General features: G+C 49.2%; 54 protein-coding genes and 1 tRNA gene (1 of these 55 running past the window's edge). 32 read left to right on the top strand and 23 right to left on the bottom strand.

Features of this window, described 5'->3' with window-relative positions:
- The 5 genes from A5320_RS07635 to A5320_RS07615 form a co-directional block, all read left to right on the top strand.
- Positions 1–1786: the end of an NAD-glutamate dehydrogenase gene (locus A5320_RS07635; RefSeq protein ID WP_068063215.1), read on the top strand. 3050 nt of this gene lie to the left of the window's left edge; the window shows 1786 of its 4836 coding nt (coding positions 3051–4836); its start codon lies off the left edge, out of view; the stop codon is at positions 1784–1786.
- Between the two features lie 137 nt (positions 1787–1923).
- Entirely contained in the window at positions 1924–2934 is a 1011-nt protein-coding gene (pyrD, locus tag A5320_RS07630; RefSeq protein WP_068063214.1) for a quinone-dependent dihydroorotate dehydrogenase, read from the top strand.
- Between the two features lie 104 nt (positions 2935–3038).
- The gene (locus tag A5320_RS07625) at positions 3039–3578 is read left to right on the top strand and encodes a cell division protein ZapC domain-containing protein (RefSeq protein ID WP_068063212.1); all 540 of its coding nucleotides are present in this window, start codon (positions 3039–3041) and stop codon (positions 3576–3578) included.
- A 125-nt stretch (positions 3579–3703) separates the two neighbouring features.
- Entirely contained in the window at positions 3704–4837 is a 1134-nt protein-coding gene (locus A5320_RS07620) for a 1-acyl-sn-glycerol-3-phosphate acyltransferase (RefSeq protein WP_068063210.1), read from the top strand.
- Entirely contained in the window at positions 4837–5088 is a 252-nt protein-coding gene (locus A5320_RS07615) for a DUF2960 domain-containing protein (RefSeq protein ID WP_068063206.1), read from the top strand. The genes A5320_RS07620 and A5320_RS07615 overlap by 1 nt, the downstream gene beginning before the upstream one ends.
- 63 nt (positions 5089–5151) lie before the next feature.
- Here A5320_RS07615 and A5320_RS07610 read toward each other — a convergent pair whose 3' ends face one another.
- The gene (locus tag A5320_RS07610) at positions 5152–5667 is read right to left on the bottom strand and encodes a DUF192 domain-containing protein (RefSeq protein WP_197490031.1); all 516 of its coding nucleotides are present in this window, start codon (positions 5665–5667) and stop codon (positions 5152–5154) included.
- 132 nt (positions 5668–5799) lie between these two features.
- A complete protein-coding gene (ald, locus tag A5320_RS07605; RefSeq protein WP_068063198.1) occupies positions 5800–6921 on the bottom strand; it encodes an alanine dehydrogenase in 1122 nt (373 codons plus the stop codon).
- Positions 6922–7066: 145 nt separating this feature from the next.
- Between ald and lrp the strand changes: the two genes are divergently transcribed.
- The 7 genes from lrp to A5320_RS07570 all read left to right on the top strand — a co-directional run bounded on the left by lrp (position 7067) and on the right by A5320_RS07570 (position 14359).
- Positions 7067–7555, top strand: a complete 489-nt coding sequence (lrp, locus tag A5320_RS07600) for a leucine-responsive transcriptional regulator Lrp (RefSeq protein ID WP_068063196.1) — start codon at positions 7067–7069, stop codon at positions 7553–7555.
- Positions 7556–7692: 137 nt separating this feature from the next.
- Positions 7693–10494, top strand: coding sequence for a DNA translocase FtsK (locus A5320_RS22135; RefSeq protein ID WP_068064712.1), 2802 nt, complete (start codon positions 7693–7695; stop codon positions 10492–10494).
- Positions 10495–11109, top strand: coding sequence for an outer membrane lipoprotein chaperone LolA (gene lolA, locus A5320_RS07590; protein ID WP_068063193.1), 615 nt, complete (start codon positions 10495–10497; stop codon positions 11107–11109).
- The gene (locus A5320_RS07585; RefSeq protein WP_068063191.1) at positions 11106–12455 is read left to right on the top strand and encodes a replication-associated recombination protein A; all 1350 of its coding nucleotides are present in this window, start codon (positions 11106–11108) and stop codon (positions 12453–12455) included. Before lolA ends, A5320_RS07585 begins: the two co-directional genes overlap by 4 nt.
- Positions 12442–12825: a fluoride efflux transporter CrcB gene (crcB, locus tag A5320_RS07580; protein ID WP_068063189.1), complete on the top strand. Its 384-nt coding sequence runs from the start codon at positions 12442–12444 to the stop codon at positions 12823–12825. Before A5320_RS07585 ends, crcB begins: the two co-directional genes overlap by 14 nt.
- 5 nt (positions 12826–12830) lie before the next feature.
- Positions 12831–14123: a serine--tRNA ligase gene (gene serS, locus A5320_RS07575; protein ID WP_068063187.1), complete on the top strand. Its 1293-nt coding sequence runs from the start codon at positions 12831–12833 to the stop codon at positions 14121–14123.
- A 56-nt stretch (positions 14124–14179) separates the two neighbouring features.
- Positions 14180–14359, top strand: a complete 180-nt coding sequence (locus tag A5320_RS07570) for a hypothetical protein (RefSeq protein WP_068063186.1) — start codon at positions 14180–14182, stop codon at positions 14357–14359.
- Positions 14360–14400: 41 nt separating this feature from the next.
- Here A5320_RS07570 and A5320_RS07565 read toward each other — a convergent pair whose 3' ends face one another.
- From A5320_RS07565 to A5320_RS07545, 5 genes are all read right to left on the bottom strand, one after another.
- Positions 14401–14736 carry a TusE/DsrC/DsvC family sulfur relay protein gene (locus tag A5320_RS07565; RefSeq protein WP_068063185.1) on the bottom strand — a complete coding sequence of 112 codons (336 nt, stop codon included), beginning with the start codon at positions 14734–14736 and terminating at the stop codon, positions 14401–14403.
- Positions 14730–14993, bottom strand: coding sequence for a DsrH/TusB family sulfur metabolism protein (locus A5320_RS07560; RefSeq protein ID WP_068063182.1), 264 nt, complete (start codon positions 14991–14993; stop codon positions 14730–14732). The genes A5320_RS07565 and A5320_RS07560 overlap by 7 nt, the downstream gene beginning before the upstream one ends.
- Positions 14994–15350: a DsrE family protein gene (locus A5320_RS07555; RefSeq protein ID WP_068063179.1), complete on the bottom strand. Its 357-nt coding sequence runs from the start codon at positions 15348–15350 to the stop codon at positions 14994–14996.
- Entirely contained in the window at positions 15350–15712 is a 363-nt protein-coding gene (locus tag A5320_RS07550) for a DsrE/DsrF/TusD sulfur relay family protein (RefSeq protein WP_068063176.1), read from the bottom strand. Before A5320_RS07550 ends, A5320_RS07555 begins: the two co-directional genes overlap by 1 nt.
- 123 nt (positions 15713–15835) lie before the next feature.
- A complete protein-coding gene (locus A5320_RS07545; protein WP_068063174.1) occupies positions 15836–16501 on the bottom strand; it encodes a Bax inhibitor-1/YccA family protein in 666 nt (221 codons plus the stop codon).
- 221 nt (positions 16502–16722) lie between these two features.
- Here A5320_RS07545 and A5320_RS07535 point away from each other — a divergent pair.
- Positions 16723–16813: transfer RNA gene (locus A5320_RS07535), tRNA-Ser, on the top strand.
- A 58-nt stretch (positions 16814–16871) separates the two neighbouring features.
- Here the strand turns inward: A5320_RS07535 and A5320_RS07530 are convergent.
- Together A5320_RS07530 and sppA are read right to left on the bottom strand one after the other, a co-directional pair.
- Entirely contained in the window at positions 16872–18449 is a 1578-nt protein-coding gene (locus A5320_RS07530) for a serine hydrolase (protein ID WP_068063170.1), read from the bottom strand.
- Between the two features lie 85 nt (positions 18450–18534).
- Positions 18535–20415: a signal peptide peptidase SppA gene (gene sppA, locus A5320_RS07525; RefSeq protein WP_068063167.1), complete on the bottom strand. Its 1881-nt coding sequence runs from the start codon at positions 20413–20415 to the stop codon at positions 18535–18537.
- Positions 20416–20555: 140 nt separating this feature from the next.
- Here sppA and A5320_RS07520 point away from each other — a divergent pair, with 140 nt between their 5' ends.
- The 5 genes from A5320_RS07520 (at position 20556) to A5320_RS07500 (ending at position 27215) form a co-directional block, all read left to right on the top strand.
- Positions 20556–22592 carry an oxidoreductase gene (locus A5320_RS07520; RefSeq protein ID WP_068063165.1) on the top strand — a complete coding sequence of 679 codons (2037 nt, stop codon included), beginning with the start codon at positions 20556–20558 and terminating at the stop codon, positions 22590–22592.
- A 425-nt stretch (positions 22593–23017) separates the two neighbouring features.
- A complete protein-coding gene (glgC, locus tag A5320_RS07515) occupies positions 23018–24250 on the top strand; it encodes a glucose-1-phosphate adenylyltransferase (RefSeq protein ID WP_068063163.1) in 1233 nt (410 codons plus the stop codon).
- 95 nt (positions 24251–24345) lie between these two features.
- On the top strand, positions 24346–25767 hold the full coding sequence (locus tag A5320_RS07510; protein ID WP_068063161.1) for a glycogen synthase: 1422 nt from the start codon (positions 24346–24348) through the stop codon (positions 25765–25767).
- Positions 25768–25903: 136 nt separating this feature from the next.
- Entirely contained in the window at positions 25904–26584 is a 681-nt protein-coding gene (locus A5320_RS07505) for an HvfX family Cu-binding RiPP maturation protein (protein WP_068063160.1), read from the top strand.
- Between the two features lie 70 nt (positions 26585–26654).
- Positions 26655–27215: an NAD(P)H nitroreductase gene (locus tag A5320_RS07500; protein WP_068063159.1), complete on the top strand. Its 561-nt coding sequence runs from the start codon at positions 26655–26657 to the stop codon at positions 27213–27215.
- Positions 27216–27361: 146 nt separating this feature from the next.
- On the opposite strand, the gene asnS is transcribed toward A5320_RS07500, so the two are convergent.
- Positions 27362–28762: an asparagine--tRNA ligase gene (gene asnS / locus A5320_RS07495; protein WP_068063157.1), complete on the bottom strand. Its 1401-nt coding sequence runs from the start codon at positions 28760–28762 to the stop codon at positions 27362–27364.
- Between the two features lie 118 nt (positions 28763–28880).
- Between asnS and A5320_RS07490 the strand changes: the two genes are divergently transcribed.
- Positions 28881–29255, top strand: a complete 375-nt coding sequence (locus A5320_RS07490; protein WP_068063155.1) for a hypothetical protein — start codon at positions 28881–28883, stop codon at positions 29253–29255.
- Between the two features lie 98 nt (positions 29256–29353).
- Positions 29354–29674 carry a hypothetical protein gene (locus A5320_RS07485; RefSeq protein WP_157605724.1) on the top strand — a complete coding sequence of 107 codons (321 nt, stop codon included), beginning with the start codon at positions 29354–29356 and terminating at the stop codon, positions 29672–29674.
- Between the two features lie 3 nt (positions 29675–29677).
- Here the strand turns inward: A5320_RS07485 and bioA are convergent, their stop codons facing one another.
- Positions 29678–30973, bottom strand: a complete 1296-nt coding sequence (gene bioA / locus A5320_RS07480; protein WP_068063152.1) for an adenosylmethionine--8-amino-7-oxononanoate transaminase — start codon at positions 30971–30973, stop codon at positions 29678–29680.
- A gap of 129 nt (positions 30974–31102) precedes the next feature.
- Between bioA and bioB the strand changes: the two genes are divergently transcribed.
- Genes bioB through bioD form a run of 4 tightly spaced genes read left to right on the top strand, consistent with a single transcriptional unit; the run spans position 31103 to position 34937 of the window.
- On the top strand, positions 31103–32158 hold the full coding sequence (bioB, locus tag A5320_RS07475; protein ID WP_157605722.1) for a biotin synthase BioB: 1056 nt from the start codon (positions 31103–31105) through the stop codon (positions 32156–32158).
- A 33-nt stretch (positions 32159–32191) separates the two neighbouring features.
- Positions 32192–33364: an aminotransferase class I/II-fold pyridoxal phosphate-dependent enzyme gene (locus A5320_RS07470; RefSeq protein WP_068063150.1), complete on the top strand. Its 1173-nt coding sequence runs from the start codon at positions 32192–32194 to the stop codon at positions 33362–33364.
- A 24-nt stretch (positions 33365–33388) separates the two neighbouring features.
- Positions 33389–34252, top strand: a complete 864-nt coding sequence (gene bioC, locus A5320_RS07465) for a malonyl-ACP O-methyltransferase BioC (protein WP_068063148.1) — start codon at positions 33389–33391, stop codon at positions 34250–34252.
- A gap of 1 nt (position 34253) precedes the next feature.
- Positions 34254–34937: a dethiobiotin synthase gene (bioD, locus tag A5320_RS07460; RefSeq protein WP_068063146.1), complete on the top strand. Its 684-nt coding sequence runs from the start codon at positions 34254–34256 to the stop codon at positions 34935–34937.
- Positions 34938–34957: 20 nt separating this feature from the next.
- Here bioD and pepE read toward each other — a convergent pair whose 3' ends face one another.
- Positions 34958–35662, bottom strand: coding sequence for a dipeptidase PepE (gene pepE, locus A5320_RS07455; protein ID WP_068063144.1), 705 nt, complete (start codon positions 35660–35662; stop codon positions 34958–34960).
- A 228-nt stretch (positions 35663–35890) separates the two neighbouring features.
- Here pepE and htpX point away from each other — a divergent pair, with 228 nt between their 5' ends.
- The 4 genes from htpX to A5320_RS07435 all read left to right on the top strand — a co-directional run bounded on the left by htpX (position 35891) and on the right by A5320_RS07435 (position 41324).
- On the top strand, positions 35891–36766 hold the full coding sequence (htpX, locus tag A5320_RS07450; RefSeq protein WP_068063142.1) for a protease HtpX: 876 nt from the start codon (positions 35891–35893) through the stop codon (positions 36764–36766).
- 305 nt (positions 36767–37071) lie between these two features.
- Positions 37072–40455, top strand: coding sequence for a S41 family peptidase (locus A5320_RS07445; RefSeq protein ID WP_068064706.1), 3384 nt, complete (start codon positions 37072–37074; stop codon positions 40453–40455).
- 9 nt (positions 40456–40464) lie between these two features.
- Positions 40465–41022, top strand: coding sequence for a YSC84-related protein (locus A5320_RS07440; protein WP_068063140.1), 558 nt, complete (start codon positions 40465–40467; stop codon positions 41020–41022).
- Between the two features lie 62 nt (positions 41023–41084).
- On the top strand, positions 41085–41324 hold the full coding sequence (locus tag A5320_RS07435) for a TIGR02647 family protein (RefSeq protein ID WP_068063138.1): 240 nt from the start codon (positions 41085–41087) through the stop codon (positions 41322–41324).
- Positions 41325–41339: 15 nt separating this feature from the next.
- On the opposite strand, the gene A5320_RS07430 is transcribed toward A5320_RS07435, so the two are convergent.
- From A5320_RS07430 to A5320_RS07420, 3 genes are read right to left on the bottom strand one after another with little or no spacing between them, the layout of a single operon-like run.
- Positions 41340–43352 (bottom strand): transglutaminase family protein, encoded by a 2013-nt coding sequence (locus A5320_RS07430; RefSeq protein WP_068063136.1) that lies wholly within the window; start codon positions 43350–43352, stop codon positions 41340–41342.
- Positions 43346–44272, bottom strand: coding sequence for a DUF58 domain-containing protein (locus tag A5320_RS07425; RefSeq protein WP_068063134.1), 927 nt, complete (start codon positions 44270–44272; stop codon positions 43346–43348). The genes A5320_RS07430 and A5320_RS07425 overlap by 7 nt, the downstream gene beginning before the upstream one ends.
- Positions 44260–45168, bottom strand: coding sequence for an AAA family ATPase (locus A5320_RS07420; RefSeq protein ID WP_068063132.1), 909 nt, complete (start codon positions 45166–45168; stop codon positions 44260–44262). The genes A5320_RS07425 and A5320_RS07420 overlap by 13 nt, the downstream gene beginning before the upstream one ends.
- Before the next feature lie 160 nt (positions 45169–45328).
- Here A5320_RS07420 and A5320_RS07415 point away from each other — a divergent pair, with 160 nt between their 5' ends.
- The 3 genes from A5320_RS07415 (at position 45329) to A5320_RS07405 (ending at position 48422) form a co-directional block, all read left to right on the top strand.
- Positions 45329–45802: a low molecular weight protein-tyrosine-phosphatase gene (locus A5320_RS07415; RefSeq protein WP_082971621.1), complete on the top strand. Its 474-nt coding sequence runs from the start codon at positions 45329–45331 to the stop codon at positions 45800–45802.
- A gap of 199 nt (positions 45803–46001) precedes the next feature.
- Positions 46002–47351, top strand: a complete 1350-nt coding sequence (locus tag A5320_RS07410; protein WP_068063129.1) for a class II 3-deoxy-7-phosphoheptulonate synthase — start codon at positions 46002–46004, stop codon at positions 47349–47351.
- A gap of 12 nt (positions 47352–47363) precedes the next feature.
- Entirely contained in the window at positions 47364–48422 is a 1059-nt protein-coding gene (locus A5320_RS07405; protein WP_082971620.1) for a 2-dehydropantoate 2-reductase, read from the top strand.
- Positions 48423–48458: 36 nt separating this feature from the next.
- On the opposite strand, the gene A5320_RS07400 is transcribed toward A5320_RS07405, so the two are convergent.
- The 4 genes from A5320_RS07400 to A5320_RS07390 all read right to left on the bottom strand — a co-directional run bounded on the left by A5320_RS07400 (position 48459) and on the right by A5320_RS07390 (position 52664).
- Positions 48459–49388, bottom strand: coding sequence for a TlpA family protein disulfide reductase (locus A5320_RS07400; RefSeq protein ID WP_068063127.1), 930 nt, complete (start codon positions 49386–49388; stop codon positions 48459–48461).
- A 104-nt stretch (positions 49389–49492) separates the two neighbouring features.
- Positions 49493–50947 (bottom strand): alkaline phosphatase D family protein, encoded by a 1455-nt coding sequence (locus tag A5320_RS07395; protein WP_068063125.1) that lies wholly within the window; start codon positions 50945–50947, stop codon positions 49493–49495.
- Positions 50948–51318: 371 nt separating this feature from the next.
- Positions 51319–51408, bottom strand: a complete 90-nt coding sequence (locus A5320_RS22435) for an MYXO-CTERM sorting domain-containing protein (RefSeq protein ID WP_442966055.1) — start codon at positions 51406–51408, stop codon at positions 51319–51321.
- 284 nt (positions 51409–51692) lie between these two features.
- The gene (locus A5320_RS07390; protein ID WP_068063123.1) at positions 51693–52664 is read right to left on the bottom strand and encodes a hypothetical protein; all 972 of its coding nucleotides are present in this window, start codon (positions 52662–52664) and stop codon (positions 51693–51695) included.
- 647 nt (positions 52665–53311) lie between these two features.
- On the opposite strand from A5320_RS07390, the gene A5320_RS07380 reads away from it, so the two are divergent.
- Positions 53312–54655, top strand: coding sequence for a DUF2252 family protein (locus A5320_RS07380; protein WP_068063119.1), 1344 nt, complete (start codon positions 53312–53314; stop codon positions 54653–54655).
- Positions 54656–54744: 89 nt separating this feature from the next.
- Here A5320_RS07380 and A5320_RS07375 read toward each other — a convergent pair whose 3' ends face one another.
- From A5320_RS07375 to A5320_RS07360, 4 genes are all read right to left on the bottom strand, one after another.
- Entirely contained in the window at positions 54745–55014 is a 270-nt protein-coding gene (locus A5320_RS07375) for a hypothetical protein (protein WP_157605720.1), read from the bottom strand.
- Positions 54974–55309, bottom strand: coding sequence for an extracellular solute-binding protein (locus A5320_RS07370; protein WP_068063116.1), 336 nt, complete (start codon positions 55307–55309; stop codon positions 54974–54976). The genes A5320_RS07375 and A5320_RS07370 overlap by 41 nt, the downstream gene beginning before the upstream one ends.
- A 124-nt stretch (positions 55310–55433) precedes the next feature.
- Positions 55434–56633: a TonB-dependent receptor gene (locus A5320_RS07365; protein WP_068063114.1), complete on the bottom strand. Its 1200-nt coding sequence runs from the start codon at positions 56631–56633 to the stop codon at positions 55434–55436.
- The coding region (locus A5320_RS07360) for a TonB-dependent receptor plug domain-containing protein (protein ID WP_231916676.1) at positions 56634–57671 on the bottom strand (1038 nt) is incomplete at its 5' end. It abuts the gene before it with no gap.

Raw genomic sequence — 57671 nt, 5'->3', positions numbered from 1 at the left:
AGCAACATCGTTTGTGGAACGTGACCGGTTATTTAAACTGCCAAACTCCACCTGGGATGATTACAACCGCGAGCTTATTTCTGAAGGCGGTGGTATTTTCCTGCGTAGCGCTAAAGCTATTAAGTTAAGCCCGCAAATGCAACAAATGCTGGGCACTGACAAAACCACCTTAACGCCGAACGAACTTATTCGTGCGGCGCTGATGATGGAAGTCGACCTGATTTGGAACGGTGGTATCGGTACTTACGTCAAAGCAACCGATGAATCGCATGCCGAAGTTGGCGATCGCGCTTCTGAACCACTGCGGGTCAATGGAAAAGAAGTCAAAGCGAAGATCATCGGCGAGGGTGGTAACTTAGGGACTACTCAACGTGGCCGGATTGAATATGCCAGCAACGGTGGCCGGATCAATACCGACTTTATCGACAACGTTGGTGGTGTGGATTGTTCGGATAACGAAGTGAACATCAAAATTCTGCTGAACGCTTTGGTTGCCAGTGGTGATTTAACGCTGAAACAACGCAACGAATTGCTGTACAGCATGACCAACGATGTCGCTGATATCGTGATCAACGACTGTTACCGTCAGACGCAAAGTATTTCAGTATCTTCGTTGCTCGGCGCCGAGCAGATGAAGGAATACACGCGCTTTATTCACGCGCTGGAAAAAGACGGCAAGCTGAACCGCGAGCTGGAATTCCTGCCATCTGATGATGCATTAGCTGAGCGGATGGTCAAAGGCGCGGGTCTGACCCGTCCTGAACTGGCCATTCTGACCGCCTATGGCAAGATGGTGTTGAAAGAACAGCTGGTGCTGCCGGAAATCTATGAGAACAATTACTTTAAACAAGAGTTGTTCCAGGCTTTCCCACAAGTGCTGCAAGACAAGTACGCCAAAGAGATGGAAAACCATCCGCTGAAAGCCGAAATTATTGCCACCAAACTGGCCAATATGCTGGTGAATGATATGGGCGCTAACTTCGCCCAGCGGATGATGGAAGAAACCGGTTCGACGGTCTCTGAAGTTGCGATTTGTTATGCCATTGCGCGTGACTTGTTTGATGTTGAGATCATCTGGCACAAGCTGGAAGAATTAGACACCACCATACCGGCAGAGCTGCAAACGCGGTTATTGTTCCAGCTGCGTCGCACCATGCGCCGCGCCACTCGCTGGTTCTTGCGTCATCGCAATAAAGCGCTGGGTATTGAGCAATCGGTCGCGTTCTTTAAACCGGCTTACCAGCAAATTGCCGCTGAATTACCGCGTTTATTAGCTGCGAATGAAGCCGAGTCATTGCAGGCGCACCAGGACAAACTGACCGCCCAGCAAATTCCAGCCGATGTCGCCCGTTACCTGGCGCAGTTAAGCACGGTGTTCTCAGTGATGGATATCGCGCAGGTTGCTGACAGTGAAAAAACTGATTTACTGCTGGTGGCAGAAATCTACTTCAAGCTTGGCGACAAGCTGGATCTGCACTGGTTCCTGGAGCAAATTACCCATCAGCCGGTCACCAACCACTGGCAGGCACTGGCCCGCGCGTCATACCGCGAAGAGCTGGATTGGCAACAACGGGCGCTGAGCCAGGTTGTGGTCAGAACCTGTGGTGGTCAATGCCAGGCGGAAGAGGTGATCAGTCGTTGGTTAACCTCAAACGAACTGGTGTTGGCACGCTGGAGTCTTATGCTGGCTGAGTTCAAAACAACCAAGAGTCACGAGTTTGCCAAGTTCTCCGTGGCACTGCGTGAGCTGATGTTGTTAAGCCACCACTGCGACAGCGTTAAATAATACTGTTCTGCTGAACTAAGTGAACACCGCTGAATGCCCCGTTTATCCGGGGCATTCTTTTAGCGTTTAATGGTGTGCTTTGGCGCGATAGATCAAGTCGATGCCGCTGATTATTTTCAACAACAAATAGGTTTGTTATGTTTTATCAACTTGCAAGACAACTGATGTTTTGTGCGGATGCCGAAAAGTCGCATCATTTTGCGCTGGGAAGTTTAAAAACGTTGCAACATACACCGTTATCGGCGTTGTGGCGCCAGCAACTGCCGGCTAAACCGGTAACTGTCGCCGGGATCCGCTTTGATAACCCGGTTGGGCTTGCAGCAGGTCTTGATAAAAATGCTGACTGTATTGATGCATTTTCGCAGATGGGTTTTGGTTTTATTGAAGTGGGGACCGTGACCCCAAGGCCACAAGTTGGCAATGACAAACCACGGATTTTCCGTCTGCCAGAAGCCAGCGCCATTATTAACCGGATGGGTTTTAACAATAAAGGTGTTGATTATCTGGTCGAGAATGTCAAAAAGGCTCGCTATAAAGGCGTGCTTGGCATCAACATTGGCAAGAACAAAGACACACCAAACGAGCAGGGCAAAGACGACTATGTGCACTGTATGCGCAAGGTTTATCCCTATGCCAGTTATATCACAGTAAATATTTCTTCGCCAAATACCCCGGGACTTCGGGATCTACAGTTTGGTGATGCGCTGATGGACTTATTGGTCAGTGTTAAAAACGAACAGCTGGATTTAGCCGCGAAATATCAAAAGTATGTGCCAGTGTTTGTGAAAATTGCGCCGGATATGGATGAAGTAGCGGTGCAGCAAGTCGCCGATACTTTATTGCAAAGTAAGATGGATGGCGCTATTGCGACCAATACCACTTTGGATAGAAGTTTAGTGCAAGGTCTTCAATTTGCTGAAGAAATGGGCGGATTGAGCGGCGCGCCAGTGCGGGCGAAAAGTACCAGTGTGGTCTCGCAATTGCGTGCTGCAGTAGGGCCAGAATTCCCGATTATTGGTGTCGGTGGTATTGATAGTGCTGATGCTGCAAAAGAAAAATTTGCCGCTGGTGCGCAGTTGGTCCAGGTCTATACCGGCTTTATTTATCAAGGGCCTGACTTGATCCGTTCGATCGTAAATAGCTTATAACGATCCAGCGCGGATCATTGTTAGTTAGAGCAAATTAATCTTTAACTTATTGATCGGCAAAGTGTAAAACGCTGATATGTAATGAATCTTTCAGGTGAAATGACATGTCAGCTTCCACTCCATCAGCTAAGTGGCAATGGCTTGTGCCTTCGCAAGAGCATTCGCAACTGCAACTCGATACCGGTGTTGCAGTTCAGACAACGCCATTTTCACCGCAACAGCTTGTTACTATCGAAGAAACCCATTTTACGCTGGAGCAGGCTCAGTACTACTGGACCTTCTGGCATGCACTGGAGCAGTTGCATTTCAGTGAAGCTGCTTGTTTTGCTGCCACCGTCGATGCGCTCTGTTGTCAGCAGTTTGTCCGGCAAACCGGCCATAAAAGCTGGGGTTTTAACCAGGTATCCCAACACTTTCAACCAACAATAGCCGAGCTGGTGTTTCTGGCAGGGCGTGCCTCGATGCTGGCGATTGTGACCAACAATTATGGCGCCAGCAGTCAGCTGTTGTTATTAGATAGTGGCGAAAACCTGCAAGGGAAACAATTACTTGCCGGGCAAGCTGTTGTGGTGCTAAATGACCGCTTACAACCGGCTCTGCAACAAAAACCTGCACCACACCGCCATTTCGCTAAGTCAGCCTGATCTGGTCTGATCTGGCACCAGTGCAAATGTTGTTTTGGGCTTTTTCCGCCAAATCGGTCGAATCTGCTAGGCAGTTGGCCGTTAATCAGTAAAATAGCCGGGTTGATTTAATAAAGGCCTGTAGCGTGACTGAAGTAACCGACAATTTTGATGACATCCGCCCTTATAACGACTCTGAAGTGCCGGCCGCAGTGCAGCGGATTATTGCCGATCCGGAATTTATCCGGGCGGTGATCCGATTTCGTTTTGGCAGTTCATCTTCCTGGCTGAGCGCGATTGCCGCGCCTTTGCTCACCTGGTATCTACGTCGCCATTGGTCAGGTTTTCAAACCGTTGAATCGGTGCAACGTTATGTTTCGCGTTATCTTGATAACACCTTAAAACGCACCACCCAAGGGGTCACCTGTAGTGGGTTGGCGGCGCTCAATCCAAATCAAGCTTACTTATTTGTGTCGAATCACCGTGATATCGCGATGGATCCGGCGCTGGTCAACTGGTGTTTACATCAACATGGTTTCACCACCGCCCGCATTGCCATTGGCGACAATTTACTGAAAAAAACCTGTGTCACCGAGCTGATGAAACTGAATAAAAGCTTTATCGTCAAACGCTCGGCCAAGGGGCCACGGGAGATGTTAAAGGCTTTGGGGCAGTTGTCTGGTTATATTCGCCATTCACTGCAGACCAATAACCATATCTGGATTGCCCAAAAAGAAGGCCGGGCTAAAGATGGCAATGATCTGACCGATCCGGCCATTCTGAAAATGTTCTATATCGCAGGTAAGCAGCAACAACTGGCTTTTCCGGACTATATGGCATCGTTGCAGATCGTACCGGTCTGTTTGTCGTATGAATTTGACCCTTGTGACTTAGCAAAAGCACAGGAATTGTATCAGCGTCAGACCGAAGGTAATTATCAAAAAGCTGAGTTTGAAGATATTCAGAGTATTGTACAGGGCATTGTTGGTGAAAAAGGCCGGGTGCATGTCCATTTTGGGGCTGTGATTAAAAATGCCGAAGATTTAGCCAGTCCGGAAACAATGGCCGCCGCTATTGACCGGGAAATTTATCAGGGTTATCAGCTGTATCCGGCCAATTATCTGGCTGCGGATCAGGCTGATGCGGTGGATGCAAACGACAGTACTGTTGAGCAGTTTAAACGTCGGTTAGCGGCTGTGCCGGAACAAATTCGGCCAGTTCTTTGTCAGATGTATGCTAATCCGCTATTAAACGCTGCCCGCAGCAAGGAGCAACACTGATGGCGCGTGCTATTACCTATAAATTTAAAGGCCAGCCACGGCAGATCCCGTTTAGCTACGACAAGTATCATGATATTTATGAAGCAGTTGCCGCAGCTGAAGGTATTGATCTAACGCAGTTTCTAAAAATGGAGCAGCAAGTGGCTATGACCGCAAAACGTACTGCTGCAATTAAAGATTTCCGCCAAAAAGAGTTTATCCGGTTTGGGTTTACCGAGATTTTCCTGCATAAAGACGACAAAGATATCTAACCCTTCATCCTTGAAGTTGCAGGGTTGTTGCCTTCGCTCGCTCGCCCCAGTCACATAGGACAACTATGCTCCTGGGGTCTCGCTCACTTGTCGCCTACCTGCATCTTCAATGATTTTGGGTTTAGCTACGGGTACGCAATCGTCTTTACATATACTGAGTTGTTGGCCAACTGCGATATTCGCTTTAGCAAACCAGCCTAGAGGCATTTCCAGCGCACCTAACACCGGTCCCGGTGATTCATGTAAATCTTCACTAAATGGCTGCATCTGGGTCATGCCGACGATGTTCCACTTGGCGTCAATAAAGGCCACGTCCAGCGCGCTGGGGGTGTTTTTCATCCACAACACCATCCGTTTGGGTGTCTGATGTAACAACAGCATGCCGTGTTGCAGCGGAATTTGTCCCATCAAGCCTTGGCGTCTTTTCGCTTCAGTATCGGCAAGCTGCACTTGTTGGACTGAAGAGCCAATGCGAAGCTGCACCAGTTCAAACTTTTCAGGAAATTGTGTTTGTGGTGGCTGCGCATGACAACCGCTGATCATTAATCCGGCCACAACAAGACCTGTATATATTTTCACCAGCATTTCCTTTGTGTAGCAGTAGCAGAAGGTTATCAAAACATCCGGCGCACAAAAAAGCCAGCTTTCGCTGGCTATTATTGCAGGCTCGTCGCACGCTAAACGGCCGTAGAGCAGAAACTAAGACATTGATTAGTTAGCGCTTAACGCCAGACGTGGATCAACAAATGGCAGGTTCAGTGCTTCTGCCACGTGTTGGTTCACCACTTTGCCTCCAATCACGTTCAGACCATTCATTAAATGCTGGTCTTCAAGTAAAGCTGCTTTGTAGCCTTTATTGGCCAGTTTAATGATAAATGGCAGGGTGGCGTTGTTCAGGGCAAAGGTCGAAGTCAGTGGTACTGCACCAGGCATGTTTGCTACACAATAATGCACCACGTCATCAACGATAAAGGTTGGTTCAGCGTGTGTCGTTGCATAAGACGTTTCAACACAACCGCCCTGGTCAATCGCCACGTCAACAATCGCTGAACCGGCTTTCATTTTACGGACATGTTCGCGTGTCACTAATTTCGGCGCCGCAGCACCAGGAATTAATACACCACCTATCACTAAATCAGCTTCCAGAATGTGTTTTTCCAGTGCATCAGCAGTTGAATAAATTGCTTTTACCGCACCGTTAAACTGGGCATTAATGCGACGTAATACGTCAACGCTACGATCCAGAACTACAACATCAGCACCTAAACCAACAGCCATCTGCGCTGCGTTGGTACCAACCATACCACCACCAATCACTACAACTTTAGCCGGTTCAACACCTGGCACGCCACCTAACAACATGCCACGACCGGCACATGATTTTTCCAGAGCGCGGGCACCGGCCTGGATTGACATGCGGCCAGCCACTTCTGACATTGGCGCTAACAGTGGTAAACCACCACGGTTGTCGGTGACAGTTTCGTAAGCAATACAAATAGCTTTAGATTTAATCAGGTCTTCAGTTTGCGGTAAATCAGGAGCTAAGTGCAGGTAAGTAAACAGGATTTGGCCTTCGCGTAACATGGCACGTTCAACGGCCTGTGGCTCTTTTACTTTCACGATCATGTCGGCTTTGGCGAAAACTTCGTTGGCAGTTGCCAGCACTGTCGCGCCAGCTGTGATGTAGTCGGCATCACCAAAACCAATGCCATAACCAGCATTATGTTCTACAAAAACGGTGTGACCATGTGCAACAAGTTCGCGCACGCTGGCCGGAGTCATACCGACGCGGTATTCGTGGTTTTTAATTTCTTTTGGCACGCCAATAATCATAAAAATCGCCTTTGAGTAAGAGCTGTAGGGGGGGTAAAAATATTCGGCTAGTATAGTGGGTAATTTGCAGAATGAATGTTTGAAGTTAAGCAATTATGTAGCATAATAATCTGACATAGAATATTTGGCAGAATAATACACTAGCATGCAGGCGGAAAATAACAGTGCAAAAAAGCTCGACCGGATCGATCGTAAAATTCTGGTCGAATTACAAAAAGATGGGCGGTTGTCGAATGTCGAACTGGCAAAAAGGGTAGGGCTCAGCCCAACGCCTTGTCTGGAGCGGGTGCGCAAGCTGGAACTGGACAAATTTATTTTAGGTTACAACGCCAGAGTGGACCCGAATAAAGTCGGCGCAGCGCTGTTGGTGTTTGTCGAAATTACTTTAAGTAAAACGTCGCCGGAAGATTTTGATGAATTCAGCAAAGCCGTACAAAAGCTCGATGAAATCCTGGAATGTCATCTGGTGTCCGGCAGTTTCGACTTTTTATTAAAAACCAGGGTTGCCAATATGGCCGCCTATCGTGAATTATTAGGGGAAACCTTGTTGCGATTGCCCAGTGTCCGTGAAAGCCGGACCTATGTGGTGATGGAAGAAGTGAAACAAACCACTTTTGTTGCTGTCAGTGGTTGAAGTTGTATTCATTGATTAAATAACAAACAGATAGCATGGATAACGCCGGTATCGCAGCATTGAAACAGATGCATGGCTGCCAGCACTCTGGTATCTTGGCAGGGTATTTTTTTCGACTTTTTGATAGGGCCTGGCGCTTGCAAGCTAAAACCGTATTCTCACTCAATGGTATCCAACGGCTGGTTGAAGTTGGATTAATTATCTTCATCGGTTTGTCAGCATTTATGTTGCTGGCACTGTTAAGTTTTGACCCGGCAGACCCGAGCTGGTCGCAAACCGGATACCACACCGATATTCACAATTTCGCCGGGCCGGTTGGCGCTCGCACTGCGGATGTGTTGTTTGCGGTGTTTGGCTGGTTGTCTTATTTGTTTCCGCCGTTTTTTGGTTTTTGCGGCTATTTGCTGTTCAAACGCTTTAAAGACCTGATTTCGATTGATTATCTGATCCTTGGCTTACGCCTGCTAGGTTTGTTGGTCACGGTCATCACAGCATGTGCCATCAGCAGCATTAATTTTGATGACTTTTTTATCTATTCCTCCGGTGGCGTCGTCGGCGATGTCATTGTCGGCATTTTATTACCCAATCTGAATTTTGTTGGCAGCAGCCTGTTGTTACTCTGCGGTTTCTGCATGGGGCTGACCATGCTCACCGGTATTTCCTGGTTGACAGTTGCCGATGAGCTTGGCCGGTTTGTGATGGACAGTTATCACTTTTTACGACAGTTACCAGCACGATTCCAGAAGGATCAGCAACCAGCGTTCCCTGGAACCGCTGAAATTCCAGCGGTGAAAGCTGTTGCGCGCAGTAAAGATAAAATTCCGGCGTACGATGGTGTTGCTGAATCCAGTGAACCAGAAGCCGCCAGTGCTAAAGTGCAGGTGATCCCACCGGTGCAGGAGCGTAAAGAACCAGCCTTTAGTTTTGATATGCGCGAGATGGTGGAACCGACCTTTGATATGGCGGCGCTAAATGCCGACCCTTCGTCGACGACAGCTCAAAAAGCTGAGGCCGAACCGACGTATGCCGAGCTTCACTACTCTGAACATGCGCATGCCGAACATACAGAATACAGTTACGCTGAGTCTGCGGTTGTACCAGCAACACCGGTGGTTTCGGATGCACAGTCAATTAAAATCGACCCACAGCTGCAAAGCCGGGCGTTTTTCCCAGCAGCTAATGCACATGTCGAACCATTGCCGTTTCAGCCACTGGACGCCCATACCGAAGCCCGTGCTTTTGTCAGTGTGGATGAACTGGCTGATGACGAATTAAGTTACAGTGCGATTGATGATCGTTACGATGCCGCTGATTTACAACAAAGTTTTGCCCATACCCAAAGCCCTTATGCGCCACCGGCATTAAATGACGAACCACCCTTTGATCTGGACGATGACGACGAGCCTGCAAGCTCTGCAGCTGTCCAACCACAAACACTGGCTGAATTACTGCCAGCGCTCAGTTTGTTAGACCGCCCCAATAGAACCGTTAATCCAATTTCGCAGGAAGATTTGGATAAAGTATCGCGCCTGGTGGAGCTAAAACTGCTCGATTTTAATGTCGATGCCAAAGTGGTTGGGGTTTGTCCAGGCCCGGTGGTGACACGGTTTGAGCTTGATTTAGCGCCTGGCGTCAAGGTGAGTAAAATCACTGGTTTGTCCAAAGATTTAGCCCGTTCGCTTTCTGCTATCAGTGTGCGGGTGGTGGAAGTTATTCCGGGTAAATCGTTTATTGGCTTGGAACTGCCGAATCAGCATCGTGAAATCGTCCGCTTGTCTGAAGTGATTGGCGATGAAGTGTTTGAACAATCCAAATCACCACTCACCATGGTTTTGGGTAAAGACATCGCCGGTAAATCGGTGGTGGCAGATTTAGCCAAGATGCCGCATTTGCTGGTAGCTGGTACCACCGGTTCTGGTAAGTCAGTTGGCGTTAATGTGATGATTTGTAGTCTGCTGTATAAATCAACACCGGAAGACGTGCGGTTCTTAATGATTGACCCGAAAATGTTGGAGCTTTCCGTCTACGAAGGCATCCCACATCTGTTGACTGAAGTGGTCACCGATATGAAAGAAGCAGCCAATGGCCTGCGCTGGTGTGTCGGTGAGATGGAGCGGCGTTACAAGTTAATGTCGGCGCTTGGTGTACGTAACCTCAAAGGCTACAACGTGAAAGTGGCAGATGCGATTGCTGAAGGCAAACCACTGCGCGACCCAATCTGGCGACCGGCTGACGATATGCGTACTGAGCCGCCACTGCTGGAGAAATTGCCTTCGATTGTGGTGGTCATCGACGAATTTGCTGACATGATGATGATCGTGGGCAAAAAAGTTGAAGAGTTGATCGCACGGATTGCCCAAAAAGCGCGGGCAGCTGGTATTCACTTGATTCTGGCGACACAACGTCCTTCAGTTGATGTAATTACCGGCTTGATTAAAGCCAATATTCCAACCCGGATTGCCTTCCAGGTGTCGTCAAAAATCGACTCCAGAACTATTTTAGATCAGCAAGGCGCCGAAAGTTTATTAGGTCAGGGCGACATGCTCTATCTACCGCCGGGCTCTGGGGTACCAAATCGGGTGCACGGCGCCTTTGTTGACGACCACGAAGTTCATGCAGTGGTTGCCGACTGGAAAAAACGGGGTCGGCCAAATTACATTCCGGAAATTCTCAATGGTGAAACCACTGAAGAAAATCTGTTACCGGGTGAGACGCTGGAAGACGAAGACGCTGAAGCCGATCCGCTGTTTGATCAAGCGGTGGCTTTTGTTACTGAAAGCCGTAAAGCTTCGGTATCAGGCGTGCAACGCCGCTTCCGGATTGGTTATAACCGCGCTGCTCGACTGGTTGAAACCATGGAGCAGATCGGCATTGTCAGCGGTCCAGGCCACAACGGAAATCGCGAAGTTTTAGCTCCTCCACCGCCAAAAGGGTTTTAAATGAAAAAGTTAGTTGTTGTATTGGGTTTATTGTTCGCTGGTGGTGTGCAAGCTGCCGCTGAACAAGCGGATGCGCTGAAAAATAAACTGGCGCGGTTGCATAGTTATCAGGCCAGCTTTGTGCAAACCGTGGTTGATGCGAAAAATCAGCCGGTGCAAGAAGCTGGTGAAGGCGTGCTGACACTGAAGCAACCGTCTTTATTTCGGTTTGAGACCTTAAGCCCCGAGCCAAACCTGTTTATTGGCGATGGCAAAACCTTATGGCATTACAACGAGTTACTGGAACAAGTCAGCTTGTATGACGCCGCAAAAGAGGTCAACCGTACGCCGTTTGTGCTGTTAACGTCTAACGATGCCAGCTTGTGGCAACAATATGAAGTCAGCGGCGAAGGTCAGCAGTTTATTATCACCCCGAAAAGTGATGATAATCCGGTACGCCAACTCACTTTGACCTTCTCTGGCGTGGGCTTATCACATATGGCAGTGCTGGATAACAACGGTCAGCGCAGCGATTTCGAATTTTTGGCGATCCAGAATAACGTCAATATCGAAAGTAGTTTGTTCAAATTTGAGGCACCTAAAGGTGTCGAAGTGGATGATTTACGCAACAAGTGACCAGCTTAAGTTTTGACTTTTTGCCTGATGTCCGGCCGCTTGCTGCCAGACTCCGGCCTTTAAAACTGGCCGACTATGTCGGCCAGCAGCATTTAGTTGGGCCGGGAACACCACTGCGCCAGGCAATTGAAGCTGGACGTGTCACCTCACTAATTTTCTGGGGGCCGCCTGGTACCGGTAAAACCACCCTTGCCGAATTGGTAGCCAGCCATGCCGATGCTTATCTGGCGAAAATCTCGGCCGTTACTGCCGGTGTCAAAGAAATCCGCGAAGAAATTACCGCAGCCAAATTTCGGCTGCTGGAACGCCAGCAACGGACCTTGTTGTTTGTCGATGAAGTGCATCGTTTTAATAAAAGTCAGCAAGATGCCTTTTTGCCACATATTGAAGACGGCACCATTATTTTTATTGGTGCGACTACTGAAAACCCATCGTTTTCATTAAATAACGCTTTGTTGTCGCGGGCGCGGGTGTGCATTCTAAAAAAAATCGCGGCAGATGAGCTGCAAAGCGTTCTGACCCGTGCACTGACTGATGTTGAATCTGGCTTAGGCGCGCAGCAGTTGACGCTGGAGCCGGCGGCAACCGAGTTATTACTGAGCCTGGCCGATGGTGATGCCAGACGATTACTGAATTTGTTGGAACTAGCCGCACAATCGGTGCAGGCGCAAGGCGAAAATTATATAAGCGCAGCGTTATTAAAACAGCTGGTGCCACGGCAACTGCCAGGTTTTGATAATCAGGGCGATCAGTTTTACGATCTGATCTCGGCGTTGCATAAATCGGTGCGTGGCTCCAGTCCGGATGGTGCTTTGTATTGGTATTGCCGGATTTTAGAAGGCGGTGGCGATCCGCTTTATGTTGCGCGCCGGCTTCTGGCCATTGCTTCGGAAGATATTGGTAATGCCGATCCTCGAGCGCTCACTATAGCCTTAGATGCCTGGGATACCTTTAGCCGGGTAGGTCCGGCTGAGGGCGAAAGAGCCATTGCTCAGGCATTGATTTATCTGGCATTAGCGCCAAAAAGTAACGCCGTCTACAGTGCCTTTAAGCAGATGCGGGCATTAGTGCAGCAGTTGCCTTCATTTGAAGTGCCGCTGCATTTACGCAATGCGCCAACCAAGCTGATGAAGGAAATGGGGCATGGCGATGGTTATCGTTATGCGCACCATGAACCAGGAGCATATGCCGCCGGTGAGCGATATTTACCGCTAGAACTTGCGGGGCAGCAGTTTTATCAGCCAAGTGATCGGGGTTTGGAAAAACAGTTGCAGGAAAAAATGAATTACCTGTGGCAACTGGATCAAGCTGCCAAAGCCAACGGAGACGGCCGTGACCAGTCTTAGCCAATATCTGGCGATCGCGGTAGGCGGCGCTATTGGCGCATGCCTGCGTTTTGCGGTGGGCGAATGGATGCTGCATCTTTTTGGCAGAGCATTCCCTTTTGGCACATTGCTGGTTAATATTCTCGGGTCTTTTGTCATCGGGCTGTTGTACGGGTTATTGATCACCGAACAGCTGGCTCCCAACCCATGGCGGATTTTTATCGGCATTGGAGTGCTGGGTGCATTTACCACTTTTTCAACATTTTCAATGGACACTGTGTTGTTGTTACAGCAGGGCGCCTGGCTGAAAGCCGGTGCCAACGTCGTGCTTAACCTGGTGTTGTGTTTAACCCTCGCCTGGCTTGGTCTCAAGCTCGGCTCGATGAAGTAATAATTATGTTAGATAGCAAATATTTACGTGGTGAAATTGCCGAAACGGCACAGCGCTTGGCAACCCGTGGTTTCACGCTGAACGTGACCCAGATTAACGCGTTGGAAGAACAGCGCCGTGAATTGCAGGTTGCAACCCAAGAGCTGCAAAACCAGCGTAACAGTAAATCCAAAGCGATTGGCCAGGCCAAAGCCCGGGGTGAAGACATTGCGCCGTTACTGGCAGAAGTGGATGGCCTCGGTGACGCGCTGAACAACGCCAAAGTGCAGCTGGATGCAGTGCTGGCTGAGCTTGACCAAATCGCCTTAACTTTACCAAACCTGCCGGATTTATCGGTGCCTGTTGGTACCGACGAAACCGGTAATGTTGAAGTGCGCTGTTTTGGTGACATTCCAGCATTTAGCTTTGAACCACAAGACCACGTAGCCGTTGGCGAAGCATTGGCCGGTGGTCTGGATTTCGAAAGTGCAGTGAAAATTGCAGGTTCCCGGTTTGTGGTGATGAAAGGGCAGATCGCCCGGATGCATCGTGCACTGGCGCAATTTATGCTGGATCTGCACACTGAACAGCATGGTTATACTGAGCTGTATGTGCCATATCTGGTCAATAAAGATTCGTTGTACGGTACCGGTCAGTTGCCTAAGTTTGGTGCGGATTTATTCCACACCCAACCGGCCACTGAAGAGGGTGTTGGCATGAGCTTGATCCCAACGGCCGAAGTGCCGGTGACCAATCTGGCGCGGGATCGGATTTTTGATTTAGCCGATCTGCCGCAAAAATTCACTGCCCACACGCCGTGTTTTCGCAGTGAAGCCGGATCGTACGGCCGTGATACCCGTGGTTTAATTCGCCAGCATCAGTTCGAAAAAGTTGAATTAGTGCAGTTAGCGCACCCGGAGCAGTCAATGAAGGCGCTGGAAGAATTAACAGGTCATGCCGAAAAGGTGTTACAACTGTTAGGCTTACCGTACCGCGTGATGTTGCTGTGTACCGGTGATATGGGTTTTGGCTCGACCAAAACTTACGATTTGGAAGTGTGGTTACCAGCGCAAAATACCTATCGTGAAATCTCGTCATGCAGCAACATGGGTGATTTCCAGGCGCGGCGGATGCAAGCGCGTTTCCGGCCGGAAGAAGGCAAAAAGCCTGAGTTATTGCACACTTTAAACGGTTCTGGTTTAGCGGTTGGCCGCACCTTAGTGGCGATTCTGGAAAACTATCAACAAGCCGATGGCTCTGTGCGTATTCCGGATGTACTGCAACCTTATATGGGTGGCAAAACCGTTATCTCTGCGTAGCTTGTTCTATGTTGAAACAGCCGGTGTTTACGCCGGCTGCGTTTTTGGAGTAATAGATGCCTAATACAACAAAACCTGCTGCCGTCATTAAAAAAGTGGTTCGCAAAGAGCGGGTTAGCATGACGAAGTTGATGCTGCGCTGGGCGTATTGGTTGATTATTCTGGCCGTGGTTGGTGTCGTTGGATTCGTTATTTTTGAAGCTGCCTGGCTCTGGTATTCCAACACCCGCGCCTAACCCCCGCTTGTAATCATGTTACGATGACAACGATCGGCAATTTACAAACAACGCGCCGGTTTTGGCAAACCCGCAATTCTGGTTGCCTGCTTTGCCGGGCCTTCCGGAAACAGCATAAACAAATACTTACTATTCCCTTTATCCGGCCCTAATTTGGCGGCAATTGCTTTCACTAATACCCGGATCGCCGGTGATGTTCGAAATTCCTGATAAAAATCACGCACAAATAGCACCACTTCCCAGTGTTCAGCGCTCATGTTGACTTGTTCCAACCGGGCAAATTCTAGCGCCAGCTTTTCTGACCACAGATTAAGGTCCGCCAGATAACCATGCTGATCCAGTGGTATAACAAGCCCTTCAACAGTTAGACTTAACATAACAACACCTGTTGCGCTTTTTGGCATAACTCTACCCACTCTGCATCACTCAGCAGTTGCACTTTGGGCGGGCATGGCAGCTGCCGGTCATTGATATCCTGCTGTAAAGCGAAGAGCTTTGATGTCGGCCACTGCTGATCAGTCAGCAGCTGATAAACACCATCCTGGCGGAATAACAACGCATCATGCGGTGTGATCAGGCTGAGCAAGCGGGGTGATGCAGCGGTACTTTGACCAGTACATTGATACAAAATCATCTAAAACCTCAGGATATGCTGTTGCTGTGCCAGTAGCGCCTGGATGGCCTGATCGGACATTACGGTGACGGTAATTAAACATTGCTCAGGCAATATCTGATACAGCTGTAACGCGCAAGCATCGGCGACGACAGCGGCAACTTCATAGAGCTCAAATAGTTTCTGCGCAGGGGTATAATCTTTACAGCCAAGTGCGGCAGACCTACGTATCGGGAGCAGTTGCAACACCGCCGCGTCCTGATAAATCACCGTCACCTGATGTTCAACCGCTGCCAGCGCCATAATCATGTCATGTGCTTCGCGACTGATCGCACCATCAAACGGGCTATGGCTGAGTATTACCGCTATTTTTTTCATTAAAATTGCACCACCTGATCCACTGCATCCAGTCGCATCGCAAATTCAGCCAGACCTGCCGCGATAAAACCAGTTCTGGCCGGGACAGCTAATGTCGCAAGGCCACGCTTTTCGGCTGCGGTGACGCAATATAACAACGGAATATCGTGCTGCTGGCAAAAGGCAATCAAATCTGTAGCGACATCGGGCTCATCAGCAGGTAAATCAATGCTTGCAACAATGGCTTGTACTGCGTCTTGGTAAAAGAAAATATGGTCAAGCTGATGTTGCTGTAACAGGGCGGCCTTGGCGAAGCGTAACACTGAGGCCAAAGTAGGGCAGGCATAAGTGCTTGATTGAACGTATAAAGCAAAAACTGCCATTGGCGAACACCTGCGTAGTTCATCAAAAAGTGCTGATGCATTTTTTGACGTTCATTTATCCACGGACATAAAAAAGCCCCGACCAGCGGGGCATTTTAACCAACTTCAGTTTTGCTGCAACTATTAGTCGTCGCTGTTCATAAAACCAAGTAACGATAACAATGACGTGAACAGGTTAAAGATGTTCAGGTACAAAGAAACCGTCGCACGGATATAGTTAGTTTCGCCGCCTTGAACGATACGGCTGGTGTCATACAGGATAAAACCAGACATCAGCAGCACCACAACAGCGTTAATTGCTAAATGTAACGCCGGAACCTGGAAGAAGATATTGGCGATACCAGCAATCACCGCCATAACCAGACCAACAAACAGGAAATTGCCCATAAATGAGAAATCTTTTTTGCTGGTTAAGGTGTAAGCAGACAACGAGAAGAAAATTAAGGCCGTAGCGCCAAAGGCTTGCATGATAATTTCCGGACCGTTTGGCATTGCAGCATAACGATTGAGCATCGGGCCAATTGAAGCACCCATCACGCCGGTGAAAGCGAAGACCCAGAATAAACCTGCTGCGGTATCGGCTTTTTTAATCACAACAAACACCAGCACCAATGCCAGTAGCGTTAAGCCAAGGCCAACCATCGGACCAAAATCAAGCATCATCGCGATGCCTGCGGTCACCGCACTTAGTGTCAGCGTCATGGCCAGTAAAGTGTAGGTATTGCGCAGTACTTTGTTGATACTTAAGCTGTCTGAGCCAGTAAGGATCTGTTGGTTTTGGTAAGACATAAGCACTCCTGTGATTGTTAATACCGGCAAACTATACAAGTATCCGGGATTGAAGTCAGCATTTTTGACCAGCCATGGGCAGAATAATTCCTTGGCTGCGACGAATGGTGCAAAGAAAAGGCTAAAAAACAAACGCTTGATCTTTATAAATCAATTCAAGATGTTAAAACTGAAAAAAACACTTCCTTTTCAGGAATGATCTGATTAAGATACGCCGCATTGGAGAGATGGCAGAGTGGTTTAATGCACCGGTCTTGAAAACCGGCGAGGGTTAGTAGCCCTTCAAGAGTTCGAATCTCTTTCTCTCCGCCATATTTAAAAGCCCAGCTTAACCGCTGGGCTTTTTCGTTGTGTGTGATCCATTTACACCTTATGGTTTGGTCACGGTTAAAACTAAATCATGAAAATCAAAGCTAAAGTCGGTGATCTCTGGGTTGACTAGTTGCATGCTAGCTGATTGTACCTGCTGACCGGCATCAAGTTGAAAATCGATATAGGCGTCGGCTTCCATCAGTCGGTCATCCCATTGCACTACAAACCTGTTACCACTGTGGTGTACCAGCCAGCCTTGCAATTTTGGCGTGTGCAAAAATTTAATCCGCAGCTTGCCATCGATCTCTTTGATACTGACATGCCCGTACCAGTCGCTGGCAAAGTTGGCACTGTAGTGTGAATTGGTTAAAGCCGGTTGTATTTCGGTCAGTTGCATTGGACCGGCGTTTTTATACAGTTTTTCGCGGCCACTGTGGTATTTGCTGCTGAGCTCCTTCAGCCAATCTTTATCCGGTAACGCTAAAGTTTGTTCCAGCACTTCACGACTGATAGCCGTAATGGCGGGAAATGCCTGCTGATTGGTCAAGATCACGATGCCCAGCCTTTTCTCAGGAATAAGCGTCACCTGCGACACCATGCCCAGAATGCCGCCACCATGGCTTAAACGTTTATAGCCAAAATAATCATCAATCGACCAGCCGAGGCCATAACCGGCAAACTGCTGACGGGTGCTATGAAAGCTGTTCTGCGATACCTGTGAGTTGATATGCAGTTGCCACATTTGCTGTTGTTGTGCAGCGCTAAATAGCCTTTTGCCATCGGGCATCACCCCATTGGCCAGTTGCGTGCGCAGCCACAGGCTCATCTCGCTGACATTCGATGCGATAGCACCAGCGCCGCGGAAATCTTCCAGGTAATCCAGCGGGTAACGTTGTAGCTTGTTGTCCAGCGGAATATGGCCGACGGCGCGGTTTTGGTTGCTGGCGGCAATTCGGGAATAACCGGCGGCTGTTGTTGTCATGCCTAGCGGGCTGAACAGTTGTTGTTCGACAAATTGCTGCCAGCTTTGACCTGACACTCTGGCTACCACTTCACCGGCCACCACAAACATCAGATTGTTATAGGCATATTCGGAACGAAAACTGCTGGCTGGTTTGATAAAACGCAGTGCTTTGATGATGTCAGCCGTGCTTTTGTTGGTATCAGGCCAAATCAACAAATCGCCGGCGCCCAGGCCTAAGCCCGAGCGATGGCTTAATAAATCGCGGATGGTCATTTCGCGGCTAACGTAAGCATCAAATAACTGAAATTCAGGAATATGCTGAATGACCTTGTCATCCCAGGATAATTTGCCCTGATCGACCAACATCGCCAGCGCGGCTGCAGTAAAAGCTTTGGTATTTGAAGCAATGCCAAACAAAGTTTGTGCTGTTACCGGTTGATTATTGCCAATATCCCGCACGCCGTAACCTTTGGCCAGCAACAACTTGTCCTGTGATACTACCGCTATCGCCAGGCCAGGCACCTGAAACTCAGCCATGGCCGATGCAACAATCTGATCTATTTTTTTAAGGTCGAGCGTGGCCGCTACAGAAGCCTGATGGACTGAAGTTGCAACAGCATCCGAGCCGCTCAGTAAACAGCTGAGGATAAGAAAAGTCGGTACAAGTTTCATAAAAGTCCTTAGCATTCATCTTCCGCCAAAAAATAACCCGGCAAGGCGCCGGGTTATTTACTGTTAACTTACAACAACTTTAAAGTTATTGCACCGCACAGGTAAAGCAGTAAGAGTAAACGCCATTTGGATCATTAAATTGGGTGAATTGCCCAAGCTCTTTGTCCAGCTGACGTAATACACCAAGGCTGCTCAATTTCGACTGGCTGTGCATTTCTGGTAACCAGCCGCTGGCTTTTGCTGAACCAAACAGCTGTTTTAACATTTGTTGTTGTGGCGTAAGTTCCTGCTCCACGACCATTACATCAAAATGTGTCAGACTGGCTTTAGAAGCGGCTGAAGCGATAGCATCATCCAACGTTCCCAGTTTGTCGACCAGGCCGAATTCCAGCGCTTTGGTGCCGGTCCAGACGCGACCTTGACCGACTTTATCAACAGCGAGTTTTTCCAGATTACGGCTGGTGCCGACAAAGCTGATAAAGTCGTCATAACCACGTTCAACCGTCAGCTGCATCAGTTTTGCGGCTTCTGGTGTCAGACCCCGGAAAAACGGTAAACCAGAGTTAAAACCAGCCATTTCAGTGGTACCAACGCCGTCAACATTAATACCCAGGGTGCTGAACGCTTTCTCGGCAGTTGGGAACATGGCGAAAATACCGATAGATCCAGTAATAGTTGTTGGCGCAGCCCAGATTTCGTTAGCTGAAGCGGCAATCCAATAACCACCCGATGCAGCAACAGCACCCATTGAGGCAATAACCGGCTTACCAGCATCTTTTAACAGTTTGATTTCTTCAGCGATAATTTCTGAAGCAAACTTGCTACCGCCGCCACTGTCGATGCGCAGCACCACAGCTTTAACTTTTTCGTCGTGGCGAGCCTGGCGCAGTAAGCGGGCAGTGCTGTCACCGCCGATGGTGCCGGCTTTAGCCGAACCATCCACAATGTTGCCACGAGCGATGATCAGCGCGACTTTGTCGGTCAGTGGATTCACCACATTCACCGGTGGGATCACCAGTTTGCGATAGTCTTCGTAATGCACCTGATTAAACGTATGCTCTTTCTCATCCGCACCGACCAGCGCAATCATATCTTGCTGAAAGCCTTCGCGTGTTTTCAGAGTGTCGACCAGCTTGGCATTTAAAGCGTATTGGGTAATATCACCCTGAACCGCCGCCAGTTTTTCATTCAGGCTGGCAAAGGTTTCATCAAAATTAGTCACTTCAAAACCACGGCGCGCCGCAACTTGTGTTTTGTATGTGCTCCACAGTTCACCTAACCACAAACTATTGGCTTCTTTGGCTTCAGGCGACATATCGTCGCGCAGGAAAGGTTCCACCGCCGATTTGTAGGTGCCTACTTTAAACACATGGGTGGTTACATTGAGTTTTTCCAGTGCACTGCGGTAGTACATTGGGTAACTGCCATAACCTTCCAGTAAGATAGTGCCACCAGGTTGCAGGTTGATAGAGTCGGCAAAGCTGGCCAGGAAATATTGGTTTTGAGAGTAGAAACTGCCGGTGGCAAAGACTTTTTTGCCAGCCGCTTTGAATTTCTCAAGTTCCACACCCACCGCTTGTAGCTTGTCGAGTGAGCCTGAGCGTAAATCAGCCAGTGCCAGTACGATGACTTTAACTTTGTCATCCTTGGTAGCGTTCTGGATCACTTTAACTAAATCGCGCACCAGAATTTCCGGGGTTTCTTCGCTGCCACCGGCACTTTCATTAATCATGGCTTCAACCGGGTCAACCCAGCTTTGCTCTTCAACTAAATCACCATTGAGCTCCAACACTAATGCAGCTGTGTCCGGTACCTGTACTTTATCGTCGCCAGAAAACATCACGCTGATCAAACCAATAAAAAACACCAGGAAAATCAGGTTTAAAACCAGATTACGAACCAGTTTAAATCCGCCCCAAATGGCACCAAATAACCGACGGAACAGGCCAGGCCTTTCTACTGACATACGTATTCACCTTATAAAACAACTTCATCAATCGCTTAAGATACCGAAAATGCCCAATGAACTTAAACGGAATTTGTAAGTAAATGTATATTCCTTGTCAGTGCAGTTAAAAGCGGCTAAAGTCTTGCCACTAAACAGGTATGACCAGAGAGGCCGAAGTGTCTTATCCACATTTATTACAACCATTGGATTTGGGGTTCACCCAGCTGAAAAACCGGGTGTTGATGGGCTCCATGCACACCGGACTGGAAGAAGAAAAACAAGGGTTCGCCAAACTGGCGGCCTTTTATGAAGAACGCGCCAGAGGCGGTGTTGGTCTGATTATCACCGGCGGTATCAGCCCGAACTTTCGCGGCAATCTGGTACCATTTGGTAGTCAGCTCAGTTGGTTCTGGCAAGCAGCTAAACATAAACAAGTCACAGCGGCTGTCCATAAACATAACGCGCTGATTTGTATGCAACTATTGCATGCCGGTCGTTACGGTTATCATCCGTTTAGCGTTGCGCCCAGCAAAATCCAATCGCCCATTACCCCATTTAAACCAGCTGAAATGTCAGCACGAACGGTGCGTAGCACCATCAAAGATTTCGCCAGCTCTGCCAGACTCGCCCAGAAAGCCGGTTACGATGGCGTGGAGATTATGGGTTCGGAAGGTTATTTAATTAATCAGTTTATTTGTCAGCGAACTAATCAGCGCACGGATGAGTGGGGCGGTAGTTTTGACAATCGTTGCCGCTTTGCACTGGAAACCATTCGCGCGGTACGTGAAGTCTGCGGCAAAAATTTCATCATCATTTATCGTTTATCGATGCTCGATTTGGTGGAAGATGGTAATAGTTACGATGAAGTGGTGGCCTTAGCCAAAATGGTTGCGGACGCCGGCGCCACCATGATCAACACCGGCATTGGCTGGCATGAAGCCCGGGTGCCAACCATTGGCACCATGGTACCGCGAGCAGCTTTTAGCTGGATCACCGGCCGCATCAAACAACAAGTGACGATCCCAGTGGTCGCCACCAACCGCATCAACGACCCACAAGTGGCTGAAGATATTCTGGCGCGTGGTGAAGCCGATTTAGTTTGTATGGCGCGGCCATTTTTGGCCGATGCGGAGTTTGTGAATAAAGCCGCTGCTGGCAAAGCAGATGAAATTAACACCTGTATCGCTTGTAATCAGGCTTGCCTTGACCATGTGTTTCAGAACAAACGCGCCAGTTGCCTGGTCAATCCGCGCGCCTGTTATGAAACCGAACTAAACTTTGACGCTGCCAGTACCCCGAAAAAAATTGCAGTGGTGGGCGCAGGTCCAGCCGGTATGGCGTTTAGTGTATATGCGGCGCAGCGTGGCCATCAGGTCACTTTGTTTGATAAAGAAACGCAGATCGGCGGTCAGTTTAATTACGCCAAGCAAATTCCGGGCAAAGAAGAGTTTCATCAGACCATCCGTTATTTTGACCGGATGTTGACGCTGCACTCGGTAAAACGCGAGTTGGGCCAGCTGCAAAGTGTGGATAGTCTGGCAAGCGGTGGATTTGATGAAATCGTGCTGGCAACTGGCATTGTGCCACGTGATTTGGATTTAACCGGCTTTCATCACCCGAAAGTGTTGAGTTACCTCGATGTACTGCGCGACCATAAAGCTGTTGGTGAAAAAGTAGCGATTATCGGCGCTGGAGGTATTGGCTTTGATGTAGCTGAATATCTGACCGAGCCACATTCATTGACGCTGCAACCGGATGCCTGGTTAAAAGACTGGGGCATTGATAAAAACTATCAAAGCCGTGGCGCCTTGCTGCCGGATCAAACACCGGAAGTGCCTCCACGTAAAGTATTTTTGTTACAACGCAAAAATACCAAAGTTGGCGCTGGCCTAGGTAAAACGACCGGCTGGATCCACCGTGCGGCGCTGAAGAAAAAAGGTGTTGATATGTTGTCAGGCGCACAATATCTGCGGATAGACGACGAAGGCTTATGGGTTGAACTGCAGGGTCAGCAACGTTGTCTGGACGTCGATAACGTGGTGATTTGCGCCGGACAGGAGCCACAACGGGCTTTGCAACAAGGTTTAATTGACCGTGGCTGCAGTGTGCATCTGATTGGTGGTGCTGATGTTGCCGCTGAACTGGATGCTAAACGAGCGATCCGGCAGGGCGCTGAACTGGCCGCTCGGATCTGATCAACTATCGGTAATATTTCACATCGGCGCTCAATTCACTGAGCGCCCGTTTTTCTACAGATTTTTCTTAAAAACGCTGATTTTGCTTGCCATTTGTGCATCGTTGGCGGTATTACAATCAACACAGTTTGCTGTTGTGCCGTGCTGGTGCAAATATTTCAGTTTGCACCAATCTGGCGCAGATTGTCATACGGATGCCATACCCGGGACATACATTAAGCTGCACACCGCGCAGTTATTTCCGCCTATACAAGGATTTATCGGTGTTATGACAATCATGGTATCAGCTTTGCTATACCTTGTTGGTAGTACCTATTTACTCTTCGCAGTTCAGGCATAAGATTGAAAATCGAAGGGGATAATGCTGGCGGGTCAACATCGCAACTGCTTGAGCCGTCACAGTGATCAGTAACAGGGAGTCTCAGATGTCAGGTGTATTAACAATGATTTTGGCCGGGGGTGAAGGCACCAGACTGGCTCCGTTAACCGGGATCCGCGCCAAACCCGCAGTGCCATTTGGTGGCAACTACCGGATTATCGACTTTGTGCTGAACAATTTCGTCAATTCAGATTTATTGCAGATTTTTGTCATCACCCAGTTTAAGTCGCATTCATTAATGAAGCATTTAAGCCGTTCCTGGCGGGTGACAGGTTTAACCAACAGGTTTATCGACCCTATTCCGGCGCAAATGCAAACCGGTAAGCACTGGTATCTGGGCACTGCCGATGCGGTGTACCAGAACCTGCATTTAATCCATGGTCTTGATCCGGAACATGTTTGTGTATTTGGTGGCGACCATATTTACAAAATGGACGTCCGGCAAATGCTGGATTTTCACCGCCAGCATAATGCTAAATTAACAGTTGCAGCTATTCCGGTGCCTATTGCGCAGGCACATGAATTTGGCGTGATTGAAGTGGATGCCAACGGCAAAATGATTGGGTTTGAAGAGAAACCAAAATCAAATCCGAAAACCATACCGGGTAAACCTGGTTTTGTACTGGCTTCCATGGGCAACTATATTTTTGAAGCGAAGTGTCTGGTAGATGTGCTGGAAGAAGATGCCAAAGTGCATGATTCCAAACATGATTTTGGTCACAACATTATTCCAAAGCTGTTTCCGCAAGGTGACGTCTACGTTTACGATTTTTCTACCAATATTATTCGTGGTGAAAAAGAAGAAGCCTGGGGTTACTGGCGCGATGTTGGCACCATCGATTCGTATTATGAAGCCAATATGGATTTGATCTCAGTCGTGCCACCGATTGATTTATATAACAAATACTGGCCGCTACGCAGTTACACGCCACCAGTGCCGCCGGCGAAATTTGTGCACGATGAAGCAAACCGCACCGGTCAGGCCATTAGTTCGATGGTGGCTGCCGGCTGTATTGTTAGTGGCTCTATCGTTTATCATTCGATCCTTGGCTACAACGTGCATGTGCACAGCCATGGTTACATCGAGAAAAGCGTGTTGATGGGTAATAACGACATTGGCCGCGGTTGCCGTATTCGTCGCGCTATTATCGACAAAGACGTGAAGATAGCGCCGGGTACGGTGATTGGCGAAGATCCGGTGCTGGATAAAGAGCGGTTCCACGTCTCGCCGGATGGCGTGGTGGTGATCCCGAAAGGCGCCCTGATTGGGTTTGATTAAGTAGGGTTTGATTGAGTTGGTTTGGATTGAGTTGGTTTTAACAAAATTGGTTTTGACCGGCAGGCCAACAGCGCTTCAGCTGAATAAGGTTTGACATGCAAGTAGTGTTTTTATGTAGTGAATACGAAGGTTTGCTGAAAACCGGTGGCCTGGCTGATGCAACCCGTGGCCTGGCGCAAGCCCTGCGCCAGCAAGGGCATCAGTTGACCATCCTGCTGCCGCGCTATGGCGCGTTGTACTCTTTGCCACTGTTCGATCAGTGGCAGTCAGTTTATGTTGAGATGAACGGGCAGCATATCGGCGCTGCCATTCGTCATCTGCAGCACGACGATATCGACATCGCGCTGATTGAACACCATGATTTTTTTCACCGGCCACGGCCTTATGACGATGGTGAGCACGCTTATCCGGACAACGCATTACGTTTTGCATTTTTCTGTAAAGCGGTATTGGCGTATTTGGCAACACTACCTGAAGCACAAAGCCCGGCGATCATTCATGGCCATGACTGGCAGTCGGCATTAGGTTCGGTGTATCTGAAGCAGTTGCAACAACAAGGCAAATTGCTCAATAGCCGTTTTGTGCTCAGTATTCATAATGCAGCTTATCAACAAGGGCTTGGCTGGCACGATTTACCTGTGCTTGGCCTGAGTCCGCATGAAGTGCCAGAGCAGGTGCAGTTGTCGATGTTAAGCATTGGCGTGATGAACGCCAGTCAACTCAATACCGTAAGCCAGGGCTATCGGGAAGAGTTGTTATCTGAACCGGCTGCCAATGGGCTCAGTCAACTTTATCAGGCGCGACAAGCCGATTTTAGCGGCATCTTGAATGGCTGCGACTACAGTCGCTGGGACCCGAAGACCGATCATTCGTTAATTGCCCATTACAGTGCGGATGACTTGCACGGCAAAGCCCTTTGTAAAGCGCAGCTGCGGCAGCAGGTCAATCTGGCTGAAACGAAAGCACCGCTGTTTGTGGCGGTCAGCCGGGTGACTGGCCAGAAGGGATTCAGTTATCTCATTCCGGCGCTGGCGCAGTGGCTCGGTGAGGCACAGGCTCAAGTGGTGATGATGGGGACGGGAGAGCAGCAGTTTATCGGGCCGCTCAAACAACTACAGCAGCAATTTCCGGAGAAATTTCGGTTTATTGAAGGTTTTGATGAAGATTTTTCGCATCAGTTAGAAGCGGCAGGCGATTTTTTCCTGATGCCAAGTTTGTTTGAACCCTGTGGCCTGAATCAGATTTACAGTTTGCGTTATGGCACCTTGCCGATTGTTCGCGCCACCGGTGGCCTGAAGGATACCGTGGTGGGGCTTGGCAAACGTGGCGCGACCGGTATTTCGTTTGAACAACCATCGGTTGAAGATGTCATGGTCGCTTTGCAGCAAGCTATTGCCTTGTATGCCGATCAGCGTAAATACAAAACCATGCAACAGCGTGGTATGCAACAGTATTTTGGCTGGGATCAGGCGGCATTGTTGTATCAGCAGTTATATCAAAGAGCATTGAGTTTCTGATCGTCAACACGGCGGCCAGCCTATCTGGCTGCTTATTGTTAACGGCTAACGGTCGTTCGGTTGCGGTGCCTGCAGAAAGTAAAAACACGTCCATCCGGTCTGGTATTCCGAATGAATCAATTTCGGAAACTGTTTAATGGCTGTCCTCAAATTTTATCATCTGCAATTTCTGCGCTGCTGCCGGCAATCGGAATTTATATTGTTATTGGCGGTGCGGTTATTGCTGGCGCCGGTCATGGCGGTAGCGGGTTTTAGTAAACTTGGCTGGAATAACCCGGAGCTGGATGGCTTGGCCAGAGTGCTGGCCGATCCCGCAGTCGTGCAATGGTTTGGCAATCAGGAGTGGGGTTTAGGTTTACCCGCACCCATGTTGCTAGCCACGCTTGTTGGATATATTGAATTAGTCGGCGGTTTTGCGTTATTGCTGGGGTTGGCAACGCGGTTGTTTGCATTGCCGCTGCTGTTGACGATGTTGGTCGCCATATTGACCGTGCATCTGCCTCACGGCTGGTTTGCCATCGCACCGGCGGATGGCGCCAGCAGTGCGGCGCAATTTTTCAGTTGGTTTGGGTTGTCAGAGGCGGAACAAAGTCTGCAACAAAGTGCCGAAATAGCGAACCGACTCAGTAAAATCCGGCAATTGCTTACTGAGTATGGCGATATAGACTGGCTGTTGGCCAAGGGGCCCGTCGCTATTCTCAACAATGGTGCCGAGTTTGCCGTTATTTATCTTCTGATGCTGTGGCAGTTACTGACCAGAGGCGGCGGGCGATACCTGAGTGTTGATTATTGGATCAGCAAACGAGGGCGCGATTGATGAAAACTGTTGTCGTGCTTTAACTTTATTTGCTAGCCTTACAGAGAATTTTCTCCAAGGGCAGCTTTTTATGGATGCGATCACCTTATTAACCACCCGCTATTCTTCGCCGCGACTGACTGAGCCGGCACCGAGTGGTGAAGCATTAACTCTGATTAAACAAGCCGCATTGCGGGTACCGGATCATGGCGGTTTAAAACCATGGCGTTTTGTTGTATTTAGTGGCCGTATTGCACTGGCAAAACTCGGTGATATTTTCGCCGAAGCGGCAGTGGAAGACGACCCGTCGATTGCCAATGAATTATTAGAGCGGGCACGCCAGTTACCGCTGCGCGCGCCGATGGTGATTGCCTGTATCGCCAAATGTACCGAGCATCATAAAGTTCCGGTGCAAGAGCAAGTGCAATCAGCGGCTTGCGCGGTGATGGCGATGCAACAAGCGGCCTTTGCACTTGGGTTTGGCGGAATTTGGCGCACCGGCGCTTACACCCAGTATGAGTTTGTTAAACAAACCTTAGGTTTAGGCGAAGATGACGAAATTGTCGGATATTTATATTTAGGCACCTGTGCTACGGAAGCTCCGGAGCGTAAATTGGTCGATTGCAGCGAGTATTTCTCAGATTTTATCTGATTTTTTATTGAGGTATCAGCGGCATTACCGGCAAGCTGATGATGCGGACGAAACCTAAAATCTAAAATTATTCCTAAAAACAAAACCCCACTGAAAAGTGGGGTTTATTTTTAGCAACTGACGAATGTCAGTGTGTTGAACAACGCTTAGAAATCGGCATTACCCGGGGTCCGTGGGAATGCAATCACATCACGCACGTTACCCACACCCGTCACATAAGACACCAGACGTTCGAAGCCCAGACCAAAACCGGCATGTGGCACTGTGCCATAACGGCGCAGGTCGCGGTACCAGCTGTAATCTTCTTTACACAGACCCATTGCATCCATTCGCGCATCGAGTTGCTCTAAACGCTCTTCACGCTGTGAACCACCAATGATTTCACCGATACCTGGTGCCAGAATGTCCATGGCGGCGACAGTTTTACCATCTTCGTTCATCCGCATGTAAAACGCTTTGATGTCTTTTGGATAGTTTTGCAGAATAACCGGCGCGCCAACATGCACTTCGGCTAAATAACGCTCGTGTTCAGATTGTAAATCCACACCCCATTCCACCGGGTAGTCGAATTTTTTGCCACAGGTCTTCAGAATATCCACCGCTTCGGTGTAATCCATCCGCACGAAGCTAGAATTGATAATGTCTTGCAGGCGGCTGATGGCTTTATCGTCCACACGCTCGGCGAAAAACGCCATGTCATCGCTGCGTTCAGTCAATACAGCGTTGAATACATACTTCAGCATGTCTTCGGCCAACTGCGCCACATCTTTTAATTCAGCAAAGGCCACTTCTGGTTCAATCATCCAGAATTCGGCTAAGTGGCGGGTGGTGTTCGAGTTTTCTGCACGGAAAGTCGGGCCGAAGGTGTACACATTGGACAGCGCACAAGCGTAGGTTTCAACGTTGAGCTGACCAGACACCGTTAAAAAGGTTTCTTTGCCGAAGAAGTCTTGCTTGTAATCAACTTTGCCTTTGTCATCACGCGGCAGGTTTTCCATGTCTAAAGTACTGACGCGGAACATTTCACCTGCACCTTCAGCATCGGCACCGGTAATAATTGGTGTGCTGATCCAGTAAAAACCACGCTCATGGAAGAAGCGGTGAATGGCCTGGGCCAGACAGTGGCGAACCCGGGTAATAGCACCTACCATGTTGGTACGTGAGCGTAAGTGTGCCTGTTCGCGCAGATATTCCATCGAATGGCGTTTTGGCGCCATTGGGTAGGTATCCGGATTTTCGACCCAACCCAATACTTCAACAAGATTGGCTTGAATTTCAAAGGATTGGCCCTGGCCTTCAGATTTGGCGATGGTACCGCTGACAATCACTGAACAAGCCGTCGTCAGGCGTTTAATTTCAGTTTCGTAATTATTCAGTTCAGCCGGAGCGACGGCTTGCAGTGCATCAAAACAGCTGCCGTCGTGTACGGCGAGGAAAGAAATACCAGCTTTGGAATCGCGACGGGTGCGGATCCAGCCTTTAATGGTAACCAGGTCGCCGACTGCATATTTGCCGGCCAAAATATCTTTAATCACTGCATGTGTCATGCAATAGGCTCCAACTTGCTGCTTGAATGGTTTGAATTTCGATTTGAATTTCGCTAAAGAGGTGTAATCATACGCAGGCCGCGTTTCAACACAAGCAAAAATTGACAGGAAGCCCGATTTGACTGAGCAAAACCAAGCAGCACCACCGAAAAATCGCCGTAAAGGCCCAGACTGGTTATTACATTGTCTGAGCTTATTATCGATCGCTGGCTGGGTAGGTTTTGTTGCCGCACTAGGTTTTGCCCATATGGCAAAACCGGAGTTTAATTCGGGGTTAGTGCGTTACTGGGGCATTTCAATTCGTGAATATTGGCATCCGGATCTCACGCCGCAACTGATGTATCTATTGTGGTGGTGCTGTGGCATCAGTTTACTCAGCTTATTGCTTAATCGTGCCCGATTACGCCGGGCTCATGATCGGATGCGCTATAACGTGCTGGTGCTGTTAGCGATGTCTGCAGCCTTGTTAGCTTATTTGTATCAGGTGGTTTGACGTATCTGATAGTTGTTACAGTTTCTGCTGCAATTTTGCTGCATAAAATACAATTCAGCTACGCGTCAGTTTCATTGTTTTAGATTTCCGGTTTTATTATGAAACGGTCTTCTAACAGCGAGCTCACGATGAAACTGAATTTGATACGAATTTTAACCCTTGGATTGATGATGCAAGCGACGGTTGGTTGTGTGCTGATAGACACCGATAATGACGTGTTTAATGCAACAGCTGCAGTGATCACTGGGGTTTATATGCAAAAAGAAATTGATGAACAAAAAGCAATATCCGCTAAATCAGATATTTTTAAATCCAACGATCCAAAGGTCAAACAACTTGATCAAGCGATCGAAAAGGTACGACACCGCTCGCAGCTAGAATCGGCCATCAACAGCGAACAGCCATCTCCTTTTAATTAACCCTCAGGCTCCCGGCAGTGGCGGTTGCGCGGTAAAAATCTGCTGTGCCGCCACCTGTAATATTGCGCTGGTGAGTTGACTGAGTTCCGCCGGTTTGATGATAAAAGGCGGCATCAAATACAACAATCGACCAAAAGGTCGGATCCAAACGCCCAAATCCACAAATAGCCGCTGACATAACGCCACATCCACCGTAGCCGTCATTTCCAGCACGGCCACAGCACCCAGCACCCGCACATCGGCTACTTGTGGCAAATTTTTTGCCGATTGCAGTTCTGATGTAAGTTGTTGTTCAATCGCGGCAACCTGGGTTTGCCATTGTCCGCTGGCAATTAACTGCAAACTGGCGTTCGCTACGCTGCAGGCCAGCGGATTGGCCATATAGGTTGGCCCATGCATCAAGGCGCCGGTAATACCATTGGCGACTTTGTCGTTGCATAAAGTGGCAGCCAAGGTGATGTAACCGCCACTCAGCGCCTTACCAACACACATAATATCTGGTGCTATGGCGGCATGTTCACAGGCAAATAACTTGCCGGTACGGCCAAAACCGGTGGCAATCTCATCACAAATCAGCAGCACATTAAATTCGTTGCATAATTCGCGGCAAAGTTGCAGATATCGTGGGTGATACATTCGCATGCCACCAGCGCCTTGCAAAATGGGCTCGGCAATCATTGCCGCTAGTTCCGCATGATGCTGTCGAAACAACGACCGTAACGCGGTTTCATCTTCAGGTAACCATGCGCCATCAAACCTGCTTTGTGGTGCAGGCGCAAATAACTGTGGCGTCAGCTGACTGCGAAACAGGCTATGCATGCCATCATCGGGATCACACACCGCCATCGCAGCAAAAGTATCGCCATGATAGGCCTTGGCAAGGCTTAAGATTTTGGTTTTATTTTGGTTACCCTGCGACAGCCAGAACTGCAGCGCCATTTTCAGCGCCACTTCTACCGCAATCGAACCGCTGTCGGCGAAAAACACTTTTTGTAGTGAAGCTGGTACCAGCGACAACAACGTTTTGGCTAAATCGACCGCCGGTTGATGGGTAATGCCACCAAACATCACATGGCTCATTTTGCTGAGCTGCTCAGTCACCGCGGCATTCAACACCGGATGATTGTAACCATGCACCGCCGACCACCAACTGGAGGTACCGTCTATCAGCGAACGGCCATCTTCAAGATAAAGGTGTACACCAGATGCGTGAGTGACGGCGTAGACCGGCAACGGGTTTTGCAAGGAAGTATAAGGATGCCAGATATGTTGACGGTCAAATTGCAGATCAATAGCCATAAAATGCTCAATAAATAACCAGTGGTAAACTTTGCAAACTGGTTGGCGTTGACTTCAAAGGGCAGGCCGTTAGACTAACGACAAATCACTCGAACTACAATGCAAAAACGCCACAGGAAACCAGGATCTATGTCTTTTAACATGCCGAATGCAGAAGTGCGTCATAACTGGACTTTATCGCAGGTCAACGCCTTGTTTGCGTTACCTTTTCATGAACTGATGTTTCAGGCCCAGCTGACTCACCGCGCCAATTTTAATCCACGCGAAGTGCAAATCAGTACTTTGTTATCAATCAAAACCGGTGCTTGCGCCGAAGACTGCAAATATTGCCCACAAAGTGGCCACTATAATACTGGTCTGGAGCGCGAGCGCTTGCTGGAAGTAGAAAAAGTGCTGACCCAGGCCAAAGCAGCCAAAGACAAAGGCGCCAGCCGTTTTTGCATGGGCGCCGCCTGGAGTAACCCAAAGCAGCGCGATATGCCGTACATCATGGAAATGGTCAAAGGCGTGAAAGCGATGGGGCTGGAAACCTGTATGACACTGGGCAAACTCGATGCCGGTCAGGCACAGGAGCTGGCGGGCGCGGGTCTTGATTATTACAACCACAACCTCGATACCTCGCCGGAATTTTATGGCGAAATTATTACCACCCGCACTTATCAGGACCGGTTAGATACACTGTCGCATGTGCGTGATGCCGGGATGAAAGTCTGTTGTGGTGGCATCGTCGGCATGGGCGAAAGTGCCAATGACCGTTCAGCGCTGTTGATGCAAATTGCCAATTTGCCGGAGCATCCACAAAGTGTGCCTATTAACATGCTGGTGAAAGTGGCTGGCACGCCACTGGAAAATGTCGAAGATTTAGATGGTTTTGAGTTTATCCGCACCATTGCGGTTGCCCGGATCATGTTGCCTAAAAGCCACGTGCGGTTATCCGCAGGACGCTCACGGATGAACGAGCAAATGCAGGCGCTGTGTTTTATGGCCGGTGCCAATTCGATTTTTTACGGCGACAAATTGCTGACCACCGAAAATCCGGAAGCTGATGCCGATATGCAACTGTTCGCAAAACTGGGCCTGGTGCCAGAGCAGCGCCATGATGTGTCGGATGAAGCCTACGAAGCGGCGATGGCCGATGCGATTAAAGAGCAAAATACCCCGTCGTTGTTTCATGCGGCAAACTAATGAAAACTTCGGTTGTCCGGTAAGGCGCTGCTGATGCGTGCTGAACAAATGCAGGCGTTGCTGGTGCAGCGCCAACAAGCCGGATTATTACGTCAGCTCAAAGTGCTGGACTCCGTTAAAGGTTCCAGCCTGCGCTTTCAGGGTAAATCTTTCTTAAATTTTTCCGGTAACGACTATCTTGGCCTGTCTGGTGATCCGGCTGTGGTGGCAGCGCTGCAACAAGGCGCCAGCGATTATGGTGTGGGCAGTACCGGCTCGCCGCTAATCAGTGGTCAGCAACTGCCGCACCAGCAACTGTGTGATGAAATCTGTGATTGGCTGAATGTCGAAGCGGTGATGCTGTTTAGCTCTGGTTTTGCTGCCAATCAGGCCATGTTATTGGGGCTTTGTGGCGAAGACGAGCTGTTGCTGCTGGATAAACTCAGCCATGCCTCGATGATTGATGCGGCTTTGCAGTTACCGGGTGGTTACAAAAGGTTTTTACATAATGACGTTGGTTCGCTGCAGAAGTTATTAAATGCGCAGCAGCAAGCCGGTCTGAGCCTTGAAAAATCAGCAGTGGTCGCCACCGAAGGGGTGTTCAGTATGGATGGCGATTCACCCGATCTTTCCGGGCTCACCAGCCTTTGTCAACACTATCAGGCGCCGTTGTTATTGGATGACGCGCACGGCATCGGTGTGCATGGTGCCGAAGGTGCAGGCTCACTGGTAAATGCCGGACTTAGTAGCAGTGCCGCACAGTGTCTGATGGCCAATTTTGGCAAAGCACTTGGCGGCCAAGGGGGCTTTTTAGCCTGCTCACAACTGGTGGCAGATTATTTAACCCAGAGCGCGCGGCATTTTATTTACAGCACCGCGTTATCGCCGGCCATAGCGGTCGCCATGACGCAGAGTATCCGGTTATGTCGTAAAAATCAGTGGCGTCGTGAGCGTTTGAATGAAAATATCCATTATTGTCAGCAGCTTGCAAAGCAATATGATTTGCCGCTATTGCCGTCTGACAGCGCTATTCAGCCGTTACTGATTGGCGACAGCAATAAAGCGATGGCGGTCAGCCAAGGTTTAGCCGGGCAGGGTATTTGGCTCAGTGCGATTCGTCCACCCACAGTACCGCAGCAGCAGGCGCGCCTGCGCATCACGTTAACAGCTTTACATCAAAAAGCGGATTTAGCCTTGTTATTTCAGAGTTTAAAGGCGCTTTTGTGAAGGTGCTGCTATGAAGGATTTGTTATGACAGCCCTGCGTCAGCAAACCGAGTCAGGTGTGCAAACATCATTAAACCCGGTCATTGCTGCTCATTTTGATAAAGCGGCCAGCAGTTATGTCTGTGCGGCAGCTTTGCAGCAACAAGTGGCACTGGACCTTGCAGCAGTATTACCTGCGACAGCGCCGCAGCAGTGCCGGGTATTACTGGATGTTGGTTGTGGCCCGGGTTGGTATCATCCGCAATTAATTAAACACTGCAGCGAATTATGGGCAGTGGATTTAAGTGCTGCGATGCTGGCTCAGGCACAAACTTTGGGTTGTGCCAGCCGTTATCTGCAGGCTGATGTCTGTCAGATCCCGATACCGGATCACAGTGTTGATCTCATTTTCAGCAGTCTGATGTTGCAATGGTGTGCCACACCCAAACAAGCTTTCCAGGAACTTTGCCGGGTGCTAAAACCTGGCGGCACTATGTTGCTCAGCACTTTAGTGCAAGGATCGCTGGCGGAATTTCAGCAAAGCTGGGCAGGGGTGGATGACGATGTGCATCAGCTGCAATTGTTAGCCACTACTGAGGTCTTGGCGCAGTTTCAAAACCTTGGTGTAGCTGTTGGGAGTCAAGAACGGCAATATCAGGTGTTTTATCCGGATGTCTGGGCATTGGCACGTGGTTTTAAACAGATAGGCGCCAACTTTGTGCAAGGCCGGCAGGGGCAAGGTTTAATGGGCAAGCGGCGTTGGTTAGCTTTTGCCAACAACTATGAGCAGTACCGGGGCGCCCGGGGGTTGCCGTTGAGTTATCAGGTCCTGCAATTGGTGGTTACTAAACCAGCATTATTGGACGGTGTAACAGAGACAGCCAGCATAGAACAGGACACAACAGCCTGATATGAAAACCGTATTTATCACCGGTACTGATACCGATGCCGGTAAAACTTATGTCAGTAGCTTGCTGTTAAAAGGCTTTGCTGCGAAAAACATCAGCGCCATTGGCTTAAAGCCTATTGCGGCTGGCGTGGATGACGACGGTAAAAACGCCGATGCAAAACGACTGCAGGCATTATCCGCGATGCCGTTGTCGTACGAAGTAGTCAATCCTTTGTTGCTACAAGCACCGGTGGCACCGCACCTGGCGGCAGCCAGTGAAGGCATAAATCTGGATTTTTCAGTGTTGGATCAGCAGTTGGTTGATACTGCCGAGCTACCGGTCGGTGTCCGGTTAATTGAAGGTGCCGGTGGCTGGTTATTACCAATCAATCAAACCGTATATTTCGCCGACTGGGTGCAACAGCAGCAGTTCCCGGTGATATTGGTGGTTGGCATGAAACTCGGTTGTTTAAATCACGCGATGTTAACGGCTCGTGAGTTGCAGCGCAGTGGGGTGACAGTGCTCGGTTGGGTGGCCAATGTGATAGATCCGAAAATGTTACTGCTGACGGAAAGCATCGACGATTTGACATTACGTTTACCCTGGCCACGGCTGGCTGTACTACCGTTTCAAACGGCAGCGCCGGTGCAGGTGGCACTTCAGCTGGCGGAAGCGGTGCTACAACAGCTGCAGCAACCGCAGTGACGGGGTTACTCAAGCAGCAATTAACGCTGCAACAAGCTGGATAAATCCGCTCCAGGTTCCACTGGCGTTTTTTCGCCAGCGACAAACAAATACCCATTGACGGCACCAAGATACTGCAAATGATTACCATCGCGGCGCAGCGCCGTGCCCTCTGGTAGACCGACAATAGGTGTTGTTGGGTTTAACAGCATAAATTCATTCAGTCGCATATCACGGGTTTCACCATGAAAACCGGCCGGTTTAAAGTCGGTGTAATGCGGATTGAGCTGAAAGGGTAATAAATTAAGCGCAGTAAAGGATGGCGGTTCAATAATTGGCATATCGTTGGTGGTGCGGATACTTTGTCCAGCCACGTTCGAGCCGGCACTCCAGCCGATATAAGGTGTTCCCTTGGTGACTTTTTTGCTAATTAAATCAATCAGCTGATGCTGATATAGCTGCTGCAGCAAGTGAAACGTATTGCCACCACCAATCACAATCGCCTGCGCCTCTGTTACCGCTGCTTTCGGATCCGCAAATTGGTGAATACTGTCAACAGTGATCGAAATGGCCGTCAGCGCCGTTTGTACCATTTGCTGGTATGCGTCATACCCTATGCTGACGCCGGCATACGGAATAAACAGCACCCGGCGAATGTCGCCAAGCAGGGCATCAATATGGCCAAGGCCAGGGGCCAGATAGTCGCTGTTATCAGCGCGGGACGAGCTTAAAAGCAATAATTGCATAACGGACTCCGGTAGATTTGCAATCAATTCTACGGCAGTGCTGGCGCGAATGCAGCAGGCTTTTACAGCTGTAATAATGTCTGTGGTGATAGTGCGCTGCAGTATGGTGTTGATACCATTGCTTACAAATCAGTGCAGACTGCCGATTGAAAATCAAAAATCAGGCCATATAGTAAGGTCAGTAAATTTAAATTAGCTGGTTTTAACTTCAGAAGTAAAGAGGTAAACATGAAACGTATAATGCTGTTTTTATTGACAAACTTAGCAGTAATGCTGGTGTTGTCTATTGTGCTCAGTATCGTCTTTTCGGTATTTGGCATCAGCCGTAACAGCATGGGTGGATTATTAACGCTGGCTGCGGTGTTTGGTTTTGGTGGTTCATTTATTTCACTGGCGATGTCGAAATGGATGGCGAAACGTTCAACGGGCGCAGTCGTTATTGAGCAACCGCGTAACGCTACCGAGCAATGGTTATTTACTACTGTAAAAAATCAATCGGCCAAAGCTGGTATTAAAATGCCGGAAGTTGCCATTTATGATTCACCGGAAATGAATGCATTTGCGACCGGTATGAGCCGTAATAGCTCGTTGGTTGCCGTCAGTACCGGCTTACTGCGCAATATGCGCGAAGATGAAGTGGAAGCGGTGTTGGCGCATGAGATTTCTCACGTTGCGAACGGCGATATGGTGACGCTGACGCTGATCCAGGGTGTAGTAAATACCTTTGTGATTTTCATGGCGCGGCTGATAGCCGGTGCAATTTCCAACGCTACCCGCAGCAGCGACAGCGAAGAACCGGTGCAGGGCGGCCTGGCTTACATGGCAACAGTTTTTGTACTGGAAATGATTTTTGGCGTGCTGGCCAGCATCATTGTGATGTGGTTTTCACGCAAACGTGAATACAGTGCGGATGCCGGAGCTGCCAAACTGGTGGGTGCCGACAAAATGATTGCAGCGCTGGAGCGCCTGCGAAACAACCACGAAAGCCAATTAGAAGGTTCGATGATGGCTTTTGGGATCGCCAACAAACCGGCTGCTTCTGAACTCTTTATGAGCCATCCGCCGCTGGAAAAACGGATTGCCGCGTTACGCTCAGGATTTTAAATCGATGGCTTTTTAATTCAATAGCTTTTTAAATCGATGATTTTTAAACCGGCGGTGTTTTTAACCGCCGCGGATGCTAAATCGCAGTAAAGTTGGATTGAACCTGTGTTCGCATTTGGCAGCAATACAGTTCCCAACCTTTTCGGGTCGCAGTAGCGGCCCCTTTTTTTCGGCTGAATGTTGCACTGTGCGCAGAATTTAAACGTTAAATCCCTGCCGTTGAACGAGTTTTGCCCATCGGCGGCTGTAGGAATTGTCAATGCTTTGTTATGTTGGAGCACTTTTCACTCAGTTGGATCATCAGCATGGCCAGGTTTGTATTGTCTTCGTCCACCCTTAAATTGTCTTCGTCCACCCTTAAATTGTCGTTGCCCGTCTTTAAGTTATCCTTAGGTGTGCTGTGTTGCCTCAGCGCTTTGCCAGCCATGGCCTCGCCGCAACAGGGTTATTACCGGGCGCCGGCTTTGCATCAGGACCAACTGGTGTTTACCGCCGAGGGCGATTTGTGGTTGCAGCAGCTTGGCAGTGCCAAGCCTGCACAACGGCTGACCACCCATCCGGCAGAAGAAATCAATGCGCAGTGGTCAAAGAATGGCCAGTGGCTGGCGTATCAGGCCAATTATGAGGGGGTCAGTGAAGTTTATGTTTTAAGTAAAGACGGTGGTTTACCCAAACGCGTCAGTTTTGACAACAGCAGAGTGAAAGTGCAGGGCTGGACCGCGGACGGCAAAGTTTTGTACAGCACCGACCATCAAGTTGGCCCGGCCAACAGATGGCTGCTGAAAATGGTGGATCCGCTGACGCTTGCAACTGAAACCTTGCCATTAGCCGATGCGGTGGAAGGTGTGATTGATGCCAAAGGCGAGTACTTGTATTTCATCCGATATGGCCTGCAACTGACCGGCGATAATGCCAGGGTGTATCGCGGCGGCGCTATGGGGCAGCTGTGGCGTTACCATTTAGGCCGTAAATCTGAAGCAATCCGCCTGGCGGCTGATCATGTTGGTTCAGTGCGGCAGGTGCAATTATGGCGCGACAGCATTCTGCTCGTCAGCGATGCCAGCGGCAACCCGAACTTATGGCAGTTTGCTTTGGATGGTTCAGCCGGCAAAGCCATGACCGCTGAGCAGGATTTTCAGCTGCGTAGTTTCAGGGTGGATGGCGATAATGCCGTCTTCCAACTAGGTGCTGACTTGTATCAGTTAGCACTAAATGCGACTCCATCAGCTAAGCCGGAAAAACTTCAGCTGACTTTACGTTCCGATGCGCCTTATCAGCGTCAGCGTTTTATTGATAAACCTTTGACTTATCTGACTTCGGCTAGTCTGGCGGCAAAGGCCGACAAAGCGGTAGTGACCCTGCGTGGTAAACTGGCCGTGCTGAGTAAACCGCCACTTCGCACTGTGACTATCGCAACCCCGGATACCAGTCGCTCCAGAACTGCGGTATTAAGCCCCGATGGCAAATTTGTATACGCGATAAATGACCAGTCCGGCGAAAACGAAATCTGGCGGTTCCAGGCCGATGGCAGTGCTGTGGCAAAGCAGCTCACGAACGATGGCGTGACATTTCGCTGGGGCTTATACCCATCGCCGGATGGCCGTTATCTGGCGCATGATGATAAAGCCGGCAATTTGTGGCTACTGGATGTGACTGCTGGCACCAACCAGCTGATCTATCAGGACGGCTCTGGTTTGTCACCTTATCCGCAGGTGGTGTGGTCTGGCGATAGCCAGCAACTGGCGTTTACCTTCGAGCACAAAGACCGCGAACGGCCACAACTGATGCTGTATCAGTTGCAGTCTAAGCAAAGTCAGCTGTTGACCAGTGAAAATTATTCATCCTTTAGTCCAGCGTTTAGCCCGGATGGACATTGGTTGTATTTTTTATCGCAGCGCCAGTTTGAGGCCAATCCGGCATCGCCCTGGGGCGATCGCAATATGGGGCCTGCCTTTGATAAACGCACTCAGGTTTATGCGATTGCATTAACCCAGGGCGCCAAACAACCATTTTTAGCGCCGACTGAGTTAACCGGCGAACCTACGGCTAAGCCTCACAACGAAGCCAATAAGTCTGACCAGGTGGCAAGTAAATCCGACAACCATACGCCACTGCCCTTAAACCAATTACCCGGTCAGCTATACCCAATACCGGTCGCTGCAGGGAATTATCAAAAACTGGAACTCAATGATAAGTTTTTGTTTTTACTGGACTCAGCCCAGGGCGCCAATACCGGAACCCTGAAAACAGTAGCGATTGACGCCCTCAAACCTGAAATGACCACCTTCAGCGAACAAGTGGTCGATTTTTCGTTAAAGCACGATGGAAAACAGCTACTCCTCAGTAAAAAGCCAACACCTGATCAAACCGATTTGTTGTTGCTGGATGCCGCAGCCAAAGCGCCTGAAAGCCTGCAAGGCAAAGCTTTAGCGACTAAAGATCTAAGTATTGCACTGCAACCTGCCGCTGAATGGCAGCAAATGTTTAATGACGCCTGGATCATGCACCGTGATTCATTATTTGACCCGAACACGAGGGGGGTGGACTGGCAAGCCAGTAAACAAAGATACCAGCCACTGTTGAGCCGGGTCCGCGACCGTTATGAGCTCGATGATCTGTTCAGCCAGATGATGGGCGAATTGGACGCTCTGCATTCGCAGGTGCGTGGCAACGACTTTGCAAAACCGCAGGAGCCGGTACTACAAGCGACCTTAGGTGCTGAGTTAAGTTTTGCTGACAACGCGGTCTGGATTAAACAAATTTACCGGACTGATGCCGATTTACCTTTGCTGGCGGCGCCATTAGCCAAAGCCGGTGTTGATGCCAAGGCTGGCGATCAAATCATGGCGATTAATGGCCAGACGGTGACCGATGCTGCTTCTTATCATCAGGCGTTGTTGCAACAACAAAATAAACAAGTGCTGCTGACGCTCAAGCGCCAGGGCAAGGTGCTGCAAACGGTCGCAGAAGCCATCAGTCCACAGCAGGAAACCATGCTGCGCTACAGCCATTGGGTACAGAGCAATCAGCAGCATGTAGCTAGTCTGAGCAAGCAGCAGCTGGGTTATTTACACCTTAATGCGATGACGCCACCGGATCTGGCTGGGTTTGCCCGTGATTTTTATTCACAACTGGAGAAACCGGGGCTGATCATTGATGTACGCCGTAACCGTGGCGGCAATATCGACAGCATCCTGATTGAAAAACTGCTGCGCCGGGCCTGGGCGTTCTGGCAGCCAGTACGGGGCAAAGCTTACCCGAATATGCAGCAAAGTTTTAATGGAAAACTGGTGGTACTTACAGATGAACTGACATATTCCGACGGCGAAACCTTCGCTGCCGGGATTAAAACCTTAGGTCTTGGCACTTTGATTGGCAAGCAAACCGCCGGTGCCGGGGTCTGGTTATCCGGCCGTAATTTGCTGAGTGACTATGGCGTAGCACGGGTTGCTGAAACGGCGCAGCACGCGATGGATGGGCGTTGGCTGATTGAAGGACGGGGCGTGAGCCCGGATCTGGTGGTGGAAAATTTGCCTTGGGCAACATTTAACGGGCATGATGCACAATTAGCCGCTGCAATTAGTTATTTGCAACAGCAACTTAAACAACATCCGCCGGTCAAAATGCAGGCATTGCCGTTACCCTTAGGTAGCGCTGCTGATGCGACAGGTCCAACAACTATAAAATAGGAAACCACCATGAAGTTTATGCTTACCCTATGCATATCTGTGATGTTGCTGCTGAGCGGTTGTGCCAGTCATCATGGCAAATCGGTCGCGCAGCAGCGCCAGTCAATTGAAAATATGCGCGCTAACACCTTAAACGAGCTCTACCGGGACAAACCTTATGCCGCCGACACCATTGAACGTGCAGCCGGTTATGCGGTGTTCAGTAACGCCAATATCAATCTTATATTTGCCAGTGCCGGCGGCGGTTATGGTGTGGTGCACAGCAATAATGGCGCTGTCACTTACATGAAAATGGGCGAGTTAGGTGTGGGTCTTGGGATCGGCGCCAAAGATTACCGGTTGGTGTTTGTGTTCCACAATGCCGATGCCTTACGCCGTTTTGTCGATCATGGTTGGGCTTTTGGCGGACAGCTGGACGCTGCGGCCAAAGCCAAAGATAAAGGAGATGCCATCGGCGGCGAGATTACCGTTGATAACATCACTATTTATCAGCTGACTGAATCGGGTCTGGCCTTGCAGGCGACGATAAAAGGCACCAAATTCTGGCGTGACGATGCATTGAATTAATTGCTTGCCATTTGCCGCCTGCTGCGGCTATGGTTGAACTGCAATCATTTTAAGGAGTCGATATGCCAGTTAATGCCGAATTAAATGCTGAGATCCGGATTTTGAATTTATTTAATCTCGATACAAGTCTGGAAGGGATCAAAGCACATAAATCTGCTGATCCGGAAAGTCTGGCGGCCGTTGCCAGACTATACAAAAAAGGCCTGGTTACCCATGAAGATGGCGGTTATTTGACGGATCTTGGAAGACACTGTGCCGAGCATGTGCAGACGGCACTGCGGATCCTGTCTGCTGGTGAATAGCCTGCAGCTCCAATGTTAAGTTGGCCGTCGTAACGCTTTTCGCAACTGTTTTGTCTGCCGTTTTAACTGCGGCAAAACAGTTGTTTCTTCAGCAAACATCAACCGCTGATAACTTTCATCAACCGCTCTAATTTCGTCCTGTGCCTGTGGAAACGAACTGGATAATTGCCTTAAAAACTGCTGCATCGTCAACTCTGGTGATTTACGGGCAAACGGCAATAATTGCTGTTGTAGCCACAGCGGTATCGGTTGCCGGCGCCGCTGCTGCCAGTGACGCAAAGCCAACAACAACAATGGCAAAGTCAGGAGCACCAACAAAATCTTCATTAAAAAACGCCAGTCGAGTAGCTGTAATTGTTGTAACCACTGTTTTAGTGTTGCTAATAAATCCTGTTGTCGATCCGTGTCAAACCCCAATACCCAACGTGACCAGTAATAATCTAAGTCTTCCAGCTGTTGCAACAGTCGTTTACTCCAGGCCATCCGCTCTGCCCAATTGCCTTGCAATCTTAACAACTCAGCTGCAGATAACAGCTGATCCAGGCTGCTGTTTAACCGATCTGGCTCGACCATCAACGTTGGATCAAATCGTCGCCACTGGCCGTCCTGTAAATATTCGACCCAGGCGTGAGCATCACGCTGGCGAACCTGCAAATAACTGGCATTGTCCCGCCATTCTCCGCCAAGGTAGCCTCCGACAATCCGGCTGGGAACCCCGGCAGCGCGCAATATAAAACTAGTGGCGGAGGCATAATGACTACAAAAACCAGCCTGACTTTTAAATAAAAACTGATCGATTTGCTGGCCGGTGAGTGGTGGCGGCGTCAGCGTATAACGATAACCTTGTTGCAAGTGCCGACCAATTAAAGCGACCAAAGCCTGGGGGGTTTGTGCTTCACTGGCCAGTTTTGCCGCCAGCGCCCGGGTTTCCGGATTGCCGTCTGGCAGCGCCAGGTATTGTGCCAGCGAAGGAGGGGTCTTCGCGGGTCGGTTTTTTGCTGTAATTCTGGCTGGCGCAATCCAGGAATATTGCAATCCAGGCTCCGATGGCAGCGGTAACAAGGCACTGCGCAAGTTGAAACTGCTGCGTTGGCTCAGCGGCTGACGGGTTGATAACAAACCCTGAGTATTCACACGCAAGTCTCCAGGCACCTGCAGCGGAATCCCCAAACTGAAAAGATGCCGTTGCTGATGCGGTTCCGCCACTAGCCGGTAGCCGGTGATCGAAGGTGGTGGTGCCCGCAAACCATCAAAACGAGCCGGTTCGGCTCGCTCGGACATGCGCCAGCTGCGACCGTCAAACTGGTCGTAAATCCGCGCCCGCCAATACAGTTCCGCAGGACCCGGCCGCGAACCGCTAAATTCGACCCGAAATGCCAGTTCATCACTTTCAACCAGTTGCTCGATGCTACCGGGATTGAGCTCGTCGCCCAATCCGGTGGTGGCCTGCTGACTGAGGGGAAGCTGCCACAACGGCGACAAGCGTGGGAATACCAAAAACAATCCCAGCCACAGTGGTACAAACCACAATGACAATTTTAATGCATTGTTCAGTGGCAGGCGGCTGCCGTTCGCGGCAAAACCCAGGTAATGACAGGACAGCTGCAGCAGCAACAGAGCGAAAATCAATAACGCCATGGCTAATGACTGATTGAGGATAAAGCAGCAGGCGATTAAAAAATAATGTACCCAATTGAGCTGGCGAAAATCCGCCAGTTCGTTATTTCGAAAGCCGAGTAACCGCAATATTGCTGCCAGCAGTAAAAAATGGATCATCAGATGCAATAAACCACCACTGAGATTAAACAGCAGCAAAGCAGCAACAATCAACGTCGCCATCACATTCGACAGCGTTAAACTCCAGACCGGCCGCAACGATTGTGGTTGCGGCGAATACAGCTGTGGCAGTTTTGCCAGTAGTAACATGGCATAGATACCAAGACTCCACAGCATAAAAGCATCGGCTAACAGTACCAGTAACGCCAGTTGCACCAGCCACAACCGCAGCTGTAAAGGACTGCTCAGCATAAAGTTAACGCCTCCAGACAACGGCGGCGATGCTCTGGACCTGTCCCAAATTCAATCAGTTGATTGGGTAACTGCAAGGCATAACTTTGCCGCGCCTGACTGAGTTCGATGATCTGCGCACACAGATCCGACAGCGCTATTTCCAATGCAACACCGGTTAATGGCGGTAATGTCAGCAGCCGCTGTTGCTCCGGCAACACATTGCTGAAGACTTTCACCACCGGCTGTTGTGGTTGACGAGCCAGCCGTTTCCAGTCGATGCGCTGTAGCGGGTCGCCTGCCTGATAAGGGCTTAAATGCGACCATTGTAATTCGCCGGCATCAGCATCAGGTGGCAGATAATTGTCCTGATGTTGCGGCTTCGGATAGACCCAATAATGTTGCTGTAATAATGGATAACACCAACAGCGCACCAACCCGAATGGATGCACGGTGCTAACGGCAATTCTTGGCAGCTGGTAATAACCGCGGGCTGTTGCGGGCAGTTTTAACATCAAAGTGTCGGGCAATTGAGGGCATAGCAGTGAGAAGGCGTCGAGCTGAAACAGAATTTGTTGGCGGTGTTGTTGCTCGGTCAGAAGCAGGGTAACGCTGATATCTTCCCCCTGAAACACTGCCGGTGGCGACGTCGCACTCAGGGTTAAACCACTGAGGTTACGAAAACTCAGCATAATACTGAGCAGCAGCAATCCAATTAAAAAGTAACTTTGTAGCAAAATCAGATTGTTCTGATAGTTGGTACCAAGCAAGTACAACAACAAAACTAAACCAAGTAGGGAAAACCCATAGCTGGTTGGAAATACAAATAAAAACCGTTGCTGCAGTTTCAGCTTGGAAGCAGCGGGCTGACGCTTTGCCAGCCACTGCCACATGCGTTGTTTAAACCAGCGTTTTGGTTGTTGTAAGGTCAAACCAAACATGGCGTTTCCAGCAACAGTTGCTGGGCAAGACCGGCATATTGTTGTTGCTGCCTTGGTTGTAAGCGGTGTTCGGCCACGGCCGGAAAAACCGCCTGAATATCGTCAGCAGTGACAAAACTGCGCTGCTGTAAAAATGCATAAGCTTTGGCGGCGCGCACCAGGCCTTTGGCCGCGCGGGGGGAAAGCGGCAACATGTCACTGCGTTTACGGCTGTGACCAATTAAATCCAGTACATACCCCAGTACTTCATCGCTAATTTGCTGCCGTGGAATTTGTTGCTGTAACGCAATTAAGCGCTCGGTACTCAGCAATGCCGGCACTATTCGATGCTGGCTGGCGCTGGCATCTTGTTGCAATAACTGTAATTCGGCGTCGCGGTCGGGGAAGCCCAGACTCAGACGGATTAAAAACCGGTCGAGTTGTGATTCCGGAAGTGCGTTCGTTCCGCTATGAAATAACGGGTTTTGGGTCGCAATCACAAAAAACGGTGCCGGTAACGGCCTGGTTTCACCATCAACCGACACCTGATGTTCTTCCATTGCTTCTAACAATGCACTTTGGGTTTTCGGGCTGGCGCGGTTAATTTCATCGGCCAGCAACACCTGGCTGAAAACCGGGCCGGGCTGGAAACTAAATTGCTGTGAACGGGCATCAAAAATGCTGAAACCGGTTAAATCGGCCGGTAATAAATCGCTGGTAAACTGTACCCGGCGGTAACTTAAACCAAGACTTTCGGCCAGCGCATGGGCGAGCGTGGTTTTGCCCATGCCGGGCAAATCTTCCAACAGTAAATGCCCTTCGGCCAGCAGGCAGGTTAACGCCAGCCGGATTTGTTGCGGTTTACCTAAGATAATCCGGTTAAGTTGTTGTTCGACGAGCTGAATTTCTGTATGCACTGACTCACCTGTTTAGAAAACTGACGAAAACACGGTTATCTGCCAGCTTAGCAAAACCATCGCTATTTAGGTAAAATTGGCGGCTAATTTGGCGGTTAATTTTTGGCAACAGAGTCTAAACTTCGTATACTGGCCGCTCTGTCATTAGGGATAGATGTCCATGAAATTACTCTTTGTTTGCCTTGGCAATATTTGCCGCTCACCAACCGCCCATGCGGTATTCCGTCAACTGGCTGCTGCTGAAAACTTCCGCTGTGAAGTAGAGTCGGCGGGTACCAGCGCTAGTCATAAAGGAGCGGCACCGGATCCCAGAAGTATCAATGCCGCCAGCGACTATAACTTTAAAGGCATTCAGTCCAGGCCGGTGCAAACTGCGGACTTTGCTTATTACGATTTGATTCTGGCGATGGATCTGGAAAACCTTGCGGCGCTGAAACGCCGTTGTCCACCAGAGCAGCAGCATAAACTGAAATTACTGATGAGTTACCATCCGGATTTTGCCAAACAACAGGAAATACCGGACCCATATTACGGTGGTATTCGTGGTTTTGAACTGGTGCTGCAGATGATTCAGACCAGCTGTGAACACTTGCTGATGTCGCTGCAGCAACAAGCTATGCTTTCCAAAAAGTAAGGCGAAAGTAGCAAGAGCGGTCCTTTGCAACTGGTGTTTTGGTTATTAATTCAGCTATAGACGGCTAAATTGCCAGGTAACCTCATTTAGCGATTGAAATTGGCCGCTAATAAATTTACTTTGTCTGCGGATTAACAGCCAAAGTGAATTAAATAACCCATTTATTAGCACCGATCATAACCTTAATAGGATACACAACGTGAACACCTGGACGCCTCAAAGTTGGCGAGCACTTCCCATCCAACAACAACCTTCTTACGATGACCTGAACTTATTGGCAAACGTGGAGCAACAGCTGCATTCGTTTCCGCCTTTAGTATTCGCTCAGGAAACCCGTGATCTCTTTAGTCAGTTAGGCCAGGTGGCCGAAGGCAAAGCCTTCTTACTGCAAGGCGGCGATTGTGCGGAAAGCTTTAGTAACTTTAATGCGCCCAAAATTCGCGATACCTTTAAAGTGTTATTGCAAATGGCGGTGGTATTAACATTCGCCGGTGGTTGTCCGGTAGTGAAAGTGGCGCGGATGGCGGGGCAATATGCCAAACCACGTTCGAGTGATTTAGAAACCATCGATGGCGTCAGTCACCCAAGCTATCGTGGCGATATCGTCAATAGCTTTGAATTTAATGCGGCAGCCCGTAAACCGGATCCAAACCGGTTATTAACGGCGTACCATCATTCGGCGTCAACGCTGAACCTGCTGCGGGCTTTTGCCCAAGGTGGTCTGGCTGATTTACATCAGGTCAGCCGCTGGAATATGGGTTTTGTCGAGTCGAACCCACTGAAAGGCCGGTATCAGGATATTGCGCAGCGTATTCAGGAAGCGTTGCGTTTTATGGAAATTTGCGGCATCAGTGCGCAAAATTCGCCTTCAATTCGCGAAACTACGCTCTATACCTCGCATGAAGCTTTGTTATTGAATTACGAAGAGGCTTTGACCCGCCGTGATTCGCTGACCGGTTTGTGGTACGACTGCTCGGCACATATGGTGTGGATTGGCGAACGTACCCGGCAGCTTGATCACGCGCATATCGAATTCTTCCGTGGTATTCATAACCCTATCGGGGTGAAAGTTGGCCCTGGCATGGATGAACTGGATCTGATCCGGCTCATTGACCAGCTTAACCCGGAGAATATCCCTGGACGGCTGACACTGATCACCCGGATGGGCGCCGATAAATTAGCAGATAAATTACCAGCTTTAGTACGTCGGGTGCAGCGGGAAGGACGGAAGGTGGTCTGGAGTTCAGATCCGATGCACGGTAATACCGTCAAAGCCAGCAACGATTATAAAACCCGTGATTTTGAAGCAATTTTGCGTGAGATCCGCAACTTCTTTCAGGTACATCAGGCCGAAGGCAGCCATGCCGGTGGTATCCACCTGGAGATGACCGGTGAGCACGTCACCGAATGTACCGGTGGTGCTTATGGTTTGTCTGAAAACGATTTAAGCAAACGTTACCTGACGCAATGTGACCCAAGGTTAAATGCTGATCAGGTACTGGAATTAGCGTTTTTGATTGCGGATACTCTGCAAAGCGTTCGTAAATAACCAGCAGGCATTATGCCCAGTCATACCGACAGTTTACCGGAGCAACAAACCCAAAGTGCGGCACTTCACAGTACCTTGGGTATTGTCGGCGCCGGGGCTGTCGGTTGTTTTTTGGGGGCAGTGCTGAGTCAGGATAAAGCCTTAGCGGTGCAGTTTTTCGGCCGTGAAGCTTTAGCGATTGAACTGGCTGCTTACGGCCTGACCGCCAGTTTTGCTGGGCAAAATCTGACGGTCAATGCACCGGCCTTTTTTACTTCGATGGTCAGTCTGATTGAATGTGATGTAGTTCTGCTGACCGTCAAAGCCACCAGCCTGCCGCATTTAATTCCACAACTGAAAAAATTTATCCGTCCGGATGTACCGGTGATAGCGCTGCAAAATGGCGTTGGCATCAGTGTGATGCTGGAAAATGAACTGCCAAACCCGATTTATCGCGCCATAGTGCCTTTTAACGTGGTGAAAACCAGTGCCGGCACCTTTTCGATGGCCAGTGGAGGTGATTTAATCTGGCCTCTTAGTGTTGATCACCGCCTGCAATATCTGGCGGCTATTTTGGCACGGCACCGGCTGCCGCTGGTGTTCGCAGCCGATATGCAGGCAGTGGAATACGGTAAGCTGTTGTTAAATTTAAACAATGCACTGAATGCCATTAGTGATTTACCGCTGAAGCAACAACTACAAAACCGTGATTTACGCCAGGTGCTGGCGGCCGCGATGCAGGAATGGCTGAATGTCTGCCAGGCGCTACAGATCTCACCTGGCAGCTTAACCCGCTTGCCAAACCGTTGGTTACCCACCTTGCTGCGCTTACCCACACCGCTGTTTAAATTACTGGCCGGGCAAATGCTGCGGATCGACCCCTTTGCCCGATCGTCGATGTGGGACGATATACAAGCCGGCCGGCGCACCGAAGTTATGTATCTGAATGGCGCCGTTGAACGTCTTGGCATTCAAACCGGCGTTGCGACGCCGGTAAATTCCGCTATTGTCGAACTCATAAAACATCTGGAGCAGGGCGAAAAGCCAGGTTTATCGCCGGCGGCTTTAAAACAACGACTACTCGGCGACTAGCTGATAAGGCCGTTTGTTGATGGCTCAGTACCGGAATTAAAGCGATGTTGACTGCTGCTGCACCGATAGACGGACTTTTGCCATATCTTTAAAATCAGTGATCCGCGTCACTATTTTGCCATCTTTAATTTTCAGCAATACCGGGATTTCACGTACATTAAAATGCTGGAATAACACACCGCCGGTATCAATTTGAAACGGCACTTTCAGCTGATATAACCCGATAAAATCGGTCAGTGCTTTGTCATCTGTCCATAAATGATTGACCACACCTTGCCAATGCGCTTTGGGAAACTCTGCTGCCAGCTTATTCAAACCCTGTTGTGCCTGTTTGCAGTGGGCTGACATGACCGGCCGCGATTCTGCCAGATACCAGTCACACCAGCTGGCAGTAAAAAACAGCAGATGTTCACCTGTGGCAAAAGGTGCCAATATTTGCTGCTGGGCAGCGATTGAGATGCTGGTATCGTCGGCAGGCGGCAGCTGTTGCCCGGCAGCGAGTTTACCCAACAAACTATCAAGCGCCTGATCAGATTCATGCGTGGTGTACACCAGTTGCCCCTGACTGTTAATCAGCACCGACATCGGCGTACCGACCAGCCCCAGCGCCACGGCGATTTTTCCTTGTTGATCCAACCACACTGGCATCGTCAGCCCAAAACGTTGGATCACCTGCCGAATAGCATCACGTTGTTCATTGATATTGATGTTAATCGCGACAAAATTGACTTTGTCGCCGTAGCTTTGTTGTAACTGTTGAAAATGCGGCATTTGCTCCAGGCAAGGCTGGCACCAACTGGCCCACAACTTCACATAAGTGGGTTTGTTGTTGGTAAGTCCTTGTAAACTGACGGGTTGCAAGGTGGGAAATTGCTGTAATTGCACCGAGGCAAAATCGGCGCTCTTGGCTGGTGCTGCCAGCGCTAAGTAACTGATCCAAATCAGCAAGCTGAACATTTTTTTCATACCAGACTCCAGATAAACATCACTGTCCGGAGTCTGGCACTGAAGCCGGCGACTGTCTTGTAAATTCGCGACATTTTTACCAGAATCACCCACAACTTTGCATGTTATTGCAAGGGCAGCCGGGCTTCAATCATGGTGGTGCCTTTTTCGTTCAGGATCCGAAACAACACCTCATTTTGTTCAACCGCAACATAACCAATACCGTTACTGGCAAAAAAGTCAGTGTCGATATCGGAGAGTGGGTTACTGAGCACGATTTTTTTATCGCAACCAAATATAGGTTCTTTAAACATCACATCGTCGCGGAACCAGCGGATTTGATCGATGATAAATGAAGTTGGCCAGAACAATGAGCCTGATACCAACTGATAAATACTGCTGGGTTTTTTGTTGATTTCCAACCGTGCTGCAAAATGCGAATGCACATCACCTGACAAGAAAAACACATTTGGGATCTGATTGGTCGTAAGATGACTGATGATCCTATTTCTTTGATCTGCCGCACCTTTCCAGTTGTCTGCACGTTTTTTGCTGCTGTCATCGTCAGCTAAGAAGGTCACGGAAGACACTACAAATCGCACCCGATACTGTGGATCGGATAAGAAGGTCAGCAGTGCATTCTCCTGAGTTTGCGAAATAAGCTGTGCTTTATGCTTACTGCGCTCTTTGCGGCAATCGAGCAGAAACAACCCTACATCACCCAAAGTGACGGCAGCATAATGGCGAACCGGCACCTGGTTATCTGCCTGACCTTTAATAAATGCGACACCTGGCTGGTCTGGGTCGGCAACACTGCTGTAAATTGGACCATGACTGAGCTGGTAACAATACATGGCGAGGATGCCGTTGATCAGTCGTTCATTTTTTGTTTTTGAACTGAAAAAACCGCTATTGGCATAGTCAGCAGCACCATCGGTAAAACTGTTTTCTATTTCATGGTCGTCCATCACCATATAATTCGGAATATTGGCGAGTACCGGTTTGACGTAAGGGTTATTTAAAAAATGTTTATACACCTTGAAAAAGTCGTCTCTGGACGAATTGTTGGTGGTTAAAAACAGCAGTTTGTCGTTGTAAATCTGATCGCCCATCCACAACATAAAATCCAGCGGTCGCTCTGCATGCAAGGCACTGACGTTGTGCAGTACTTTTCCGACCCGATCGTCGTCATCGTCTTGACGCAAGCAAGAACCAAAACAAAAGTGCACGGATTTTGGCGACGAAGCCAGGGTCTTAAAGCTGTGCACGGGGATTTTTTTCCAGTCTGCAGCTGCAGGTTCCAGACCTGAATCTTTCGGATCATATCCAAGCTGATAGCTGTATTCGGTATCTGCCATGAGATCAGTTAATTCAATCACGCCGGTCCAATAAAAATTATGATTAAACCGAAACTTCTTCGCAGTGCTCCACCTGCTATCGGACGTTTTTTTAAAACGCAAAAAACCGGAGTTCAGTTTGGGTGTTGTGGCGGTACTGTCGTCGATACCAGCCATCAGTCTGACAGAGTTCACGGTGGTAAGTCCGAGCACCGGACCGTAAGAGGGGGCATGCAGCGCCATATCAAAATTCCTTGTTTCAAATGAGGGCAACGACACTGCAGTTGGGTGAGTAATCGACTGCAGCAGCCCGACGCTATCCTTGCCGTTTGTTGGTGGTTATGTTTAAACCATCAGTTGAATTTTAATCGGTCACTGGATTATTGCCAGTAAAGGAATGCCTGAGGTGACAGAATATTTACGGCCTTTGGCAGGTCATTCTGGCAGGTGTACATTCATTGAAAAATGGGCAGCCATTTGATGACTCGGTGGGTTTGTACGTGTGGCAGTTTAAATAGGTAATGAAGAAACTAATTTTTAAACTGCGGCAGGGAGGAAATATACTTTGCCGCTTATTTATTCGTTAATTCATCACCCTAATTCCGACGTTGCAATCAATGACTGCGACGTCGCCGGCGTAAAAATACGGCTGCAATACCCAGCAACATGAAAGAAGCAGTCGCTGGTGTACTGACTTCATCAATGGCTAATAAAAGGCGGCTAATAAAACTAATAAAAGGCCACCCACCTTTTTAAACTAGCCATAACTAATAAAAGGCCACCCACCTTTTTAAACTAGCCATAAAAATGCGTTCCTACACGTTGATTTTTGCTACAAGAATTGGTCAATCTGCAGGCTAATTCTTAGGGGTAAACCGTCTGATATGATGTCGAAACAGTGCTTTGGCAGGGGAAAACCAAAATGTACCCAGCTGTGTACGATGCTCACACAGTTCGGAAGATAAATGGGTTGATTAAAATGAAGTGATTAGCCAAAACTTCGCTGGCAGGCGGTTTGGCCGTGAAGCCAGCGCCGACCAAGTTTCTTGCAGAATTGTTTAAGCGAATTGATGGAACCAATCACTTGGTGAAAGATGATTTCAAGTTGTTGGCAATTTTGCAGCCAACAATCAACGGGAATTCCCAGTCGAGCCAGAATAGGTGGTCCTGATGCGTCGACGGCACCTCGCTTATCATCACGTATCTGGCGACCGGTCCAGTCTATAAGTTCAATATAATCAATAAAGTGGTAAGGAATATGGTGTTGAGCGTTATCTTGATGGCTATCTCCGGCAAATGGCAAAAGCTTGCCATGAAAGGCACAGTGTATGGCTTTGCCAAGTCGTTGCTGAATGCTGGTGTAGTCTGAAGATTCTGGTGTTAAAGCAATCTGCGCGCGAATGGGGTTTAAATCGACATATGCCATTGCTGTGAGCAGGGCTTTTTCGTCCAGTAGCGCCTGTGATTTGAAGCGGCCTTCCCAGAATCGACCAGTACAACGGTCTTCAAAGTTGGCGCGTCTGGCGATATGTTCATTGAGGCAGCGCATAAACCAGCTGATGTCACAGAGTCTGGTACGCCAGTTTTCAATAATAGTTTCAGTAACTTGGCTTTCAATAACTCCGCTTGAATTACCGCTAAGATAACGTTCAACCAAAACAGGCAGCCGAAATAAAAACTTCCAGCGGTTAGCAATGTCCTGATAACTCCAACTTGCCGCTTTTGCCGCATCGACCCGGACCACCAGATGGTAATGATTTGACATAAGAGCGAATGCGGCGATGTCGATGGCAAACATCTGTGTAAGTAATGTCTGGCGTTCAAGTATCCAGTCACGGCGATGTTCAAAGTTATAAGCTTCTGTAATGCCACATAAAAATGCACGCCGGACACAGCGGCTAACTAAGTGGTAGTAAGGTGTTTCTGTAACGCTGATTTGCTGATTACGTGGTTTTGGCATGACGTCATCCTGACAATCAAAAATCCTGTAGCTTTAAAAATGGTAATAAAAAAGTTAATGTCAAGTTCGTATGCTGTTTATCTTGCCATTAAAGAAATTTGTGGGTGTCTGGTTTCTCCGGTTTCTCCGGTTTCTCAGTTGGTGGGTGTCCAGTTTCTCTTTAAAGAAATTTGTGGGTGTCTGGTTTCTCCGGTTTCTCAGTTGGTGGGTGTCCAGTTTCTCTGGCTTTTGACGCTTTTCCAGTTTCTCTGTTTCTAGAAATGGGTGGGTGTCCGGCTTTTGCTATCCGGCTTTTGACGCACCACAGGCGACAGACCACATCTGAGTGCGAAGCAGATCATTGAACATCACAACTGGGTTTGGACACATCTTGCAGTCCCTGAAGGGTGCACACTTCAAGTCCGGACCGTGCAACAAGCATTTTAAAATACTAAACCAGCTTGACGTAGCAAAAGTTATTGATCAGGCAGGCACCGTTGATTCGACTCAGCTGGGTTATATAGCCACTGAGTCTGCAAACCCATTACTCAATGAACCGGTAGCGATTTGTTACAAATACATGCCAGAACCGCTTTCGACTTCCGGCTGAGGTAGCGTACTATCTAGGCGAACAATACTCAGTTAAAAGTAAGTGAAAAGAGCACCTTATGCCGCAGTTGCAACAACGTCTTGAACAATTACAGCAGGAATTTAAACGTACAGATGCGGTAGCCCCGGGCATCGATCCATTACTGATTAAACATCAGAAAATGGCAATGAACCCATTCCGGTTTTTACGGGGTAGTTCCGGGCTGTTTTATGCTGATATCAAAAACTCTGTGCTGAAATTGCCAGAGCTATTAACGACCAAAATCCCATTGACGACAGTGATAGGGGATTGCCATTTATCCAATTTTGGCTTTTTTACCGAAGAAGGTTCGTCTGGTGATCGGGTCATTTTTGCTCCGAATGACTTTGATGACGCCTGTGTTGGTCATGCAGTCTGGGACTGGAGCCGTTTTGCTGTCAGTATTTTATTGGCAGCGGATTATTGCCAGGGGGTAAAGCAGCTGCGGTATGCCAATGAAGAAGCGTTAACACTGGACTCCTTAGAAGTGGTCACAGCAAAAGATGCAGTGGCTGCAGTGCGCTGTTTTTTAACCGCTTATGCCGCGCAATGCCAGGCTATTATAGACGAGCCAGAACTTCGATATGCAGTGCTGGACGATTTTCCGAAAAACCATGTTTTAAAGCCAGTGCTGAAAAGAGCGATTAAACGTTCTGCCAAAGGCGAAGATTTTTTACGTAAAAGTACCCTGGCCAAAGTAGCGGATTTATCAGCGCGGCCACTGAAGTTTAAACAAGACCCGGTTAAATTCAGCCGCCTAAGTCCGGAGCTTTATAAAGAAGTCGAGTTTACGTTCCGGCCTTATGTCAGTGACGATATATTAGATATTGTCACCCGGCAGGGTGCTGGTACCGGTTCACTCAATATGCAGCGATACTATTTATTAGTCGGTCCAGCAGAAATCAGTGGTGACAACGATTTGGCGCTGTGTCACCTGATTGAAGCCAAACAACAACGTGATTCTGCACCTTTGTATTTTTTCCCGGATTTAAGCCCGGTGAACCGTTTAAATGCCGCCCATTTAACGGTGGACTGCCAACGATTAATGCAGCGTCGTCCAGATCTGGTGTTAGATGAGCATTATTGGAATGGCGCCCATTATCTGGTGCGCTCACTGCATCATGCCAATGTCGATGTTGACCCCGAAGATGTTTGTTTTGCGGCTAAAGCGCCGGGTGAAGAACTGGCAGAGTATGCCGAGGCCTGTGGCCGTACGCTGGCGTTATCCCACAGCAGAGGCGACAGACGTTCGTTTCGTTTTGAGCAAACCTTAGTGAAGTATTTGCCTAAAGCTGCGGATGCATTAGTCCAGGCTTGTGTGGACTACGCAGAGCAGCAAAAAATTGACTGTGAGTTGCTGGCACAATTGTTAAAGACAGCATAAAACACCACTAAAATAGCAAACCAAAAAATAGCGAAGCCGGGCAAGCGCCCGGCTTCTTTGCATGGAATTTTCAACAAAGTAGCCGCAGCTTACCAGCGGCCACCTTCGACAATAATGCTTTCTGGTTTAGTATCCGCCGCCAGGTTTGGGGCCAGATATTGCTGATACAGCTGATGCAGGAATTTTTCCTCACCAAGTTTCACCAGTTCACTATTAACCCAGTTTCGTAGGCTGTCATTGCCTTTTTGCACCGCCGGGGCGCGCGCTTCTACGACAGCGCGGGCTTCGCCTTTGGCCACCACCGGCGATAAACACAGGTTATCCAGCGCATTCAGATGCGGAAATAGGTTCGATATCACCCGCCAATGCCAAAGTAGCCACATCTGCTTTTAATCCATCAATGATGGCACGTGACTGACTGCCGGAGCCGCCGTGCGATTGGTCAATCTTGACGGTATCGCCGGTTTTTGCCAGATAGTATTTGGCAAAAGCCTGGTTGTAATCACGATACAGTTCGCGGGTTGGATCGTAGGATACGTTGAGTAAAGTGATGTCTTTCGCGATGGCCTGGCTCGCCAGCAGACTGCTGCCGAGGATGGCGCCGAGCGACAGGATCAATGTCGCTAATTTGAGTGGATGACCTGACTTGCTCATGCTGTGCTCCGGTTAATAAGATAGTTGGTTTACAAAATAGTCGGTTTAAAAATAGTGGGTTTAAAAAGGCCCTGCAGTCTTGCCGCAGGGCTGTTGTTCACACTTAGTGATTAGCGCAACTTACTTAAAACTCAGCCTTTACCCGGATCCCGATATTACGCGGGTCACCAACGTGGCCGTAGACAGCGCCAGAGTTACCTGCTTGAATACTTAAAAAGCTCAGGTGATCTTCGTCGAAGGCATTGCGGGCATACAGTGATACATCAGTGCCGTTGTCGGTGCGAAAGCCAAGACGCAAATTGACTAAGGTTGACCCTTCGACCACCAGATACTTCGACACCGACGCATCTGAGTTCCAATCTGAGCGGAAGCTTAGATCCGCAGCGCTGTACCACTCGCCAGTGACGCCACTCACCACACCGCCCCAGCTATATTCGGTGCCGACTGAACCGGCGTTTTTCGAAACGCCAGGTAATGCCCGGCCTGACAAATCAAAGGCTGAAGTGCCAGATGCCAGTTCTTCCAGTGGTGGTGGGCCATTGCGGAAAGAATCATATTCACCGTCGGTATAAGCGTAAGTGGCATAGATTGACCAGTTGTCAGCAAGCTGGGCGCGGCTGTCAAATTCAAAACCACGGACACTGACTTTTTCGATATTGGCCAGGTAACCACGAAGAGCTCCCGGACCTGCGTCCACTACGTTGGCTTGATAGTCAGTGACTTGCGTATCGTAAATGGCGAAGTTTGCCGTTAAACGCCGATCCAGCCATTGGGTTTTCAGACCCGCTTCGATGGTGGTCGATTTCTCGGGTTGCACTGTGGCACTGACCAGCGATGGGTTGCCCGCAGCATCGGTTGGAATACCAGCGGCGTTGATACCACCAGATTTATAACCACGCGCCCAGTTCAGATATACCAGTTGGTCTTCGGCTAAGTCGTATGCAATATTCAGCTGGCCAGTTGGGCTGGAGTCAGAGAAGTCGGCCTGATATTTCTGATCGCGGGCGATACCACGTTTAGCTGTGATCAACGCCGCTTCTGTGGTCGCTAAACCGCCACTGGCAATTTGAGTAAAGTCACCGGATTTTTCTTCTTTGGTATAACGCACACCCGGGGTGATCCGTAACTCGTCGGTCACGCGCCAGGTGGCCTGGGCATAGGCTGCATAAGAATCAGTACTGGTATAAACGTCAGTATTTGAAGTGTAACCATCGATCAGATTGGAAGGCACATTGGCACCAATCAACCAACGCGCGCCATCTTTACCCCATTGTTCAGTGCCATGGGTTTCAACATCCTGACTAAAGGCGTATAAACCGGCCACCTAATCAAAATCGCTGCTGCCGTTGGAAGAGAGGCGGAATTCCTGACTCCATTGGTCTTGTTGTGACGGGTTATTCGATTTTGTCCGTACCGCCAGCGCGGTGTAATCGCGGTCGTTTTGTGGTGTCCAGTCCCAGGCGCGAATGGCACTGATCGAGGTGAAGCTAAAATCACCAAGATCCCAATCAACCTTAGCGCTGGTGCCTTTTAAAATCTGCCGGGCCTGAATTGGCGAATTCACATCGACTAACCGATCATAAGGGTTTTCACTGGCGACCTTGTAATTGAGCGCTGTCGCCAAAGCCGGGAACTGCGAGGCCGCCGAGCGTTTAGTGGCGCCATACCGCACAAATACCTGGGTATTGGCATTTGGATCCTGATAAGCGTAATCAGCGGAAAGTTTAATTTTCACTACAGGCGAGGCTTCGATCAATAATTGACCACGCAGTGCCTGACTATTGGTATCGTTTTGCTTAGCGCCGTTGGTGACGTTTTTCACTGTCCCGTCACGACGGGTGCTTGACACTGCCAAACGACCGGCAACTTTATCTGCCACTAAGGCACCTGAAATAATGGCTTTACCCTGGGTATAACCATCTTCACCAAGGGTAAGTTCGGCTTTACCTTCCGGGGTAAAAGTCGGCGCCGCGGTCGATAAGTTTAATGCACCAGCCGTGGTGTTTTTACCAAAAAGCGTGCCTTGTGGGCCACGTAATACTTCGACCCGTTCGATATCTAACAAGTCAACCATGGCTGAGCCTGGACGAGCGTAATAGACGTCATCGACATAAAAACCAACACCAGATTCCAGACCGTCATTGGTCAGGCCAATCACGCTCCCCAGGCCACGAATAGTCACCGCAGTATTGCGCGGATTGGATGAAATCAACTGGATAGAAGGTTGCAGCCGGGGGTAATCCCCCCTCAAATTAACTGACGTCAAAAGTAGAATTTTCTCGTAACATAAACGCAGGAGATTCACTATGAAAACATCAAAATTCACCGATAGCCAAATCATGGCAATCCTTAAACAAGCTGA

Source organism: Rheinheimera sp. SA_1 (assembly GCF_001669775.1).
GTDB lineage: Bacteria > Pseudomonadota > Gammaproteobacteria > Enterobacterales > Alteromonadaceae > Pararheinheimera.
Note: the sequence above shows the minus strand (reverse complement) of the source record. Positions and strands in the feature narration are given on the sequence as shown.

Excerpts from the sequence above, each read along its gene's own strand:
- A5320_RS07560 (WP_068063182.1), bottom strand. The coding sequence starts at position 14,993 with ATGATTTTGTATCAATGTACTGGTCAAAGTACCGCTGCATCACCCCGC.
- bioB (WP_157605722.1), top strand. The coding sequence starts at position 31,103 with ATGTCTTTTAACATGCCGAATGCAGAAGTGCGTCATAACTGGACTTTA.
- serS (WP_068063187.1), top strand. The coding sequence starts at position 12,831 with ATGTTAGATAGCAAATATTTACGTGGTGAAATTGCCGAAACGGCACAG.
- A5320_RS07400 (WP_068063127.1), bottom strand. The coding sequence starts at position 49,388 with ATGAAAAAAATGTTCAGCTTGCTGATTTGGATCAGTTACTTAGCGCTG.
- A5320_RS07530 (WP_068063170.1), bottom strand. The coding sequence starts at position 18,449 with ATGAAACTTGTACCGACTTTTCTTATCCTCAGCTGTTTACTGAGCGGC.
- bioD (WP_068063146.1), top strand. The coding sequence starts at position 34,254 with ATGAAAACCGTATTTATCACCGGTACTGATACCGATGCCGGTAAAACT.
- A5320_RS07565 (WP_068063185.1), bottom strand. The coding sequence starts at position 14,736 with ATGTTAAGTCTAACTGTTGAAGGGCTTGTTATACCACTGGATCAGCAT.
- A5320_RS07435 (WP_068063138.1), top strand. The coding sequence starts at position 41,085 with ATGCCAGTTAATGCCGAATTAAATGCTGAGATCCGGATTTTGAATTTA.
- A5320_RS07445 (WP_068064706.1), top strand. The coding sequence starts at position 37,072 with ATGGCCAGGTTTGTATTGTCTTCGTCCACCCTTAAATTGTCTTCGTCC.
- bioA (WP_068063152.1), bottom strand. The coding sequence starts at position 30,973 with ATGGCTATTGATCTGCAATTTGACCGTCAACATATCTGGCATCCTTAT.
- htpX (WP_068063142.1), top strand. The coding sequence starts at position 35,891 with ATGAAACGTATAATGCTGTTTTTATTGACAAACTTAGCAGTAATGCTG.
- asnS (WP_068063157.1), bottom strand. The coding sequence starts at position 28,762 with ATGACACATGCAGTGATTAAAGATATTTTGGCCGGCAAATATGCAGTC.
- A5320_RS07440 (WP_068063140.1), top strand. The coding sequence starts at position 40,465 with ATGAAGTTTATGCTTACCCTATGCATATCTGTGATGTTGCTGCTGAGC.
- pepE (WP_068063144.1), bottom strand. The coding sequence starts at position 35,662 with ATGCAATTATTGCTTTTAAGCTCGTCCCGCGCTGATAACAGCGACTAT.
- A5320_RS07415 (WP_082971621.1), top strand. The coding sequence starts at position 45,329 with ATGAAATTACTCTTTGTTTGCCTTGGCAATATTTGCCGCTCACCAACC.
- A5320_RS07405 (WP_082971620.1), top strand. The coding sequence starts at position 47,364 with ATGCCCAGTCATACCGACAGTTTACCGGAGCAACAAACCCAAAGTGCG.
- A5320_RS07520 (WP_068063165.1), top strand. The coding sequence starts at position 20,556 with ATGACCAGAGAGGCCGAAGTGTCTTATCCACATTTATTACAACCATTG.
- A5320_RS07380 (WP_068063119.1), top strand. The coding sequence starts at position 53,312 with ATGCCGCAGTTGCAACAACGTCTTGAACAATTACAGCAGGAATTTAAA.
- lolA (WP_068063193.1), top strand. The coding sequence starts at position 10,495 with ATGAAAAAGTTAGTTGTTGTATTGGGTTTATTGTTCGCTGGTGGTGTG.
- A5320_RS07470 (WP_068063150.1), top strand. The coding sequence starts at position 32,192 with ATGCGTGCTGAACAAATGCAGGCGTTGCTGGTGCAGCGCCAACAAGCC.
- A5320_RS07370 (WP_068063116.1), bottom strand. The coding sequence starts at position 55,309 with ATGAGCAAGTCAGGTCATCCACTCAAATTAGCGACATTGATCCTGTCG.
- A5320_RS07625 (WP_068063212.1), top strand. The coding sequence starts at position 3,039 with ATGTCAGCTTCCACTCCATCAGCTAAGTGGCAATGGCTTGTGCCTTCG.
- sppA (WP_068063167.1), bottom strand. The coding sequence starts at position 20,415 with ATGTCAGTAGAAAGGCCTGGCCTGTTCCGTCGGTTATTTGGTGCCATT.
- A5320_RS07500 (WP_068063159.1), top strand. The coding sequence starts at position 26,655 with ATGGATGCGATCACCTTATTAACCACCCGCTATTCTTCGCCGCGACTG.
- pyrD (WP_068063214.1), top strand. The coding sequence starts at position 1,924 with ATGTTTTATCAACTTGCAAGACAACTGATGTTTTGTGCGGATGCCGAA.
- A5320_RS07570 (WP_068063186.1), top strand. The coding sequence starts at position 14,180 with ATGCCTAATACAACAAAACCTGCTGCCGTCATTAAAAAAGTGGTTCGC.
- glgC (WP_068063163.1), top strand. The coding sequence starts at position 23,018 with ATGTCAGGTGTATTAACAATGATTTTGGCCGGGGGTGAAGGCACCAGA.
- A5320_RS07425 (WP_068063134.1), bottom strand. The coding sequence starts at position 44,272 with ATGTTTGGTTTGACCTTACAACAACCAAAACGCTGGTTTAAACAACGC.
- A5320_RS07430 (WP_068063136.1), bottom strand. The coding sequence starts at position 43,352 with ATGCTGAGCAGTCCTTTACAGCTGCGGTTGTGGCTGGTGCAACTGGCG.
- A5320_RS07395 (WP_068063125.1), bottom strand. The coding sequence starts at position 50,947 with ATGGCGCTGCATGCCCCCTCTTACGGTCCGGTGCTCGGACTTACCACC.
- ald (WP_068063198.1), bottom strand. The coding sequence starts at position 6,921 with ATGATTATTGGCGTGCCAAAAGAAATTAAAAACCACGAATACCGCGTC.
- A5320_RS07545 (WP_068063174.1), bottom strand. The coding sequence starts at position 16,501 with ATGTCTTACCAAAACCAACAGATCCTTACTGGCTCAGACAGCTTAAGT.
- A5320_RS07510 (WP_068063161.1), top strand. The coding sequence starts at position 24,346 with ATGCAAGTAGTGTTTTTATGTAGTGAATACGAAGGTTTGCTGAAAACC.
- lrp (WP_068063196.1), top strand. The coding sequence starts at position 7,067 with ATGCAGGCGGAAAATAACAGTGCAAAAAAGCTCGACCGGATCGATCGT.
- A5320_RS07615 (WP_068063206.1), top strand. The coding sequence starts at position 4,837 with ATGGCGCGTGCTATTACCTATAAATTTAAAGGCCAGCCACGGCAGATC.
- A5320_RS07505 (WP_068063160.1), top strand. The coding sequence starts at position 25,904 with ATGGCTGTCCTCAAATTTTATCATCTGCAATTTCTGCGCTGCTGCCGG.
- A5320_RS07550 (WP_068063176.1), bottom strand. The coding sequence starts at position 15,712 with ATGGCAGTTTTTGCTTTATACGTTCAATCAAGCACTTATGCCTGCCCT.
- A5320_RS07390 (WP_068063123.1), bottom strand. The coding sequence starts at position 52,664 with ATGCCAAAACCACGTAATCAGCAAATCAGCGTTACAGAAACACCTTAC.
- bioC (WP_068063148.1), top strand. The coding sequence starts at position 33,389 with ATGACAGCCCTGCGTCAGCAAACCGAGTCAGGTGTGCAAACATCATTA.
- A5320_RS07485 (WP_157605724.1), top strand. The coding sequence starts at position 29,354 with ATGAAACGGTCTTCTAACAGCGAGCTCACGATGAAACTGAATTTGATA.
- A5320_RS07555 (WP_068063179.1), bottom strand. The coding sequence starts at position 15,350 with ATGAAAAAAATAGCGGTAATACTCAGCCATAGCCCGTTTGATGGTGCG.